The organism is Paenarthrobacter sp. NPDC089322 (assembly GCF_040684895.1).
In the GTDB taxonomy this organism is placed as follows: domain Bacteria; phylum Actinomycetota; class Actinomycetes; order Actinomycetales; family Micrococcaceae; genus Arthrobacter.
On the sequence record NZ_JBFBGW010000015.1, the window covers coordinates 1 to 57,671 of the forward strand.

The window sequence follows — 57,671 nt, forward strand, 5'->3', positions numbered from 1 at the left end:
GGCCTTCCTTCTTCACCAGGTTCTTCAACCCGACAAACTCCGGACCCATCTGAACCTTCGCCTTGATCCACTCAGGCTTACGTTCAACCGGGACTGCCGAGTTACGCTGCTCAACACGCAGCAATTTACGACCTTCAGGTGCCAGGGTCACTGGAGTGCTCCTTCTGGAGTGGAAACGAGTGCTTCTTCATGCTTGCGGAATTCTTCCACGAAGCGTTCAACGATATCGGCCGGGTTAATAGTCCGTCCGGTTTCCAGCGACATGGTGGTGACGCTGGCGTCGGTGATTCCGCACGCGATGATTTGCGCATAGGGTGCGAGGTCGTTACTGCAGTTGATGGCCACCCCGTGCATAGTGACGCCGTCCAGGACACGGATGCCGATCGCGGCGATTTTGCGGTCCGGACCTTTGTCGTCGGCAAGGATCCAAACACCCGCGCGTCCCTTCACCGTCACTGCCTTGATGCCGTAATCCGACATGACGGCGATCATGGTGGCTTCAAGCCGCTCTACATAATCGCGGATCCCGCTGCGGTTCTTGAGTTTCAGAATGGGATAAGCCACCAATTGGCCGGGGCCGTGCCACGTCAGTTTGCCGCCACGGTCCACAGGAACCACCGGTGTGCCGTCGAAGGGACGCTCATGGTCTTCCGTGAGCTTGCCCGCTGTATAGACGGCAGCGTGCTCCAGGAGCAGGACGGTGCTGTTTTTCTCGCCGGCAACAACTTTGTTGTGGATCTCGCGCTGTAGGTCCCAGCCCTGCATGTAATCAACGAAATCCGGGGCAAGACCCAACTGTGAAAACTCAAGAGTCATGGGTTCAAGCTTAGACCCAGCACGTCACTGCCCATGATTTTGTGGTGAACCTCTCAGTCGCAACCGGTATGTTGCGGTGTCGTTCGCGGGCGTCGGCTGCTGCCCTGTGGATAACTTCTGCGGGAAACGCGGTTGATGGGGTAGACCTTGGATATGGAAACTCCCGTGCCAATGCCCGTACCTCATGGCACCCTGACAGTGCCGGTACCTCACGCGCCTGGCTACGAGCTCACAAGGTTGCTCGGGCAGGGTGCTACTTCCATGGTGTGGTTGGCGACGAGGAATACGGATGGACATCGCGTGGCGGTCAAATGCCTGGGGAATGCTCCGGACAGCGGTTCGGATTCAGCAGGGATACTGAGCGCCAGGCAAGCAGCCCGGGAGGGTCGTATCCTTGCCACGCTGCAGCACGACCACCTCGTGAAGGTACACGACGTCGTCATGCTGGGCGCTGGTGGTGGCTTTGGCGTGGTCATGGACTACGCGGCTGGTGGCTCCCTTGCGAACCTCATGGGCGCGCGGGGCAGGTTGGGGATCGGTGAGACCGTCACCATTCTGACTCCTGTAGCCCAAGCCCTGGCTTACCTGCATTCGCAAGGCACTGTGCACGGAGATATCTCGCCGGGCAACGTCCTGTTTACTGCCGAGGGAAAGCCCCTTGTTGGCGACTTTGGCGTAGCCCTTGCAGTGGGTGGAGCCCATGATGGCTACAGCGCGGGGACTCCTGGATTCGTCGACCCGTCGGCTCAGGGCATGTCCCGGAGCGAAGTCCTGCAGCCCCAACGGGACGTTTATTCAGTTGCGGCGTTGGGGTGGTACTGCCTGACGGGAATGGTGCCGGAAACCGCAAAGCTTCGTCCGCCGCTTTCCCTCTTGGTGCCGGGTATTCCGAAAGGCCTCGCTGCGGCCTTGGAAGCCGGGTTGGACCCCGACATCCATGTACGCCCTACAGCCCGGGAACTGGCCAAGGCCATCTACCGCAGTGCCCCTCCGCAACCTGTGGATCTGGCCGGCTCTGTACATCCGTCTGTCATCCCGGAGTTGTTGACTCGCCGTGAGGCGGGTGGGCGCTCCCAACCAGGCTGCCGATCCTTGGGGACTGTGCTGCATCGCTGGCGGCGCTCCTTGTTGACATTGCCGCGATTGCCCCGGAAATGGCGGTTGTCCCGGAAGCGAGAGTTGACTCGGGGGCACCGGCTGCCCCGGAAGGACAAGGCGCTGGCGCTTTTGTTCTCCGCTGTGGCAGTGCTGTTGGCGGTGAGCGTAGCAGCCCTGTGGCAGGCGAACCTGGAGGATGGTTCGGCGGCCGGCGAAAGAAGAGTGGGTGTCCGGGAGGTGACGATGGTTGGCAACAAAGAGCAGCACGGGATACCGGAGGCAATGTCAGCGGCACTTCACTCCGAGGATCCCCTCGTCGCCGTCCCTGCTCTGTCGGCTGTGCGGGATCTGGCCTTGGGACACCACCGACTCGAACTGCTGGCCCTTGTGAATGCCCCCGGCTCGCCTGCCGAAGCGGCCGACTTGGTGCTCATCCGACAGCTTGAGGCGGACGGCACGCTTTTGGCGGGACTGGTGACAAACCTCAGTGCAGTCACAGTCCTGGGCGATCCGGCAGGTGGCCAGGTGGTGGTGGGCCTGACCGTGCAAACATCCAGCTACGAGGAGCGCGATGCTTCACATACTTTGCTGCGATCCAATCCTGCAGGCACTGCCCGGGAGATGCGTCTGGTCCTGGTTCGAGCGGAGGGGACGTGGAAGCTGTCCGAAATCCTGCCTCCCGCTTAACGGCCGGTCGCTACTTATGGTCAGTGCCCGGCATCATTTGCGAGCCAGGACATCGCCTCGGTAAGCCCCGGGTGCTTCCATGCAAAACCTGCATCAGCAAGCCTCGCGGGTTCCATCCGTTGGTTGGCCAGAACGAGTTCGTCAGCCAATTGACCCAGGGCCAGCCTGAGGACCGGCGCAGGAACCCTGCACAGTGCGGGGCGATGGAACGCCTTGGCCAGTCCCTGGACAATGGTGTTGACATCAGCGCTTTCCGGGGCGCAGACGTTGACCGGACCCTCGAGTTCCGAAGTGAGCAGGAAGGCGAGTGCGGCGGCCTCATCGGCGAGGGTTATCCATGGCCAATACTGGCGGCCATTCCCGAACGGTCCGCCCAGCCCCAGCTTGAGCAGGGGGAGCAGTGGCCCCAACGCGCCACCGGAGGTACTCAGCACGACGCCGGTCCGGGGCGTGAGCACCCTGACGCTTGGGGGAGCCGTCCGGGCTGTTTCCTCCCATTCGACGCACAGGGACCCCAGCACCCCCTTTCCAGGCCCGGAGTCTTCGCGGAGTATGCCTTCGCGGGACGCGCCGTAGTATCCGGATGCCGATTGGCTGAGGAAGGAAAGCCGGGGTTGTCCCAGGCGTTTCATGGCAGAAGCCAGGGTCCTTGTGGACTGGAGGCGCGAGTCCCGGAGCACCCTGATTCTGTGCTTGGTCCAAGGTCGGTCTCCGATGCCGGCGCCCGAAAGGTTGACGACGGCATCGGCGCCATCCAGGACTGCTTCGTCGAGGGATCCGGTTGCAGGATCCCACGACCATTCCCCGGCTGCCCTGGCGGGCCTCCTGACCAGTTGGACGATTTCGGCGCCTTGACGGGCCAAGTGCTCTGACAAGGCGCTCCCGATGAGTCCCGAGGCTCCCGACATGACGATTCGCATGACCCATCTCACCATGGCCCGGGCATGTGGAGAAACGCGGGCCAAAGCGCCGGACGGCGTGTACCTCTTGACTATGATCGAACAATGACCTCCTCCAGTTACCTCCGCTTCCCGCATGTACACGGCGAACTGGTCACGTTCGTGGCCGAAGACGACGTCTGGATTGCGCCCGTCTCAGGCGGTCGCGCCTGGCGGGTCTCCTCCCAGCAACTGCCGGCGAGAAACCCCAGGTTTACGCCCGACGGCAAGGGCCTCGTGTGGACGGTTGTGGTCGGGACATCGCCGGAGGTGGTGACCGCTGACGTCGACGGCGGTGGATACAGGCAGTTGAGCTACTTCGGACACAGCACTACTCGCGTGAAGGGTTTCACGCCCGCGGGAAACGTCCTGGTCACCAGCGCTTTCCAGCAGTCGGAAAGCCGCCACACGCATGCCTATAGCCTCCCGCTGGCAGGAGGCGCCGCCGTCGAACTTCCTTTTGGACCTGTTGAGGCGGTGGCCTTTGGGCCCGAGATAGGCGATGAGAAGCCTGTGGTCCTGGCGAGTGTGCTCTCACGGGAACCGGCCTGGTGGAAGCGGTACCGGGGTGGCACCGCCGGAAAATTGTGGATAGATGCTGACGGCAATGGCGAATTCGAACGACTCGTGCCGGAGATCGACGGCAACCTGACGGATCCGCTCTGGGTCAATGGACGCATTGCCTTCCTATCCGACCATGAAGGCTACGGCAACTTGTACTCCGTCCTTCCTGACGGTTCCGGCCTTCGCCGACACACCGACCACGAGGACTTCTACGTACGGCACGCGAGCACGGACGGGAACAGGGTCATCTTCGAATCCGCCGGTGAACTGTGGATCCTCCCGTCCCTGGACGCGGACGCCGAAGCCGGAAAGCTGGACATCACACTGGGTTCGGCGTCGTCCGCCCGTCGTCCGGCGCCCCTGAAGGCATCTGCCCATCTGGGTGACGTCTTCCCGAACGAATCCGGAACCGCCAGTGCCGTGGAGGCCCACGGCACTGTTCATTGGCTGCGCCACAAAGATGGGCCATCGCGGGTGGTGGAAGCGACGCCCGGAGTTCGGGCACGGCTGCCGCGGCCACTCACAGACGGCAGGATCGCCTATGTAGCCGACCACGGCGGGGTTGAAGCCCTCTACGTGAAGCGCATCGCAGGGCGTTTGTCCGGCGTGGTGGAAGTGCCGATCGTTGAGGCCGCGCCGACCGTCACCGTTGAAACCGGGGCCCTTCCCCAACCTGTCTCCGCCTCGAATATTCTTGGACATGCGTCCTCGCCCCATCCCGTGGCCAATGCCGGCCACCTCACGCAGGGCACTGACGAGGCCGCCGCTGCGAAGCCGTCCGCAGACACGGCAGGCGGGTCGGAGGAGCCGTCGGTCCCTGCCGCTGACACGGAAACGGCAGATGTCCGCATAGACTTTCCGTCTCCGACGCGAACAAGCACGTTGGAGGCGAGTCCCGACGGTCGTTGGCTGGCCATCGGGACTACTTTCGGCGACGTCTTCGTTGCAGACACCGAAGCCGGGACCCTGAAGGCTTTGGTCAGCATCGGCGAAGGCAGCATCGAACAGGTGTCGTGGTCTGCCGATTCCCAGTGGCTTGCATGGTCCGAGCCCGTGACGTCCTTCGGGTCGCGCAGCAAGCTTCGGGTAACCCGCCCCGCACAGCCTGACGCCGGCATCATCGATGTCACCGACGGACGGTTCCGCGACGAGTCGCCGCGATTCACTCCCGACGGTAAATTCCTGGCTTTCCTGTCCAACAGGAGCTTCGACCCCGTCTACGATGGGCATTCCTTCGACCTTTCCTTCCCGAGCCCTATCAAGCCGTATCTGGTGGCCTTGGCGGCGGACACGCCGTCGCCGTTCGGCCCTTCCGTGGACAGCCTCGCGGATGCTTCGGCCACCGGGACAAAGTCCGACGACGGCGCCGCTCCAGTCGTGCGGGTGGATGCGGAGGGACTGGCCCACAGGGTCATCACCGTTCCTGTCCCGCAGGGCAACTACTCTGATTTGGCTGCTGCCGATGGAGCTCTCCTGTGGCTGGACACCGAACTGTCCGGCGTGACGGGCGAGGGCAAGGGAACGTTGCAGGACAAAAAGACGGCTCCGTCCCTGGTGCGCTACGACCTCGCCAAACGGAAGCAGGCAACGCTTGTCAGCGCCGCGGACAGCTACCGGCTCTCCGGAGACCGCAAGCGGGTGGTCTTTGTCCTCGACAAGCAAGTCACGTCAGTTCCTGCAGATAACAAAGTGGACGAGGAATCGGCTGATTTGGTCAAGGTGGACCTCAACAGGATCCGCGTCGTCCTGGATCCTGTGGCCGCCTGGGGCCAAGCCTTCGACGAAGCCTGGCGCCTCCAGCGGGACTTCTTCTGGGCTTCCGATATGGCAGGACAGGACTGGGACTCCATCCATAAGCGCTACCGCCCCATCGTGGAACGGCTCGGATCGCACGACGACCTCATCGACCTGCTCTGGGAACTCCACGGCGAACTCGGAACGTCCCACGCCTATGTGCGGCCCGCCGCCGTGACGGAGCCTGGCCGCAATGGCCAAGGGCGGCTGGGTGCAGAACTGCAGTTGGGCAGCAAAGGGTGGGAAATCACCAGGATCCTTGCAGGAGAGTCATCCGATCCGCTGGCAACAGCGCCGTTGACCCGACCAGGCGCCGACGCGAAGGTGGGTGACGTCCTCCTGGCGATTGACGGCGTCGAGCTTTCCGCCGCCCTGACCCCGGCGATGCAGTTGGTGGACGCCGCGGGACGCATCGTGGAGTTGACGCTCCTCAACGGGGAGGGCCATGGCGAGGCTGCCGGTCAACAGCGACGCGTGGCAGTGGTGCCCATCCGGGACGAGGAACGGTTGCGGTACCAGGACTGGGTCAGGGCAAACCGGCGAACGGTGCGGGAGGCTTCCGAGGGCAAATTCGGCTATCTCCACATTCCCGACATGATGGCCCACGGCTGGGCACAGCTCCACCGGGACCTCGACACGGAGACCGCGCTGGATGGCTTGATCGTGGACGTACGGCGGAACAGGGGTGGCCACACCTCGCAGCTGGTTGCGGAACTCATCGGCCGGAAAGTCACAGGCTGGAGCATGCCGCGAGGGGAAAAGCCGCGGACATACCCGCATCACGCTCCCCGTGGGCCGGTCATTATCCTCGCCGACGAATTCGCCGGGTCTGACGGCGACATCATCACTCAAGTCTCCAAAATGCGGGGGATCGGACCGGTCATCGGTACGCGGACCTGGGGTGGCGTGGTGGGAATCGATAACCGCTTTGCCCTGGCCGACGGCACAGGCGTTACCCAGCCGCGCTACGCTACGTGGTTTGCCGGTGGCACGGGATGGGACGTGGAGAACCGCGGAGTTGAACCCGACATTGAGGTGATTTTCCCGCCGCACGCCTACGCCGCCGGGACAGACCCGCAGCTCGAGTACGGTATCGGCGCCCTGAAGGAAATGATCCAGGAACTGCCCACCGACCGTCCACCGTTGCGTGAGGGTTATCGCAAGGTGCGGCCCGCACCACTGCCTTCCCGGCCACAGCAGGGCTGAACCAGGGCCGGCACAACGACAGGCAGCAAAACCAAGGCCCCGCCGCTCCCTTATAGGGGGAGTGGCGGGGCCTTGGCGTTGACCCGCAGCGGGCCGTTTTGAACTAGGCGGCGAGCGTCGCGTCCAAGGTGATGTCGATGCTGGCCAGCGCGCCGGAAACGGGGCATCCGGTCTTCGCTTCCTCGGAGATGCGGCGGAAGTCCTCTTCGGAAATACCCGGGATCCTGGCGGTCATCGTAAGGTGGCTGCCGGTGATGCCCGTGCCAGGGACGAACGTGACATCGGCCTTGGTCTCAACCTCTTCGGGCGTGAAGCCGGCCTGTGCCAGAGCGTGGCTGAAGGCCATGGAGAAGCAAGCGGAGTGTGCGGCCGCGATGAGTTCCTCAGGGCTGGTTTTGCCACCGGCCTGCTCGGTGCGGGCCTTCCACGTGACGTCGAACGTGCCCAGGCCTGAGCTGTCCAGTGTGGTGTTGCCGGAACCCTCCATCAGGTTGCCGTTCCAAACCGTGTGTGCGGTACGTGTTGCTGCCATGTCCACTCCTTGGGGTCGTCTCGTGTCGGCAACCAGCCAGTGCCGGTGCCACCGGATCAATCCTATGGATTCGTCGTCCGGACTGCACAGTCATTCCGCTGTTGGTGGATTGTGACCCCTGGACTGGCGGCTCGGCGCTGCGGTCAGTTCCAGATGGTGGCGATGGCGATGTTGATCAGGGCGAGTCCACCGACGCCGTGGGCAAGCCCCGTGGAAACCGGCTCACCCTTCTTGACCTTGCGTGATCCGATGACTGCGAGGACCGCGACCGCCACGCCGATGGCGAACTTGATACCGAGCTTGAAGTAGTTGGCCTCGGCGTCCGGCATCATCGGGATGACGCCCATCATGGCGATTCCCGTCAGGAGTTGCAGGAAAGCACCGTCCCGCTGGCGGGGGTGCACGGTGGGCTCTTTGATGGTTGCGATCCAGTAGCCAACGATCATGGCGGCGCCGACGATGTGCAGGAACACCAAAATGCTGAAGAGAATACTCATGGCCCCAGCTTATCCAAGCGGTTCTACGTCCTGTAGCAAAGCCACGCTATGGGACGAAAAGCAGAGGGGCAGGTTCCCGGGTTTCCCCGGAGACCTGCCCCGCGAGAGCTAAGCCGCTGTGAGCGAACCGTCGGGCTAAAGGCCCAGGTCTGCTTCGAAGGCACCTTCCTCAAGGCGTGCCTTGAGGGTCTGCAGGAAGCGACCGGCGTCGGCACCGTCAACCAAACGGTGATCGTAGGTCAGCGACAGGTACATCATCGAGCGGATGGCGATGGAGTCGTCGCCGTTTTCGTCCGAGACCACCACGGCACGCTTGACAATTGCACCAGTGCCGAGGATGCCCACCTGCGGCTGGTTGATGATCGGCGTGTCGAACAGCGCACCAACAGAACCGATGTTGGTGATGCTGAACGTGCCGCCGGACAATTCGTCCGGGCCGATCTTGCCGTCGCGGGTACGGCCTGCGACATCGGCGATCTTGCCGGCGAGCCCGGCGAGATTCAGGTTGCCGGCGTCGGAGATGACCGGAACGAGGAGACCCTTGTCCGTGTCGACTGCAATCGCGAGGTGTTCAGCGTTGTGGTACGTGATTTCCTGCTTGGACTCGTCGTACGCGGCGTTCAGCTTGGGGTGCTGCTTGAGGGCTTCAGCGACGGCCTTTGCGATGAACGGCAGGAACGTCAGCTTGACACCGTTCTGGGCCTGGAAGGAGTTCTTGGCCTTCAACCGAAGCTTGGCGATCTTGGTCATGTCGACCTCGTGCACCTGAGTCAGCTGGGTGGAAACTTCCAGCGATTCACGCATACGGCGGGCGATGACCTGGCGAATGCGCGGCGCCTTCTCCGTGGTGCCCCGCAAGGAGGATGCAACAACGGGAGCAGCTGCCTTCGGGGCCTGGGCTGCGGCAGGAGCTGCTGCAGCGGGGGCTGCGGCTTGCTTGGCCTCGGCTGCGGCAAGGACGTCCTGCTTACGGATACGTCCACCGACGCCAGTGCCGGAAACAGAAGAGATGTCCACGCCGTGCTGGTTGGCGAGCTTGCGGACCAAGGGGGTGACGTACCCGGTTTCGGAGGAACCTGCGGCTTCGGCCGACGCTGCCGGCGCCGGCGCTTCAGCCGGGGCGGGTGCAGCAGCGGGGGCAGCGGGTGCCTCAGGCGCAGGAGCCGGTGCGGCGGCAGGAGCGGCCGGTGCTTCTGCAGCCGGAGCAGGAGCTGCCGGAGCCGCGGCCGGGGCAGCAGGTGCGGGTGCGGAAGCGGGTGCGGCTGCGCCGGATCCGATGATCGCGAGGACTGAGCCGACCTCCGCGGTTTCGTCCTCGTTGACGCGGATTTCCTGCAGGGTGCCGGCAACAGGTGAGGGGATCTCAGTGTCGACCTTGTCAGTGGAAACCTCTAGAAGCGGTTCGTCGACCTCCACGGTGTCGCCAACAGCCTTGAGCCAGCGCGTGACGGTGCCTTCGGTGACGCTCTCACCCAGTGCGGGGAGCGTTACTTCGTGGCCTTCGCCACCGGAAGCCGCGGGTGCCTCGGCAGCAGGAGCCTGCTCTGCCGCGGGCGCGGCGGGAGCTTCTGCGGCGGGTGCGGACTGTTCTGCGGGAGCTTCGGCAGCGGCCGGTGCTTCCTCAGCGGGAGCTTCAGCGGCAGGCGCTGCAGAGCCGGAGCCGTCCCCAATGCGGACGAGGGGCGCGCCGACCTCTGCCGTCTCGTCTTCTGCGACGAGGATTTCTTCGATGACGCCAGCGACCGGAGAAGGGATTTCGGTGTCTACTTTGTCGGTTGAAACCTCGAGCAACGGCTCGTCGATCTCCACCCGGTCACCAACCTGCTTGAGCCAGCGGGTGACGGTTCCTTCGGTGACACTCTCACCGAGGGCGGGCAAGTTAACGGATTCAGACATGTCGTCCCCGTTCTCCTTATTGATCTTTGTGCGGATGAATTCTGCTGGAACGGGCCGGGTGCGCCAGGTAGTTTCTGCGCTGCACGCACCCGACCCGCTTGTCTTGGGTAAAGACTTAGCCGTGGAGTGGCTTGCCCGCGAGGGCGAGGTGGGCTTCGCCCAGGCTTTCGTTCTGGGTGGGGTGGGCATGGACCAGCTGGGCCACATCCTCCGGGTACGCTTCCCAGTTGACGATCAGCTGTGCTTCACCGATCTGCTCGCCCATGCGGGAGCCGATCATGTGGATGCCAACAACGGGGCCGTCCTTCTGGCGAACAAGCTTGACGATGCCGCCCGTGCCAAGGATCGAGCTCTTTCCATTGCCCGCGAGGTTGTACTCCTGCGTCTGCACCTGGTCGTCGCCGAACTTCTCCTTGGCGGCCTTTTCGGTGTAGCCAACAGTCGCGATTTCAGGCTCGCAGTAGGTGACCTTGGGGATGTTGATGTCTTCGACAATGGCAGGGTTCAGGCCGGCGATTTCCTCGGCCACGAAAATGCCCTGCTGGTAGCCGCGGTGTGCGAGCTGCACGCCGGGAACGATGTCGCCGACCGCGTAGATGTTGCCGACGCCGGTGTGGAGGCGTTCGTTGGTGATGACGAATCCGCGGTCGATGGTGAGGCCGGCTTCCTCGTAGCCCAGGTTGGCGGTGACAGGGCCACGTCCAACGGCGACAAGCAGAAGGTCGGCTTCGAACGTCTGGCCGTCCACCAAGGTGACCTTGACGCCGTCGTCGTTCTGTTCAACCCCCTGGAAGAAGATGCCCGTGCTGAACTTGATCCCGCGCTTCTTGAAGGCACGCTCGAGGTTCTTGACGATCGACGCGTCTTCGTTGGGAACAAGGGAAGGCAGGCCCTCGATGATGGTCACGTCGACGCCGAAGGACTTCCAAACGGACGCGAACTCGACGCCGATGACACCGCCGCCCAGAACGATCGCACTCTTGGGGATGTAGTCCATGGTCAGGGCCTGGTCCGAGGTGATGACCTTGCCGCCGATTTCCAGGCCGGGGAGGGAGCGCGAGTAGGAACCGGTGGCCAGGACGATGTTCTTGCCCGTGTAAGCGGTGCCGTTCACGACGATGGTGTTGTTGCCCTGGAGCTTGCCTTCACCTTCGATGACGGTGATGCCCTTGGACTTGATGAGTCCCTGCAGGCCCTTGAACTTGCCGGCGATGATGCCGTCCTTGTAAGCGTTCACAGCAGACATGTCGATGCTGTCAAGCGTGACGTTCACGCCGTACTTGGCGGAATCGCGTGCATGGTCGGCCAGTTCGGCCGAGTGCAGGAGTGCCTTGGTGGGGATACAGCCGTTGTGCAGGCAGGTTCCGCCGAGCTTTGCCTTTTCCACAAGGCCAACGGAGAACCCCAGCTGCACCGCCCGCAAAGCCGTGGCGTAGCCGCCGCTGCCGCCACCGAGTACCAGGATGTCGAATTCTTGCGCAGTTGCCTGATCGGCCACTTAAACGCTCCCTCGCGTGAATGATGACACGGGACTACGTGTCATCGGGTCTTTGGAACTTGTTCTGCCGTGATTATGCCAGCACGTAAGTTCTCTTGCATTTGTGACTATCGAGTTCACCTTAGCGAACCACCTACCCATGCTCCACCCTCTGCGGGCGTTTGTGGAGCGCTTGTGTCGAGACTCACGTTCACTTGTGACACAGCGCTACAAGCCGCATAATTCCGGGGAAGTGCAGGCTTTGCGAACCGGTTCGCGGGGCCTGCGCAACCCCGGAAGGAGCGTTGGGCATCAGGACGCGGAGGACGTCAACAGATCCTCGGCGTAGGCCACCAGCGTACGGACGGTGCAGCCGGTGCCCTGCTTGGGCGTGTAACCGTACGGGCTGCCGTTGTTGAACGACGGACCGGCAATGTCCACGTGGGCCCACGGGATTTGCCGGCCGTCGCCGTTTTGGCCCACGAACTCGCGCAGGAACACAGCCGCGGTCATCATGCCTCCGTTGCGTTCTCCGATGTTGGCCAGGTCTGCCACCTGCGAGTCGAGGCTCGGGCGCAGTTCCTCCGGCAGCGGCATGGGCCAGACGAGCTCGCCTGCCCGGTCTGCGGCGGCCTTCAAGGCGGCAGTAACGGAGTCGGAACCCATGACTCCGGCGGTGCGAAGGCCGAGGGCGATCAGTTGGGCTCCCGTGAGCGTGGCGACGTCGATGATGGCGTCCGGCTTCTCCAGGCTGGCCGCGACGAGGCCGTCGGCCATGACGAGCCGGCCTTCGGCGTCGGTGTTCAAAACCTCCACGGTCTTGCCGCCATAGACGGTCAGGACGTCCGCGGGCCGTTGGGCGGCACCCGAGGGCATGTTCTCGGCAATGCAGAGCCAGGCGGTCGCCTTGATGGGCAGGCCCAGCGAGGCGATGGCCAGGACCGTATTAAGAACGACGGCGGCGCCCGCCATGTCGCTCTTCATGTCACCCATGCCAAGGGCCGGCTTGATGGAGATGCCGCCGGTATCGAAGGTAATGCCCTTGCCAACGAGCGCAATCTTCCGGGTGGCCTTCGCGGGGGCGTACTCGACCTTGACAAGGCGCGGCTGGCGGGTCGAGCCCTTGCCGACACCGAGGATTCCGCCGAACCCTTCCTTCTCCAGTCGCTTCTCATCCCACACGGTCACCTTGACCGGCAGTCCCTTCGAGAGTTCCTTCGCCGACTCGGCAAAGGACTCCGGGTACAAGTGGCTGGGCGGCTGGTTGACGAGCGTGCGGGTCGCGTTGACGGCACGTGCCAGTACGGTGGCGCGGTCCAGTGCCGGCTGGGCAGCCTTCGCATCGACGTCGGTGAACACCAGCGCCTTGGCAACGGGTGCCTTCAATCCGTCTTTGCTTGAACGGTGCTCGGTGTACGAGTAAGCGCCCAGGGCGGCGCCTTCTGCGACCGCGGCTACATCGGTGACCGACGCCGTCGGGAAGGCCAATGTCACTGACGAGAGTCCCGCCAGTTGGCGAACTGCCGACCCTGCTGCGCGGCGCAGTGCCTCATCGGTGAGGTTGCTGCCGGTGGGAAGCTTGCCAACGCCCGCCAGGACCAGGACTTCCGAACCCGTTTCCGGCAACCCCGGAAGCCGGTGCACCTGATCCGCAGCGCCGGTGATCCCCAGGAGTTTCAGGGAGCCGGCAACCGACTCTGCAGCTTTGGCGCTTAGTGGATTGGAGAGCAGCACGGGCCCGTCCGCCCCTTGCGCAACTCCGATCACGAGTGCGTCGCTGGGAGACTTTTTCAGGTCTTTGGCGATGACGCCCAGAATAATGTCAGTAGTCTTGACCACGAGGATGTTTCCTCACTTCTCTCTGCATTGCTGGCGGGGCCGCATGTTCGGCGGCCTGCCCCGGTACGCGCCCGACGTCCTCTTGCGACGGCGGCCTTGGTCTACAGGGTCGCCGGGGCGACCCGTTTCGATCGTAGTCTCTTCCCGGCTGCGGACGGCAATTAAATGAGAGCTGCGGCACATCGGTGGGCAGGAATGCGCGCCGGACGTGCGGCGTTGTACCTATACACATAGTCCCCATCCAACCTTGCGCCCTTCGTCTGCGCGGCTGGATGGGATCCTGCGACCCTTGCCACTGTGAAAGGAACATGCCGTGTTTGAACGGATATCCGGCTCCCTCCTGGACCCCGAGGCGCTCTACGCGAGCAACATCGAAACCTTCCACGATCCCGAACTGCGCGGGCTGAACATGCTCATGGGATTCACCGGTTTCGCGGATGCCGGTCACGTGGTCCGGCAGATCAACGCCGAGCTCCTGGACCAGCTCGACGCCGAGGTCGTGGCAATGTTCGACGCCGACCAACTCATCGACTACCGTTCGCGGCGGCCGCACATCAGCTTCGTCGAAGACCACCTGCAGGACTACCACGCACCGAAGCTGGCCCTCTACAAGTTGAAGGACGGACTCGGGCAGCCGTTCCTGCTGCTTGCCGGCTTCGAACCCGACCTCCAGTGGGAGCGGTTCTCAAGGGCCGTCGTCGGGATCGTTGAGAAGCTGGACGTCAACTTGGTGACATGGATCCATTCCATACCCATGCCGGTGCCCCACACGCGTCCCGTGGGGGTGACCGTCCACGGCAACCGGCCCGAACTCATCGAGGGTATCTCCAGCTGGAAGCCCACGGTGGACGTTCCCGCCGCGATTGGCCACATCCTGGAACTGCGGCTGACGGAAGCCGGGCGCAACGTGGCAGGTTACGTCATCCACGTTCCGCACTATCTGTCCGAGGCAGAGTACCCGTCCGCTGCTGTTGCAGGGCTGGAGTACCTGGGCGCAGCTACATCCCTCATGCTGCCCACTGACCGGCTTCGTGAAGCAGGTCGGGAGGTCGGCCGCCAAATTGCGGAACAAATCGAAGCTTCGGAGGAAGTGCAGGCTGTTGTGGCGAACCTCGAGGCGCGCTACGACGAGAAATCCGAAGGCATGGTCCGGCGTTCGCTGCTCGCCTACGAGAATGACGAACTGCCCGACGCTGAGGACATCGGGGCGGCCGTGGAGGCTTACCTTGCCCGCAAGGACTCGCCTCAGTGACGCCGTAAAGACGCGCCTCAATAAATCAGCTTTGATGGGACGACAGGCATAATTGAGGGGTGAACGCTCCCCGTGCCTGGCTCATCTGGACGATCGGCGTTTTTGCGTACTTGGTGGCCGTGGCCCAGCGAACCTCCTTTGGTGTCGCAGGGCTGGAAGCGACCGAGCGTTTCGACGCGACAGCTGCGGCCATTTCCTTCTTTACTGTGCTGCAGCTGTTGGTCTATGCGGGCCTGCAGATCCCGGTTGGTGTGCTGGTTGACCGCTTCGGCTCCCGGGCGATGGTGGCCGGAGGCGCTGTGCTGATGGGCCTGGGACAGCTGCAGCTAGCCTTTGCGGATACTGTTCCCGGCGGCGTGCTGGGCCGGGTCCTGGTAGGGGCGGGCGACGCCATGACCTTCATTTCCGTCATCCGGCTCGTTCCCCTGTGGTTCGCTCCTGCGAAGGTTCCCTTGGTTACGCAACTGACAGGGATGTGCGGACAGTTGGGCCAACTCTTCAGCGTGGTTCCCTTCGCGCTGTTGCTCCATTCAACAGGCTGGACGCCGGCGTTCCTGTCTTTGGCCGCGATGTCCGTGCTCGCTGTGGTCCTGGTGGCGACCCTGCTGCGGGACGTACCACCCGGGCATCCTCCACGGGAAACATCGCAGGGCCTGAGGGCTACCGGTGTTTCGTTGTCCCGGGCCTGGAAGCAACCCGGCACGCGCCTGGGCCTTTGGAGCCATTTCACAGTCCAGTTCAGCGGCAATCTTTTTGCTATGTCGTGGGGATACCCCTTCCTGCTTTCCGCGCAAGGCCTGGACGCGGGGACGGTATCGGCTTTGATGGCGCTCTTCGTGGCCACCGCCATTGTCTCCGGACCGGGACTTGGCCGCTTCGTGTCCAAGCATCCGATGCGCCGTTCCGCCATGGTCCTCTTGATTACGTTGGCCACTGCCATGGCGTGGGCAGCTGTGCTCATCCTCCCGGGACGTGCTCCTTTGTGGCTTTTGGTGATCCTGGTGGTGGTGCTTGCTGTTGGCGGGCCGGGTTCCATGATCGGTTTCGATTTCGCCCGGACATTTAATCCTTCACACCGCATCGGCACCGCCACGGGGATCGTCAACGTGGGTGGTTTCGTCGCGGCACTGGTTGCCATATACCTCATTGGACTGGTGCTGGACATCCTCAATGCCACGGGGTTCTCCGGCGGCGACTTGTACGGTCTTGCCCCGTTCCGGATAGCACTGAGCGTCCAGTTCGTGCTCTTGGGCATCGGTACTGTCCTAATCCTGATGTCCCGGCGGAAAGTCCGGACGCAGATGGCGGCGCAGGGAATCCATGTTCCTCCCTTGCTGGCTACATTGGCCAGGCAGCGCAGGGAGCGGATGGAACGCCGCCGTGTAGAGCGGTCGAAGGCGGCTGCGGACGGCCGGCGCAGCCACTAGTTTCCTGCTTTATCCACATAGGCCCGTTGGTCGCTGTTTTCAAGCCAAACCGTTGCCCAAGCTTGAAGCATGACCACAAAAGAAACACTGAGAATCCACCAACCTGAAGACATCCTGGCCTACATCCCGCATCTGCTCGGCTACTGTCCCGAGGACAGCCTTGTGGCACTGACGATGCAAGGGAAGCTGCTCGGCGCGACGCTCCGCGTTGACCTGCCGGGTTCAGGATCGCCAGCCGCTTTGTCCACTTTTGCGGAACAGATACGCAGTTACCTGCTCGCAGATGAGGCAGCCGACGGCGTCGTGCTGGCCGTCTACACCGACGTTGGCTGGGAGGACGGGAGGGTCGTGACGGGATCACTTCCACTTCTTCTTGAACTCCAGCGCCAACTTGACGACGCCGGGCTCAGCGTCCGGGACGCATGGCTTGTTGGACCGGAATTCTGGCGTAGTGCCTTTTGCGCAGACCAAGCGTGCTGCCCCGTCCCGGGCCTTCCGATTGAACAGATCAAGAGCAGCAGGCTGAACGCCGAGATGGTCTATCGGGGCAGTACTGTCGGGATGTCGCCCCGGAACCAGGCTGAGCCGCCTTCGTTGGGCGTTCATGATGGCGTCGATCCTGCTGTGCTGGAAGCGGAGATCCGGTTTACCGAGCGGCTGCGCGGTACATGGCGTAACGAGCGCTGTCTTGACGCCATACTGGATGTTTGGAGGCAGCTGCTTGACAGTCACCGCACCACACAACCGGAGGGGCCGGAAGCCTTGGGGGTCACCATCAGCACGGACCTGGCAGGATTCCTCCGCGCGACACTTGGGATGCCTGTCTGGCGTGACGCCGTGGTCGTCATGGCTGCCGCGGGGGAGAGGTCCGCGAAAGCAGGAGCCGCAGCCTTTGGCTTATTTCGCAGCGATGATTCCGCAGGGGCCCCTTTTGATGCGGAGGAACTCGGCCTGCGGACGCCTGACCCCGCCTCGTCGCCGGACTGCAGCAACTCCTCGGCAGAAAGGAAGAACGGGGGAACATGGTCGGAGGATGTGTTCGCCTACGGTGACGTCCTCCTCGGCAGGCTGCCGGAAGTGCCGGACTGGGGTCGACTTGATGCCCTGCAGCGCGTGGTGTCGTACTTGTTCGGCACAGACGAAGCCGGCGACGCCGCAGCGGCAGCGCTGACTCTTCAGGGTTGGGTTGCCTGGTGCAAGGGGAGCGGATCACGGGCACACGCGTGCCTGACGGCCGCTGAGGCCGCAAAACCGGGCTACAGGCTTGCAGAACTTCTGGAAGAGATCCTCCGTCAGGGAACCATCTGCCCGTGGGCCCTCCGTCCGGCGTCCGCCTGGGGAACCTACAAGGGTGGGCTCAACTAGTCCTTGCCACTTCATCAGGCGTGGGATTTCCAAAACCGTGAGACAATGGATGCCGAGACCCGGTTGGGTCCGCGTTTGAATGCCCGCAATGGCCCGGATTCGGGAACATTACGGTGTCGTCGGCAGTTGTACCTAGTGACTCTGCGGACGGCGATCGCATTTGAAATTGATCGCGGACTTGACAGGGTCATAGTGGTGTTGCCCGCATGGTGATTCCACAGACCGCCGCTAGAAAGGTTTTCTGTGACCCCGTCTTCCGTCGAGAAGGAACCCGCCGCCCAGGCCGAACTGTCCGCTGAGGAAAAGGCGGCCACTTCGGCAAAGCGTGCGGCGACACGTGCTGCCGGCAAGGCTTCAGAGGGCGACTCTGATAAGCCGGCACCCAAGAAGCGCGGACCCAAGCCCGGCGCCAAGGCCGCGGCCGAAGCCGCGGATACGTCTTCAGACGCCGATGCCGATGCCGATGAGGTGGCAGTCGAGGACGAAGATTTTGATCCCGCAGCCGCCGAGGAAGTTGAAGTAGGCGACGACGACGTCGAGGACGGCGCCGCAGCGGGCAAGGACAAGGCTGCGCCTACCGGATCCGGGTTCGTTTACTCGGACGCCGATGACGACGACGCTCCTGTCCAGCAGGTCATGTCTGCCGGTGCCACCGCGGACCCCGTCAAGGATTACTTGAAGCAGATCGGCAAGGTAGCCCTGCTGAACGCAGAGCAGGAGGTCGATCTCGCGCTCCGTATCGAAGCCGGCTTGTTTGCTGAAGAGAAGATCAACGCCGACGACGGTTCCATGGACCCGAAGCTGAAGCGTGAGCTGGAATTCGTGATCCACGATGGCAAGAGGGCCAAGAACCACTTGCTCGAAGCAAACCTGCGCCTCGTCGTCTCACTGGCCAAGCGCTACACCGGCCGCGGCATGCTCTTCCTGGACCTGATCCAGGAAGGCAACCTTGGCCTGATCCGCGCGGTGGAGAAGTTCGACTACACCAAGGGCTTCAAGTTCTCCACGTACGCAACGTGGTGGATCCGCCAGGCCATCACGCGTGCCATGGCGGATCAGGCCCGAACCATCCGTATCCCCGTGCACATGGTCGAAGTCATCAACAAGCTGGCCCGTGTCCAGCGCCAGATGCTTCAGGACCTCGGCCGTGAACCCACGCCGGAAGAGTTGGCACTCGAACTGGACATGACTCCCGAGAAGGTCGTCGAAGTCCAGAAGTACGGTCGTGAGCCGATTTCGCTTCACACGCCGCTTGGCGAGGACGGTGATTCGGAGTTCGGCGACCTCATCGAAGACTCGGAGGCCGTGGTTCCGGCTGATGCGGTGAGCTTCACGCTTTTGCAAGAGCAGCTCCACTCGGTGCTGGACACTCTGTCTGAACGCGAAGCCGGCGTTGTGGCCATGCGTTTCGGCCTGACCGACGGCCAGCCGAAGACTTTAGACGAAATCGGCAAGGTCTACGGAGTCACGCGCGAGCGCATCCGCCAGATCGAATCCAAGACGATGTCCAAGCTTCGTCACCCGTCCCGGTCACAGGTTCTGCGGGACTACCTGGACTAAGAACAGCTGACCCAGTGTGGTACAAACGGCCTGCCCGGAAGTTTCCGGGCAGGCCGTTTTTGCTCGGGCTACTGACGCCGCGGATGGATGGTGCGTCCGCCGCGGCAGTTGCGGAAAACGGAAAAGGGCCCCTCCCGGTGTGGGAGGAGCCCTTTGCCTTCGTAGTGTTTCCGGGACTCAGTACGGGAACCGCCTTGCCCGGAGAATCCCGCTAGTCGACGGGTACGGGTGCCTTCTCATTGAGGCGCTCGGTCTCATCGTGCCAGTCGGAGGTCAGGGGCCGGAGCGTGGCCTCCACTGCGCGTGCGTGGTGACCGCAGAACAGCAGCTCACCACCGGAGGACTCGAGTACAACGCGGACATATGCTTGAGCCCCGCAACGGTCGCACCTGTCAGCTGCGTTTAGCGTGCGGTCTGCAACTGCTGTTGTCATGTCGGCCTCCTTAGTAGTTCTGTACATCCATATAACCAGTATTCGGAGCCGAACCATGGCAAGGATGGATCACTTTCGCTGTCCGCGTATCACATGTGCGTAACGTAACGATGATCTCCAGGTGCTCCCGGGAGTGGCATCCGGTGTCGGCGGGTGGCGGCGGCTAGCCTAGTATGGGCAGTGTTTGCCTTGAATTAACCGGGGACGCAGCCGGCACGCAGTTGGTGGACACCCTGAGATATACCCCGAAGGAGCGCACCCCGAGTGGCACCGAGTTCTGAATACAACGCCCGGCACCTTTCTGTCCTTGAGGGACTGGAAGCGGTCCGCAAGCGCCCGGGCATGTACATCGGTTCCACCGACTCCCGCGGGCTCATGCATTGCTTGTGGGAGATCATTGATAACGCCGTGGACGAGGCACTGGCAGGCTTCGGGCATGACATCAGAGTGATCCTCCACGCTGATAACTCTGTGGAAATCCATGACGACGGCCGCGGCATCCCGGTCGATGTCGAGCCCAAGACCGGCCTGTCCGGCGTCGAGGTGGTTTTCACGAAGCTGCATGCGGGCGGTAAGTTCGGCGGCGGTTCCTACACCGCGTCAGGCGGTCTGCACGGCGTGGGCGCATCTGTGGTGAACGCGCTCTCAAGCCGTTTGGACGTGCAGGTCGACCGGGGCAGCAAGACCTACCAGATGTCGTTCCGGCGAGGGGAACCCGGGCGCTTTACCGATTCCGGAAAGCCCGGCCCCAACGCGCCGTTTGAACCGTTCGTCGAAGATTCGGTGTTGGACGTGGTCGGGAAGGCGAAGCGGGGTGTTACCGGTACCCGGGTCCGATACTGGGCAGACCGGCAGATCTTTACTCCTGACGCGAAGTTCTCCTATGAAGACCTCGTGGCGCGTGCCCGCCAGACATCCTTCCTGGTGCCGGGCCTGAAGATCACTGTCCGGGACGAACGCAAGCTGGCCGGGACTCCCGGCGAGAACGGAGTTCACGAGGAAGTCTTCCACCATGACGGCGGCATCTCCGAGTTTGTGGAGTTCCTGGCCGCCGACTCCGGGGTAACTGACATCTGGCGCCTTCACGGTTCCGGAAAGTTCAAGGAGACCGTCCCGGTCCTTGACGAGAACGGGCATAGCAAAATCGCAGACGTCGAACGCGACTGTGAAGTGGACATCGCACTGCGGTGGGGGATCGGCTATGAGACCACCATGCGCAGCTTCGTCAACATCATTGCGACACCGAAGGGGGGAACACACCAGGCCGGCTTTGAAGCTGCCCTCCTGAAGACCTTCCGCAAGGCTGTGGAAACAAACGCCCGGAAGCTGAAAGCGGGCAACGACAAGATCGAAAAGGACGACGTTTTGGCCGGCCTCACGGCAGTGTTGACGGTCCGTTTGGCTGAGCCACAGTTCGAAGGCCAGACCAAGGAGATCCTGGGAACCTCCGCCGTCCGTGCCATTGTGGCCAAGGTGGTGGAGAAGGAAATCACCAGCAGGCTGAATTCGGCGAACCGTAACGACAAGGCCCAATCCGCGCTGCTGCTTGAAAAGATCGTCAGCGAGATGAAGTCGCGTATCTCGGCGCGCGTGCATAAAGAGACACAGCGGCGGAAGAACGCACTGGAGACTTCGTCCATGCCTACCAAGCTTGCCGATTGCCGGACTGACGACGTCGCTCGTTCCGAACTCTTCATCGTCGAGGGTGACTCAGCGCTCGGTACTGCGAAGCTTGCCCGCTCCTCCGACTTCCAGGCATTGCTTCCGATTCGAGGCAAGATCCTGAATGTGCAAAAGGCGTCGGTGGGGGACATGCTTTCCAACGCCGAATGTGCCGCCCTCATCCAGGTGGTGGGTGCTGGTTCCGGCCGGAGCTTCGACATCGAAGCAGCACGTTACGGCAAGGTCATCCTGATGACGGACGCCGACGTCGACGGGGCCCACATCCGGACGCTCCTCTTGACGCTCTTCTTCCGCTACATGCGGCCCATGGTGGAGGCAGGGCGAGTGTTTGCGGCGGTTCCGCCGTTGCATCGTGTGGAAGTCATCAACCCCGGGCAGAAGGCCAACGAGATGATCTACACATACTCCGAAGCCGAACTCCACGTCCTCTTGGCCAATCTGGCGAAAGAGGGGAAGCGCTACAAGGAGCCCATCCAGCGCTACAAAGGCTTGGGTGAGATGGACGCGCAGCAGTTGGCCGAGACCACCATGGACCCGCGCCACCGTACCTTGCGCAAGGTGGGCATCGACAGTGCCCAGCGTGCCGAAGAGGTCTTTGACCTCCTCATGGGCTCTGACGTGGCCCCTCGCAAGGAGTTCATCATCGCCGGTGCCGCAACCTTGGACAGGGAGCGAATCGACGCCTAAATGTGGTTCCGGCCACCCTGGGTTTTAGCCTCTCCGGCTTTTTCCGGGATGCCGCTCGCGGCAGCACCCGGCCGCACCGAGGACGGTGCAGCCAACGCTGCGGCGCCCACGGCCAGAGCAAGTGCTCCGAGTCCCCAGGGAAGGCCCGCTGCAACGGCGACCCCGCCCACGAGCAGCGGGCCCCCGGCGTCGCCCAGTTCGCGGCCCAGTTCCGCCGAACCCATGGTTCGACCCAGGCGTTCCGCCGGTGTCGCGTCTGCCAAATGGGCGAAGGCCAGCGGTGTTGCAATTCCGATTCCTGCTCCGATGAGCACGGCTGCCCCAAATATCGCTACGACTCCGGAGATAAGCCCCGCTATGAGCGTGCCCACGGCAATAGCCAGCAGGCCGATCACCATCCCTCTTCTGTCCGGCAGGACGCCTTGGTCGCGCAAGCCACCGATCCTCGGCTGGATCAGCGACGAAGCCACAGCCAGCACTGTTACCACCGACACGCTGCCGGCCGTACCCAGACCCTCCCTCGCGGCCAAAGCCGGAAGGAAGCCCACAGCAGCACCGAGTGCTCCGGTGCCCGCGGCCAACACCAGCGTAGGTCCGAGGAATGACCGATCCGTGCTTTGCCTCCAGACATCCAGGACGGTGTAGCGGGGACGGGGGAGAGGTTCAAGGCGGGGAACAGCAAAGACTACACAGATGGCAACGGCAAGCCCCAGAGCGGCGAGTGTGGCAAACAGCAGCGCAAACCCTCCCTGGATGATGGCCAGGGCGCCGAGCAGCGGTCCGATGGCGTAGCCGAGGCCCTTCCATGAACCGTAGCGGCCGAAATAGCGGCCCGTGTCCCGTCCGGCGAGCCGCGCGACAGTAGACGATGATGCCGGAGAGAAAGCGGAGGCTGCCATGCCTTGGCCAAGCCGGGCCATGGCAAGCATGAGGGGCTGCTCGGCCCACAAGCCGATCAACGAGGCGGCCGAGAAGGCCAACAGACCACCGATGATCACCGGTTTCGGCCCCACGCGGTCGCTGAGTGCACCAAAAACCGGTTTGAGGAACACCTCGGCCACGTCGTACAGGGCCAAAAGGACGCCGAGCCCCAACAGGCTCAGACCGATGTCCGTGCTTTCGGCTCCGAGTCCGGCTGCTACGGCATGGGCGCCAAAGGCCGTGGTGAAACCAGCTGCGTACAGAGGCCACCTGTGGCTGTTCCGGATGATTTGCCCGCGGGGATGATGTGTCGTCGCTTGCACACAGCCCAATGTACAAGTGCCCGAATGGACAAAGCGAAGTGCGTCGTCAGCCAAGCAGTCCAGGGACGATCAGGAGTGCGGTCGGTACCGCGAGCAGCAGCGCCGAAGTGGCGAGGACCAATGCCCGCAGTCCTGTGGCGAGCGGAGGCTTGGGTGACAGGAGACGGCTGACGCGTGACGCCGTCGTACGGGGCGAGTCGGCGCCGCCCGTTGCGCTCAACGCGGATGCTTCGACGACGGCACCGGCGCCGGCAAGTGACTGGGCGCCGGCAAGCGACTGGCCGCCGGGAACGGGGCCCTTACCGGGAGCGGACGCGCCGCTGGAGACGATGGCAATGGCTTTGATGAGGGTGCCCTTGCTCTCGGTGCGAAGGGCGACGTCGTCGGCGAGCATCTCGATCAGGGAGTTCACTGCAGTCTGTGCCAGCCGCGTGGTGGGAAACCACGGGAGCGCCTGGCGCCATGCAGCAAAAGCCCACAGAAGGAGGTCATGGCGTTGCGACAGATGGGCGTTCTCATGGATCAGGACGGCGCGGAGCTCTGCGGGCTCAAGGGCTGCCATGAGACCGTCGGACAGGACGGTGACGGATCGGGCGCCGCCGGGCAGGCAGTACGCCACGGGAGATTCGTGGTTAATGACGACGGTGCCCGGACCGTCATCGGAGGGTGAGGCCAGCAGTGCGAGCAGTTCGCGATGGCGCCTGCGTTGGCGTTCGATCTTGTAGTACGTGAGCAGCAGCGTAAAGACCAGATGAGCGGTCAGCAGCGCCGCCGCCGAGAGGGCGAACAGGTGCCAAAAACCCAAGGCCGTGGTTGGCTCGTTGTTGAAGACCATGCCGGCCAGACTTTTCAGCCCTGCAATGAGGTTGTCTCCAATGGGCTCCAGACCGTACACAAGCATGGCGCCAATCATGGACAAGCCACCCGCGAGTGCTATCGCCTGCCATAGGACCATGGCGGTGAAAGGAGAGCGGGCGGGCCACTGCGCGCGTGAGAGCAGTACAGGTACCGGCCACGCCAGAATGATTGCCAGGACCGCCAGGAAGTATGAGGTCCAGAACATACTGGCTAATTGTAGCCGAGCAGTTTGCGCAGGGTTTCAGCTTCACTTTCGGAGACGGAACCAATGAACCGCGCCAGGACGGCTTCGCGGTCCGGCGCGGAACCGAGGACCTCGTGCATCAACTCGGCGGTGTGGTCCGCGCGGCTCGATACGGCCTGGTAGCGGTGCGGCCGGGTTCCGCGTTCGCGTTCCACCAGGCCCTTTTTCTCGAGGCGCGACAGTACGGTCAGGACGGTGGTCACTGCCAGGTCCTTGCCTTGGTGTCCCTCTGTGCCGTCCGCGGCTTCGGAATCCTGTGCGAGCAAATCCCGCAGTGTGTTGGCAGTTGCAGCTTCCTGGCCCGCCCAGAGCAGGTCCATCACTGCCCGTTCCAGTTCCCCAAGACTTGCCATTAATACGTCCCTACCTTCCGCACCCCGCCAGTCAATGCCACTGCAGGGGAACGATGATCCAACATTCCACCATAAATCTACCGCTTTTCAGCCCTTCATTCTACGTGAGGTAGAACTATCGGCGCGCCGCGCCTTGGAGGGAGCGCTGGCGGGTGTGTAACGCCACGTGAAGAATGGGCATGTGCTCCTGCCGTTTGTTCTACACTGTGTAGAAGAGTAGTTTTCTACAAAACGTAGAAGTTAGTTCACCGCACTTCGGGCCGCCGGACAAAGGACAGCCATGGACGCTTTGGAAATCGCACGCTGGCAATTCGGTATCACCACCGTCTACCACTTCATGATGGTGCCCCTCACCATCGGCCTCGGCCTTGTGGTGGCCGTGATCCAGACCATCTGGTTCCGCACCGGCAAGCCCGAGTATCTGCGCATGACCAAGTTCTGGGGAAAGTTGTTCCTCATCAACTTCATCATGGGCGTGGCCACCGGCATAGTGCAGGAATTCCAGTTCGGCATGGCGTGGAGCGAATACAGCCGGTTCGTAGGCGATGTGTTCGGTGCCCCCCTGGCCCTTGAAGCCCTGCTCGCTTTCTTTGTGGAGTCCACATTCCTGGGGCTCTGGATCTTTGGCTGGAAGCAGCTCAAGCGCGGGGTGCATTTGGCCTGTTTGTGGATCGCAGTGGTCGGCTCGGTCTTTTCTGCGTACTTCATCATCGTGGCCAACTCCTGGATGCAGCATCCGGTGGGCGTGGAGATGGTGGACGGGCGGCCCGTCATGACCGACGCCTGGGCTGTGTTCACCAACAACACCGCACTGGTTGCCGTGCCACACACCCTGTTCGGGGCGCTCGGGGTTGCGGGAGCGTTCCTGCTCGGCATCGCCTGGTACCACCTCTGGCGGCGCCGCCACGACGGCATCGACATCGTGGGCAAGGACGGACGGATAGTGCCGGGCCAGGCAGCCATCCCGGGCCGGGACAAGGCCGACTACACCGTGTGGATGAAGTCGCTCCGGATCGGTGCCGTGGTAGCGATGATTTCCTTCGCCGGAACCGCCATCACAGGCGACCTGCAGGGCAAGCTCATGTTTGAGCAGCAGCCCATGAAGATGGCAGCAGCGGAAGCTGCCTGCCATGACGGTACAGGCTTCTCCGTCCTGAGCGTGGGCAACCTCGGCGCTACGAACTGCGACGACATCGTGGCTGTGATCGAAGTACCCGGCATCCTCTCTTTCCTTGCCAAGGGCGACTTCACCACGGAAGTAAAAGGCGTGAACAGCCTGCTTGGCGAATACAAGGAGAAGTACGGAACCCACCTTCCGGACAACCCCCTCTACGGTGACCGCGCAGGACAGGAAATCCAGTACGTGCCGGTCATGGAAGTCACCTATTGGGGTTTCCGGATGATGATCGGCTTCGGCGGCATCGCAGCCTTCGCGGCCCTGCTGGCATTGTGGGTCACCCGAAAGGGGATCGTCCCCCAGTCAAAGTGGCTGATGCGCCTTGCCGTCTTTGGAATCCTTGCACCATTCGGGGCCAACGCCGCCGGTTGGATCTTCACGGAAATGGGTCGCCAACCCTTCGTGGTGGCCCCGAACCCGGACATGAACGGTATCGACCAGGTCTTCATGTTCACCGCCGCAGCCGTGTCGCCCGGCGTCACCGCCGGAGAGCTCATGGGCTCGCTGGTTGTCCTCACGGCGATCTACGCAGTCCTGCTCGTGGTGGAAGTCAAATTGCTGGTCAAGTACGTCCGCGGTGGTGTGGCTTCGGCCATGCCTGAACTGGCCCACGCCGACACCCACCAGCAGCATGACAAAAACGGCGACGGCAGCACCGGTCCCGACAAGTCCGACGACGTCCTGGCCTTCGCCTACTAGAAGCAGAGGAATTCAGAACAATGGAACTGTTGCCAACCATCTGGTTCGTTGCCATCGCAGTGCTGTGGACCGGCTATCTCTTCCTTGAGGGTTTTGACCTCGGCGTAGGGATGCTCATGAAGCTCTTTGCCCGCAACAACACCGACCGACGAGTGCTGCTGAACACCATCGGTCCTGTGTGGGACGGCAACGAAGTGTGGTTGCTGACCGCGGCAGGGGCCACCTTCGCAGCTTTCCCCCTCTGGTACGCGTCACTGTTCTCGGCGCTGTACCTCCCGCTGTTGTGTGTTCTGGTGGCGTTGATCTTCCGTGCCGTAGCGTTCGAGTATCGCGGCAAAGTGGACACTGAACGCTGGCGTACAACGTGGGACTGGGCGATCGCCGTCGGGTCCTTCGTGGCCGCGTTCGGTATCGGCGCCGCACTGGCGCTGACGACTACGGGCTTGCCGCTCAACGACAACGGTGACCGCAGCGGTGGCCCGTTCGCCTGGTTCAGCGGCTACGCGCTGCTGGGTGGATTCGGCGTGGTGGCATTCGCGCTGGTTCACGCGCTGGCGTTCCTGGCGTTGAAGACCGACGGCGACGTACGGCTTCGTGCCCGCCGATGGTTTGTGCGGTTGGTCCCGTTTGCCGTCCTGCCCATGGTGGCGTGGATGGTTTCGGTCCAATTGCTCAGTGGCAAGCCGTGGACGTGGGGCCTGGTTGCGGCAGGCGTCGTTGCCGTCGCTTTGGCCTGGCAGCTGGCGCGCGGCGGTTCCGAGGGGCGCGCCTTTGCTGCCATCGGAGCCTTCGTGGTTTTTGCTACGGCATCAATCTTCGGGGCCGCGTTCCCTGTGGTCATCCCCTCCACCATCAACCCGGAGTTCAACCTGACCGTCTCCAACGCCTCATCATCGGACTACACCTTGGGACTGATGAGCATCGTGGCCGCTGTTGGCCTGCCTCTGGTCATCGCCTACCAGGCTTGGACCTATTGGGTCTTCCGCCGCCGCGTCAGCGCCTCCCACATTCCGGAAGCCCACGGCTTCCTTCCGGCGATCGCCGCGAAGGTTCTGGTGGGCAAGGAAGCCGATACCACAACCCCGCTCAAGCCTGGAGCCTAGCCACCCATGAAGCCCGTCTTCCCGTCCGGTCCCGCTACGCGCACCGCGCTCTACGGAACAGGCCTGCTGTCTGCCCTCAAGGCCCTCTCGCTGGTCCTCATGGCGCAAGCCGTGGCCGGGATGCTGGCAGGGTTGGCGGGTGGCTCGGCCGACTGGCATGACGGGCTCGTATGGGGTGCTGTCGGAGCGGTCCTGAGATCCTTGGCGGTGTGGGGACAGGGCATCGCCTCCCGGCGTGCCGCCCTTGGCGTCAAGGAGGAACTGCGTTCACGCCTCCTTGAGCGGTCACTGTCCGACGGGGGAGCTGCCAGCGTCGATGGAATGAACGACGGCGGCCTGGCCATCCTCGCGACCCGCGGACTGGACGCCCTGGACGACTACTACACGCAGTACCTGCCGGCTTTGGTCAACTGCGCCACCGTGCCGCTGTTGATTGGTGCCAGGATCTTGTTCGCTGACTGGGTCAGCGCCGTGGTCATCGTGCTGACCGTACCGTTGGTGCCGCTGTTCATGGTCATCATCGGACGGCACACGGAGGACAGTGTCAAGGACGCCCAAATCACCCTGCGCAAGCTCTCCGGGCACATCCTGGAACTTGCCAAAGGACTCCCGGTGCTGGTGGGGCTGGGACGGGCCAGCGAACAGCGCGCTGCCTTGGAAGACATCTCCGAGCAGTATCGCAGCCGCACCATGGGCACCCTGAGAATCGCGTTCCTCTCCGCATTGGCGCTGGAACTCATCGCCACCATCTCCGTCGCCGTCGTGGCGGTGTTCATCGGCGTCCGCCTCGTCGGCGGAGACATGGCACTGGAAGCCGGCCTCTTGGCCCTCATCCTCGCGCCGGACTGCTACCTTCCCCTGCGGGAACTTGGCACTGCCCACCACGCAAGCGACGACGGCAGGGCAGCCCTTGAGACCGCCAACAGGGTCCTGGAAACGCCCACGCACCGCCGACTCGCGACGGAAACCGCCAACGGCACCGGCCCCCAAGACGTCGTTGTGCCGCAAGACGTGGTGGTGCGTGGCCTCACCGTCACGTACACCGGCAGGTCCGCACCCGCCGTCGGGCCTTTGGACTTTACCGCCCCCGCGGGTAAGGTCACAGCCCTCGACGGCGACAGCGGCGCCGGGAAGAGTACCGTTCTGGGTGTCCTGGCCGGAATCATTGGGCACGGTCCCAGTGCTTCTGTCACCGGAAGCGTCACCGGCGCGGTTCCCGGTGCAGTGGCATGGGTGCCCCAGCATCCCGTGATGGTGGCAGAAACAGTCCAGCAGGAAATCGCGCTGTACCTTGAACGGGACCACCGGGAAGCCAAAGAGGAAGCCGTAAACCGCATCCTTCTACAGGCCTCGGCCGCGCATCTTGCCGCAAAACATCCCGCCGAACTCAGCCCTGGGGAACTGCGGCGCGTTGCCTTGGCCCGTGGACTGGCCCGGCTGGAGGCCGGAGCCACCGTGCTCCTCCTGGACGAACCTACGGCGCACCTGGACGCCCGGTCCGCCAGCGCCATCCGCGCAGCCATCATTTCACTCCGCCACTCAGCAACGGTGATCCTCGTGGCCCACGACGCCGCAACCCGCGCCGTTGCCGACCATGTGGTGCCGATCAGTCGCGGGCACCTCGCAACCGAGGAAAGCCACGCAATGGCCGGGCAATCCCCGGACGATCCCCAGGCCGTCCACGAACAGTCCCTGAGCGACCAACCCGGGCCGGTGACCCGTCAGCGTGTTAGCGCAGGGTTCGGCAGCACGTTGCAGGCGGCAGCGACCAACCCCGCGCGCCGGAACCTGCAACGCCTCGCGTCAGTCTTGAAACCGGTACGTGCCAAATTCGCAGCCGCCGGTCTCGTGGCTGTCCTGGCCGCGCTGTTCGCCGTCGCATTGTCCGGCCTCTCCGGATGGCTCATCATCAGGGCAAGCGAACAGCCGCCCATCCTGTACTTGCTCGGGGCCATCGTAGGTGTGCGGTTCTTCGGCATCGGAAGGGCCGTCCTCCGGTACTGGGAACGTCTGCTCACCCACGATGCCGTGTTCGCCGCCATGACCAGGCTGCGCGGCTCACTGTGGTCAACGCTGAGCCGCCGGGCCCTCTCACTCCGCAGGCTCCTGCAGGGCGGCAGCGTCCTGGGCTCCGTCGTGGACGATGTGGACACGCTCAGGGACCTCCTTCCGCGCGTTCTCCTTCCCGCAGTCACAGCGGTGGGAGTCGCCGGGGCATCCGTCATTGCCACCTCCCTGGTCCTGCCCGTTGCCGTTCCCGCCGTTGTCGTGGCCGCTGTATCCGGGCTGCTCGTCGCGCCGCTCCTTGCACTGCTGGCCGACCGCAACGCTGCGAAAGCGGAGCAACAGCTGCACTCCGCGGTGCTCCGGAACGTGGCATCGGCCCTGGACGCCCGCGCCGAACTCTCCGCAAACGGCGTTGCCGGACCGGTGCTGGCAGGCCTGGGAGCGACTGACCGTGCCGCCACTGTCGCGGCCCAACGGTCAGCATGGGCCGAGGGCCTCGGCCAATCCTTCATAGTTCTGGGCTGCTCACTCTCCGCCCTCTGGGCAGGGATCCTTGGTGCCCAAGCCGTGGAGGACGGTTCCGCCGCTCCTGCCCTGGTAGCCGTGATCGTGCTTATGCAACTGGCACTCGTTGAGCCATACGGCAGCATCGTCTCGGGCATCCGGCAAGGCCCTGCGCTCGCATCCGTCCTCGGACGCGTTGCGGGCTCGGGCGCCTTGGATGCCGGAACCGCCCTGGAAACCGGAACCGCCCGGGATGCCGGGCCGGCAGGCGAGGGGGCGGCGCACGAAGCCGGAACGCGCGTTTGGCCGGACTGTGACGGCCGTCCGGGGCTCCGGTTGGAGGGAATCGCCGCTGCCTGGCCGGGCGGTCCGGTGGTGTTCTCCGGAATCACCGCGGAAGCGGCACCTGGCCGTTGGCTTGCCGTGACCGGGCCATCAGGAGCCGGAAAGTCGACGCTCCTGTCGGTCCTCCTGGGCTTCCTGCCAGTGCAGGACGGAACCGTGAAGCTCACCGGCAAGGCGGCGTGGTGCCCCCAGGAAGCGCACCTCTTCGACTCCACCATCCGTGCCAACCTCTTGTTGGCAAGGCCCTCCGGAAACAAGCCAGGTGAACAGGAGATGCTTAAGGCGTTGTCGGATGTTGGCCTTGACGAGCTGGTCCAGACCCTCCCCAAAGGGCTCGATGCCCGCATCGGCCCCGGCGGGTCATTCCTCAGCGGAGGGGAACGGCAACGGCTCGCCATGGCCAGGACGCTGCTCACCGGTGCGGGCGTGCTGTTGCTGGATGAACCCACGGCACACCTGGATGCCGGCTCGGCGCGTGACATGATGGCGACGCTCAGACGCGGTTTGAAGGACGTCACGGTGGTCCTCGTGACCCACAATCCCGCGGATATAGATCCTGGGGATGCCCGGCTGGAGCTCGGAGCGGCCGGCGCATCCGACCCCGGGAGCAACGCAGGCGCCACCGAGCCTCACTATGGTGGTGCGGCGGAACTGGTTTGACGGCCTACTCCTCAGTAGCCTGTTGGCATGCCCTCAGACGCCCCGCGCCACATCCTGCCCGACGCCAACTCAACCGGCCTTCAGTGGCGGCCCGCAACTAGCCATGACCTCGGGAACTGGGCGGAGCTGATTGCCCGGACTGCCGCCGTCGAACATCCCGTCTGGTATGAAAAGCGCGGCGACCTTGTCCACGTACTCGAGTCCACCAAAAACGACCCCCGCGCCAACACGCTCCTCGGCTTTGACTCCGATGGAGTCGCGCGGGCCTACGGGCGGATCAGCAAGAACCCCGAGGGGGACAAGGCCCTCGCCATGGGATGCGTGGACCCCCAATGGCAGCGTCGCGGGATCGGTTCGGCAGTCCTTGCCTGGCAGGAAGCCCAAACACGGTTCAGGTTCAGGGACGACGCCGCTGCAGGGCGCATCACCGCACCACCCCGCCTGCGCGTCCGGACAGAGGAACAGCACGGCCACCAGGCACAACTGTTGACCTCCAAGGGCTATGGGATCGTCCGCTGGTTCAACGAAATGCACAGGCCGTTGTCCGTACCCGCTCCCGACACCGGCCTCCAACCCGGACTCGAGTTGCGGACTTTCGACCCCTCACTCCACGAACCGGTCCGCCTGGCACACAATGACGCTTTCAGGGACCACTGGGGAAGCGAGCCCCGCGATGAAGAATCGTGGCGCTTCACGATCGAAGAACCCACGGCCCGGCCCGACTGGAGCGCCGTGGTGGTCGAAGCGGCGACGGGCGAGGTAGCCGGCTACCAACTCGCGAGCTTTGATCCGGACGCTGCCGCGGACAGGGGATTCAAGGAGGGCTACACGGAACTGCTCGGCGTGAGGCGTGAGTTCCGCGGACGTGGCATAGCGCAGGCACTCCTGGCCGACGCCATGCGCCGTTTCAGTGCCGGGGGCATGGACGTAGCCTCGCTGGATGTGGACTCGGCCAATCCGACCGGCGCGCTCGCGTTGTACCTCAGGATGGGCTACGAAGCCGTGAACCGCAGCATGACGTGGGAAAAAACCCTGGAGCCTTGAGTCCTAGCCGTCGACGTCGTGCAGGTGATGGACGACGTCATGCAGGAAATACCTGGAGAACGTCAGCACCGTGAACGACGACCCGTTGCTGCGGGTACCGGAACGCTCCCACTCGGACTCCACCACCCGGGCAAACGACTCGGCGATCTGTTCGCCTTCCGCAACCAGTTCCTCGGCCACGGTCCGCGGGTCCGATTCGCCGTACTCACCGTCAATCGCTGCTTGGTCCTGGTCCCAGTTGTCGAATCGTGCGTCGTCCTCGGTCAGCATCAGGTTCAGGCGCTGATCGAACAGGCTGAACACATCGCGCACGTGGCACGCGTATTCAAGGGCCGACCACGTATGGTCGTTGGGGCGTACGCCCACGTCTTCGCGACGCAGGACGGCCCGCCACCGGGGGAGCATGTTCAGCACTGTTCCGGGAACAGTTGCAGGAGTCACCGTAGCGGGGTCGAAGCCGCATTCGGGGCAGGGCTTGGAAAGCACCCAGGTCCAGTCTTTTTCGTCAGGGATGATCGGCATGCCGCCAGTCTAAGCCGATCCTGTCCATGCACCGTCGCGGGGGCCAAATATGCTGCCGATTCCCATTGCTTCGTGTTCGCCCAAGAGTAGAGTTCGTTCCGGGGGGAGAGCCGGAAAGAGAAAATCATGCTCAAGGATCAGCAAGTGGGTGCCGTCTTGCCGGCACAGGATATAAGCCGGGCCCGCGCGTTCTACAGCGAGAAGCTCGGGCTTGAACCCGAGAACGCGGACGATAACGACAACCTTCAGTACAGATGCGGGAACGGGACGGGTTTCTTCCTCTACGAAACACCCAACGCGGGAACCGCCAAGAACACGCAGATGGGCTGGATGGTCGACGACGTCCCGGCCACCGTGGAGGAACTCCGCGGGAAGGGTGTGGTGTTCGAAGACTACGACCTCCCCGGGCTGAAGACAGAGAACGGCATCGCCACGATGCCGGACGGAAGCGCCGCCGCGTGGTTCCTGGATACTGAGGGAAACATTCTGAGCGTCAACCAGAACGGCTAGCCCGCCGATGGGCTGGTAAGTCCGGAGGCAGCAGCAGGGCCGGCGGTCATGACCGCCGGCCCTGCTGCTTTGTGGTGTTGCTACCGCGTTTACCGGCCGGACTACTCCGTGGGAACGTCAGGCCATGTCATGCTGGGCCCAATGGCTTCCACCGGCTGGGACAACGGCACGCCCGATCCGTCCCTTCTCCCATGCTCATGGGGAAGCGCCCTGGCTACGCCCGCCGCGGACGACGCCTTTGCCGGACCATGTCCCGCCCATGCGAGAAGCAGCGTATCTTCGCCCTTGAGGAAGCGGTGCACCCGGACGCCGCCCGTCGCGCGGCCCTTGGCCGGGTACTCCTCGAATGCTGTGACCTTGGCGGTGCCCGGAGCCGTGCCCGGCAGGGCGCCGTTGGTTCCGGCGATGGTGACGACGACGGCGGCAGGGTCGTCCGCGCGTACGGCACCGAAGTGGATGACTTCGTCGCCGGCGGCAAGCTTGATGCCTGCCATCCCTCCTGCAGTGCGGCCCTGCGGACGGACATTGGAGGCACTGAACCGCAGCAGTTGCGCCTGCCTGGTCACGAAGACCAGTTCGACGTCGTCCTCCTGGGCCGGTTCCACGGCCAGCACGGAGTCTTTTTCCTTGAGGGTGATGATTTCCCAGTCCCCGCGGTTCAGCGGGTAGTCGGGCTGCACGCGTTTTACGATGCCTTGGACGGTTCCGATGGCAAGGACAACGTCCAAGGGGACGAACGCCACCAGGGTTTCGCCCTTGACCAAGGTGATGAAGTCCTTCGCGGGGACGCCCCCCGCAAGGTTGGGCAGGCCACTGACAGGCGGCAGGACCGGCATGTCCATGACCTGGAGCCGGATCATGCGGCCCAACGATGTGACTGCCCCGATTTCCCCGCGGGCGGTGGTCTTTACCACCGATCGGAAGACATCGTGTTTTGCCCGGGGGCCCGATTCGGCCAGGGGTTCCTGATGGGAAGTCCGGGCGACCTGTCCGGAGACGCTGAGGAGTGCCCAGCAAGGATCGTCCGGAATTTCCAAGGGAAGCGCCGCGGCCTTGCCCTTCGGGCCCGGAGCAGCGGCAATCGATGCTGCCACCGTGGGAGAGACGGCTTCGGATTCCAGCAGCACTGTCCGGCGCGGAGTGCCGTACTTCCCGGCGATTTCGCCGAGTTCGCCGGACACCAATTCACGGAGCAACTGGTCTGAGCCGAGGATCGCTTCGAGGGCTTCGATCTCGCGGCGGAGCTCGTCCTGTTCTTTCTCAAGCTCCAGCCGAGAGTATTTGGTCAGCTGCCTCAAGCGCAGTTCCAGGATGTAGTTGGCCTGGATCTCGGTGAGGTCATAGATGGACATGAGCCGTTCACGCGCCGCAGTGGCTTCGTCCGAGGAACGGATGATCTGGATGACCTCGTCAATGTCGACGATCGCTATCAGCAGGCCCTCCACCAAGTGCAGGCGGTCCTTCTTCTTGCCAAGCCGGAAAGCCGTCCGGCGGCGGACGACGTTCAGGCGGTGGTCCACATAGACCTGGAGGAGCTGCAGCAAACCCAGTGTTTGAGGCTGACCGTCCACCAACGTGACGTTGTTAATGCCGAAAGAATCTTCCATGGGCGAGTAGCGGTACAACTGCTGGAGGACGGCGTTCGGGTTGAAGCCGTTCTTCAGCTCGATGACCAGGCGCAATCCATGGTTGCGGTCGGTGAGGTCCACGACGTCGCTGATGCCCGTCAACTTCTTCGCGTTGACAGCGTCCTTGATCTTCTCGATGACCTTTTCGGGGCCGACCATGTATGGCAACTCCGTCACCACCAGGCCGGTCCGGCGGGCGGTGAGCTGCTCTACTTCCACCTTTGCCCGGGTCTTGAAGGAACCCCGGCCAGTGGCATAGGCGTCGCGAATACCGTCCAGGCCCACGATGCGGCCGCCGGTGGGAAGATCCGGTCCGGGGACAAACTTCATGATGTCGTCCAACGTGGCATCCGGATGGGCAATGAGGTGCCGGGCGGCGGCGATGACTTCCACCAGGTTGTGCGGGGCCATGTTTGTCGCCATGCCCACGGCGATGCCCGTGGTGCCGTTGACCAGGAGGTTCGGGAACGCAGCCGGCAGGACATCCGGCTGGGTCAACTGGTTGTCGTAGTTCGGGACGAAGTCCACCACGTCTTCATCGAGGTGGTCGGTCATCGTCAGCGCGGCTGCCGCCAGGCGGGCTTCCGTGTACCGCGGAGCTGCCGGGCCGTCGTCGAGGGATCCAAAGTTGCCGTGGCCGTCAATCAGCGGCAGGCGCAGCGAAAAGTCCTGTGCCATGCGGACCATGGCGTCGTAGATGGCGGCGTCGCCGTGGGGGTGCAGCTTTCCCATGACTTCGCCAACCACGCGGGCACTCTTGACATGGCCGCGGTCCGGGCGCAGACCCATGTCCGCCATCATGTAGAGGATGCGTCGCTGTACCGGCTTCAAACCGTCACGCGCGTCGGGGAGGGCGCGCGAGTAGATCACCGAGTAGGCATACTCCAGGAAGGAGCCTTCCATCTCGGAAGTGACGTCAATGTCGACGATCGTCTCGGTGAAATCGCCGAGGGGCTCGCCTTTACGTGCGGAAGTTTGGCTGCGGGCCATGGGGTAGGTGGATCCTTAAAGATGTACTGCGGATGTTTTAGCTAGGCTAAGCCTATGGTGGATCAGCCCGACGTCGGCATTTATCCGGAATATTGGGAAGCCGATGTCGTCCTGCGTGACGGCGGGACCGCCCACATCCGCCCCATCCGGCCGCAGGACGCTGACGCCCTGCAGGCCTTCCATGCCGGCCAATCCCAGGCTTCCATCTACATGCGCTTCTTTTCCTTCAAGCCCAAACTGTCCGGCAAGGAAGTGCGGCGTTTCACGGAAGTGGACCACGTCAACCGGGTGGCGTTCGTCATCACCATCCGCGGCGAGATCATGGGAGTCGGCCGCTACGACCGCCTCGACGACCCCACCGAAGCGGAAGTCGCCTTCAACATCTCCGACGCCCACCAAGGACGCGGGATCGGCTCGATCCTCCTTGAGCACCTGGCGGTGGCCGCCCGCGAAAACGGCATCCGCCGCTTCACGGCCGAGGTCCTGCCGGAAAACCGCAAGATGCTGATGGTGTTCGCCGATGCGGGCTACGACCTCACCAGGCAGTTCGACGACGGCGTCGTCAGCGTCGAGTTCAACATCGACCCGACCGAGAAATCCCGGGCCGTCATGGAGTCCCGCGAGCACCGCGCGGAGGCGCGCAGCGTGCGGGACTTGCTGGCGCCGTCGTCGGTGGCTGTGATTGGTGCCAGCCGCAAATGGGGAACCGTTGGGTACCAACTGCTGGAGCACATCATCGAAGGCGGGTTCCAAGGCCCCGTGTACGCGGTCAACCCCGAGGCTTTCGAGTTGGCCGGCATGATTTCGTTCGCCACGTTGTCCGAGATACCAGGGCCGGTGCAACTGGCCATCGTGGCTGTTCCCTACGAGGAAGTCCCCAAGGTGGTGGACGATTGCGCCGCTGCCGGAGTCAAGGGGATCGTGGTGGCCACGGCAGGCTTTGCCGACGACGGCGAACGTGGTTTGGCACGTCAACACGAGTTGGTTCGACGCGCCCGTGCGAACGGCATGCGTGTCATCGGGCCGGAGTCCTTGGGCATCCTGAATACCCATCCGGCCGTTTCCCTGAACGCTTCCATGGCCCCCGGGATGCCTCCACGCGGCGGCTTGGGTCTGTTCAGCCAGTCCGCCGCGGTGGGCGTCGCTGTTTACGCGGCTGCCAGCCGCCGCCGGCTCGGCTTGTCATCGTTTCTTTCCGCCGGCAACCGGGCGGATGTCTCAGGTAACGACGCCATGCAGTACTGGGAGGACGACGCCGATACGTCGGCGGTGGGTCTCTACCTTGAGTCAATCGGCAACCCCCGCAAGTTCTCACGCCTCGCCCGCAGGTTGTCCCGGAGCAAGCCGGTCATCGTGGCCAAATCCGACGTCACGGGCCTGAGCCTGCCGCCCGGCCATGAAGTGCGCACAACGCAGGCGCCGGCTGCCGCTGTGGACGCCATGATGAGGCAGGCCGGTGTCATTCGCGTGGACACCATTGAGCAATTGATGGACATAGCCCAGATCGTTTCCTCGCAGTCCTTGCCCACCGGGCCCGGGGTTGCCGTCTACTCAAACTCCGTGGCCTTGGGGAAGGTCGTGGCGGACAGCGCCGGGCCCCTGGGGCTCGATGTCAACCGCCTCGTGACCGACGTCGACCTCGACGCCGGAATGTCATTGGCGCTTCCGGCGCTGAGGACCAGCCTGCAGGAGAGCCTCGCGGACGAGTCTGTCCACGCCGTCATTGCCGCGCTCCTGCCGGCACGCGGCCTCACTGTCGAGGCCTTGGCGGGTGTCCTGTCCGAATGTGCCGCTGAAGCCGGGAAACCAGTCGTAGCGGCGTTCACGGGGATCCTTGACCCGTCGGTCCATGTGGAAGGCATGGTGGGCGACCCGGGCAAGCCGCTCCTGCCGTGTTTTTCACATGCCGGAGCGGCCGTGAATGCCTTGGCGGCCATCGTACGCTACGCCCAGTGGCGTGACCGGGACCAAGGCTTGTTCGTGGAACCGGAAGGTTGCGATGTTGAGGCGACCAAGGAAAGCCTTTCGGCCATGCTTGCCGGGGTGACCGGCGAGAAATTGCGGAAGCTCGACGCCGGTGCTGCCGCCGCCCTGCTGGCCGGCTACGGTATCGCAGTGGTGCCAACGATCGGTTTTGGGACGGACGATGAAGCGGTTGAAGCGGCGGAACGCATAGGCTGGCCCGTCGTCCTGAAGACCACGGATCCCGCGCTGCGGCACCGCTTGGACCTGGGCGGTGTCCGGCTGGATATCCATGACGCCAACTCCCTGCGGCAGAACATCGCACAGATGCGCCGCGCTTTGGAGCCTTATGGCTCACCGTCTCTTGAAGTCCAGGCCATGGCTCCCGTGGGGCAAGCCTGCACCTTCCGCGCCATGGAGGACCCGCTGCTCGGTCCGGTGCTGTCCTTCGGCCTGGCCGGCGATGCCGTGAACCTCCTGGATGACTGGGCCCACCGCGTCCCGCCCTTGTCCGCGGCAGATCTCCACGACATCATCCGTTCGCCCCGCGCATCCAGGAAGCTGTTCGGTTACCAAGGCCTCCCCGCGGTGGACGTCGCGGCCCTGGAAGACATTGCTGCAAGGTTGGCCAAAATCAAGGATGACCATCCGGGAATCGCTTTGGTGGAGTTCAACCCGGTACTCGCGGGCCCGACCGGCGCGACGATCCTGGGCGCCGACGTCTGGATCGGCAACGCGGCACAACGCACTGACAGTGCCCGCCGCGCCATGCGGGGCTAGCAGTTCCGGCAGCCGGGGCCGCAGCTCCGACGGTCCCCTGACGGGCTTCCGTGCCGGGGCGCACGGTTATGAAGTCATCATCCGATCTGTGAAAATGGGGGAATGAGCACCCAGTCTCCGACGCCTCAATCCCGTCCGTCCGCTACCGGGCATCACACCGCACACCACCACAGCTCGCAGGGACAGAGCCTCGAACAGGCACTGCAGCAGGCAGGTTTCTATCCGCGGCTGGTGGCGGACGTCGTTGATGATGCCTTGGACGGCCGCGACTGCTTGTCGCACCTGGTGCACTTGGAGACGCACTTTGACCGTGCCGAAGTGCGACGCCACATCACGGTCCTGGTGCTCACGGAAGACATGCTGGTGATCACGCATGTGGATGACCAGCAGCTGGACGAGGCCGGCGAACAGATCGTTGCCCAGATCTCCACTGAGTCCGTGCCGGTGGCCCAGATCCGATCCGTGGTCCTGAGCTACATGTACTCCCAACCGCAGGATTACAAGCCTTCGGACCCTGTTCGTGAATTGACCCTGTCCATCGCGTGGTCCGGCGGACAGCGGCTGGACATGGGACCCGCGAGCTGCGGCGATCCGCAGTGCGAGGCCGACCACGGCTACACGGGAACCATCGCCCAGGAGGACATCGTCCTGCGCATCAGCGCCGAGGCGGATGGACTCCAGGCCGTGCAGGACGCCAAGGTCTTTGCCAGGGCGCTCCGGGCCGTGAATACCGGCAATGCCTCGCCGGTTCCTCACGTCGCCATGCCCGCGCCCCGGACCCGGTCAGGCGTCTTCAGCAACCGTCTGAGCCGCGGACACCAGCGTTGAGCGTGGCTGCACACGACAACGTACACGCCGAACCTGCGACAGCCCCTGTGCCCGAGCTGCCATCGGCGCCGCTGTTCGGAAGCAAATCCATTGCCGAGGTCTTCACGAGCGCAGCTGCCAGCCTGGGAGTCCCCGGCTACGCCAACCAGCTGCACCTGCCCCCGGCGCAGCGTGTCTGCGTGGTCCTGGCCGACGGGCTGGGCAGGGGTTTGCTCAAGCAGAAGGCGTCGCACACACCCTTCCTGCGTTCCGTGATGACCGGCGGCCAAGGAAACGTGCCGACGTGGATAGATTCCGCCTTCCCCAGCACAACTGCCGCCTCCTTGGCCAGCCTGGGCACCGGCCTTTCCGCCGGACAACATGGCATGGTGGGCTACGACGTCCTGGACCCCGGCCAGGACAAGGTCGTCAATCTGCTCGGCAACTGGGATGCCCAGGTTGATCCACTCGCCTGGCAGCCGCACCCCACTGTCTTTGAACGTCTCTCGGGCGAGGTCGACGTCGTCACAGTGAGCCTCCCGCAATTCGGCAATTCGCCGATGACCCGGGCCGCGCTGAGGGGAAGCCGCTTTGAAGGCGGCACTACGCTGCATGCACGTACTGCTGCCGCCGCGGAAGCGATGGCCGGCAGCGGCCCTTCCCTCATGTACTTCTACGTCAACGAACTCGACAAGGCAGGCCACCGCTACGGCTGCCAGTCGGATCGTTGGGAGCACCAGCTCGAGGAACTCGACGCCACCGCCAAGAGGCTGTCAGCCACACTGCCCGCGGGTACCACCATCCTCGTGACCGGCGACCATGGCATGCTGGACGTCCCCGAATCCCAACGCATTGACTACTCCGCGGACCCATCCCTCGTGGCGGGTGTCCGGCACACGGCAGGGGAGCCGCGGATGGTTCATCTCTACCTGGAGCCTGATGCCGGGGAAGCTTCGCGGAATGCACTCATCGGCGCCTGGCGGAAGCGCTTTGGGGAACGTATCTGGGCGTTCACCCGGGAGCAAGCGTTGGCTGCCGGTCTTTTCGGAGAGGTGCATCCGCAGGTGGCGCCGCGTATCGGGGACGTCATGATCGCTGCCCGCGACACTTTGGCCCTCTATGACACCCGCCGCGTGCGCCCAACGGCACTGGAAGTCGTGGGCCAACATGGTTCGTTGACCAAGGCGGAACGGGAAGTACCGTTGGTTTGCTTCCCGGCCGCAGGCAAGAAGGGCAGACGTGGCTGAACTGGTGTTCTTCTCGGGCACCATGGACTGCGGCAAGTCCACGTTGGCCCTTCAAATGGACCATAACCACCGGGCACGGGGTCGCGGTGGCGTACGCTTCAGTTGCAACGACCGGGCAGGTGGATCAAGGATCTCCAGCAGGCTCGGACTCCAGACCGACGCCGTGGAAGTTGGCGACGCCACGGACTTCTGGGACGAAGTCGTGGTCCGGCGGACCAGCGGTCTGAAGGTGGATTACCTGATCTGCGACGAAGCCCAGTTCTACTCAGCGGCCCAAGTGGAGCAGTTGGCGCGGCTCGTGGACGAAATGGACGTGGACGTCTTCGCTTTCGGAATAACATCCGACTTCAGGACGAGGCTCTTTCCCGGCTCGCAACGGTTGATTGAGCTTGCCGACAGGGTTCAGGTCCTGCAGGTTGAGGCCTTGTGCTGGTGCGGCCGCCGCGCAACCCAGAACGCCCGGACCGTGGACGGCATCATGGTGGTTGAGGGCGAGCAGGTCCTGGTGGGAGACGTGTCGCCCGGCAACGTGGACGGTGCCGCTGAATCCGGAAGCGTGATTGAGTACGAGACTCTGTGCCGGCGGCATTACATGCGCAGGGTCACTGCCCACGGTGCCAACCTCATGGCCGGAGCCGACCAAACCCTGCCGTTCGATGTCGATGCTTGCCTCTGGCCGGGTGCAGGAGAACTGCGGCGCCCTTAGTCGCCGCGGGCACCAAAGACGATCTCGTCCCAGCTGGGTATGCTGGATCGCTTCGCACGGGACGGTTGACGTTCCACAGGTGCCTCATGGTCCTTTGGAGCCGCTGTTTCCTTGGGCTCAGTAGCGGGTGCTTCTCCTGCAGGCGCGTCACCGGGGTTCCGTTCCGCTTTGACCCCCGTGCTGACCGGGCCGCCCAGCAGCTCATCCAAGCCGGCGCGCTGTGCGGGTTCACGGCCGGAGTCTGTTTTTTCCTCCGCATCTGCCGTGGAGGGAGTGCCTGCAGCAGCGCCTTTCCTGCCGGCCAAAGACGTAACGGGCCGCAGAGGGCTGGCCACGACGGTGATTTCGCGGGTCTCGGTGCTGACCCCGTCATGCAGCTTCAGGGCGTCGTCGCCCTCGTCCGGTTCGACGTGCCTGGGCGCCAAGCTGAGCCGGGACAGCATGGAAGGGCGTCCATCTTTCCGCGCCGGTTCGGAGGCCGCGGGCTGCTCGGGCTCTTCGACGGTGTCGTCGCCTGCAAGGTGCTCGTCTTCTTCGCCCGGCCGGGGGTGGGCAGCGGGCACATTGCTGAGCAGCACGGCCAGGGCATCATCACCGTCCTCGTCCACCCCCAGGCGTTGTCCACGGCGGGAACGGAGCATCTCCAGGAGGTTGTCGGATTCCTTCGCTGAAGCGCGTGCTGCCGTTTCGGCGTCGGTTTCGAAGTCGAAAGGGCGGTCCGAGACCGCAGTGAGGCGCCGTGCGGGTACGGGACCGTCAAGCGGCTCAAGCTCACTGAGCTGCTGCGCCCAGCGGTTGGCGTTTTGCAGGGACTTTCGCTGCGGACTGAACGTCCACATGGCGGGAGGTTCCTCGCCGATACTCGCGTGGGCATTCGGTACGACGTCGAAACGGGCGACGACGGTCCAGGAACCGTCCGTACGGCGCCACGAGTCCCATTCAACAGTTGAAGAATCGATGCCGTGCGCTGAAAGCCTGTGTGCCACCATCTCGCCGAGGGTGGCCGGGTTGTCCCCAAAGACGGAGCGGTAGATGTCATGCCCCGGTGCAGGCGAGGCTACTTCAATGGCGCGGGCCTGTTGTGCGACGTATTCACGTTCAGCAAGGACGGGGCCCTCGTAACGTTGAACGTTGGCCAGCGGGAGGCCGGACAGTTCGGCGACCTCGGCCGCCGTGGCTCCGCTGCGGATCCTGGCCTGGATGTCCCTTGGGGACATGGCAACAGGGGTTATCGACGCGCGTGCAGCTACCTGGGCAGGGGTCCGGCTTGCGGCTGCACGCAGGGCTTCGTCGATCGGAAGCTGGAACATCGCACCGCCGGGTCCGCTGAGCAGCAGATGCCCGCCGTCGTCGTGGACGCCAACCAGCCGTAGATCCTGCATAACACCCTCCACCACATGGCATAACTGACATTCGAAACTCTGCCACCCGAGTTGCCCTTTTCCTACTAGGACAAAGGGCGTGCCGTGATATTCCAATGAAAATGGGGCATCGAAGCTGGCTTGGGGGCGCTGGCCCGGCCTCTGGACAATCATCCGGCAGGGGAGGACAATCTGGCCGATACCGGGCACAAAACGGGCGAGTCCGGCGTTTACACCGATACACCGGCGGCGGGCACCACACACCCGGGCCCGGAATCCCACCGCAGCAACTACAGAGGACAAAGAAGGACCATGGCCACGGATTACGATGCCCCTCGAAAGACCGAGGAAGACGTCAGCGAGGATTCCATTGAGGAACTCAAGACGCGCCAGTCGGGGAAGCAATCCTCGGCGGTGGACGTTGACGAGACCGACCTCGCGGACGGATTCGAGCTACCCGGAGCGGACCTCTCCGGGGAAGAACTCCTGATTCAGGTGATGCCTCCGCAGGCTGACGAATTCACCTGCTACAACTGCTTCCTGGTGAAGCACCGCTCGCAGATAGCTACTGAAAGGGACGGGCACCTCTACTGCACCGAATGTGAAGGCTAGGAGCATTACTTGCCGGTCAACGCGGCCACGAGCTCTTCCGGCCTGCGTGACGATGCCAGCCAGTAGGGCGTTCGGTCCGCGGGATCGGTGATCTCGATCCTGACTACGGGATCAATCCACCCACGGAAGCACATGTAGGCGAGCCCGTTGAGGCGGGGACCACGCTCGGCGGTGGCCTCCGCCTTCCTGAAGGCTTCCACGGAGCCCACGAACCGGCGGTCGATGGTTGCCCGGCCTACCCTCAACGTATCCCTGGTGACGGTGATGGTGGGTGTTGAAAGAACCAACAGAGTAGTCATGATGGCCAGGAGCACCAGGGCCGCGATGATGCCTGCCGCAGTACTGATCGGGGAGAACATCAGGATGCCCGCGCCTGAGAGTCCTACGACGACAACCCAGATCCAGACAGTCGGCCATAGTTTTTCGGTGAACAGGACCTCGGAGTCGGAGGAATTGTTCCGGGCAGGCACGGGGGCAGACTGGTCTGGCGTAGGCATGCCTCCAGCTTATCCGGCCGCCAAGAGGGAGCGTGTCTCCTGTCCGGCGGTGCCCGCGGCGGTTACGGTCGGGGCACTGCAATGCCACCAGCCACCCACGTAGAATGTTCCACTGTGAGCAACGAGACCGCAGTAATCAGTTCAGACACACCAGCCGGCGGAAGCACCGCACCATACGGCGCCCCGACCTTGGACGTTCAGTTGAAAATGCTCGACGACGGGCTGGAAGTACCGTCGTACGCGCACCCGGGCGATGCCGGAGCGGATCTTCGCGCCCGCGAAGATGTTCACTTGGCGCCCGGCGAACGAAAGCTGGTTCCCACGGGAGTGTCGATTGCCCTGCCGGACGGTTTTGTGGCGCTGATCCACCCGAGGTCCGGCCTGGCTACCAAGCATGGACTGACGATCGTCAATGCCCCCGGGACTGTTGATGCGGGGTACCGCGGCGAAATCGCTGTCACGTTGTTGAACACCGATCAAAACCACGGCATCGACCTCAAGCGCGGCGATAGAATTGCCCAGATGGTGATACAGCGCGTGGAATATGCGCGCTTCGTACCCGTCGACGAATTGTCGGATTCCGTACGGGGAACGGGCGGTTTCGGGTCCACCGGAGGTTTCAACGCTCCGGTGGTCTGACCAGCAACGGAACGCCAGTGGACATGGGCACGGATTGCAGGCATTGCCCTGGTTCTGCGTGGTTGCGGTTTACTTGGGGATAGACCACTAAAAAGGAGACAACCCAATGCTTTTTGGGCGCGGTAAAAAGTCCAAGGCCGAGCGGACGGAGCCCGCTGCCGCCGTCGAGGAAAACGAGTCCGTCGAGGCGTCAGGCCAAAGCGGCGAGTCCGTCGTTAAGGGCGATTTTCGTCTTGGGAAGGGTCCCTGGGACGTTGAGGAGATCGAAGACCGCGACGGCTATGTAGACCTCGGCGCGCTGCTGATAGCACCCGCGGAGGGACTGCAACTACGCCTTGAGGTGGAAGAAGCCACCCAGCGTGTGGTGGCTGTGACCATGGATTTGGCAGGCTCCAGCCTTCAGTTGCAGGCGTTCGCTGCACCGCGTTCCGAAGGCCTGTGGGATGAGATCCGGGAACAAATCAGCCAGTCCGTTGCCAGCCAAGGCGGCGAAACCGAAGAAATCACCGGAACCTTCGGCACTGAACTCGTCGCCAAGCTTCCGGCGGAAGCTGCCGATGGCAGCCGCGGCTTCCGTGCGGCCCGTTTCATGGGTGTCGATGGGCCGCGTTGGTTCCTCCGGGGCGTCCTGGGCGGCCAGGCTGCCCTGGACCGTGATGCCGCTGCAGGTTTGGAGGAACTGTTCCGTCGGGTCGTTGTTGTTCGTGGTGACAACCCCATGCCTCCCCGGGAACTCCTGCAGTTGCGGCTGCCCAAGGATGCGGCTGTTCCCGCCCAGGGAGGCGCTCCACAACCTGCTTCCCAATCCGGACCACAGGACGGTCCTGCCCTGAAGCAGCCTGAGCGAGGGCCGGAGATCACGCAGATTGGCTGATTCGTCAGGATGGTCGCAAGCTGCCGGGCCGCAGCCGCCTCCGCGGCATGGCGTGAGCAGCCTTCCTGCCAGGGGGAGGGCAGCGTGTACAGGATTCATTGAGTCCGTCACGCACCAGCCCCCCAGCGACCAGCCCTTCTTCTCGGCCGTTGTGGTGGACGCCTTGCAGCACAGGGCCGTGCCTGCTGGCGCCCCGGGCGCAGGAAAGGAACCCTTTGCGCGCTTGCGTGTGATCTGGCTGGGCAGGAGCCGGGTCCCCGGAATAGAAGCCGGAGTCGAGCTTCGGCTCGACGGCATGGTCACGCAACTCGATGGCCAGCCCGCCATGTTCAACCCCCGCTACGAAATACTTTCCCGTCAGGAGCACCTATGACCGTGGCCAATGGACCAGGACCCAAGGACGCGGGGCAGCCATCCCCGGGAGGTGACGACACCGGTGCTGCGGTTCCGGGCAAATCGTCGGCACCGGAAGGACCCAGCGTCGCCGATTTTGCGGCGGGCTACGCTGAAAAGGCGGGGCTTCACCGGAACAGCGCAGGCCATGTGGACATGCTGAAATCTGCCGGTGGCGTACAAGGCATAGCTGAAAGCATCCTGCCGGGGTTGGTTTTCCTGGTCGCGTTCACCATTACCCGTGATCTCACCATATCCCTCGTGGGAGCCCTCGCGGCCGCCGCGGTATTCACCGTGGTCAGACTCATCCAGCGGCGTCCCTTGACCCAGGCACTTGCCGGTGTGGTCGGCGTCGGCATCTCCGCATGGCTGGCGAACACCACGGGGAAAGCCGAGGACTTCTATGTGCTCGGTTTCTTCACCAACCTCGCCTACATAGCCGGCATGGTGCTTTCCATCGTCCTGAAATGGCCGGTTGCAGGTTTGCTGTTTGGCTTTGTCCGCAACGAGGGCCTGGAATGGCGGAAGGACCCGGAGCGGGTACGGGCCTACAAGCTGGGGACATGGATCGTGGTGGCCGTACTGGCCTTGCGGCTGGTGGTGCAGGTGCCCCTGTACTTCATGGGTGAGGCAGGCCTCTCTGCATTGGCCACCACCCGGCTCCTCATGGGTGCGCCCCTCTACATCCTGGGACTGTGGGTTGCGTGGCTGGTCACCAAGCCAGCACCTCAGCCGTCGAAGCCGTCATCGTCTGCTGCCTGATCCACCACTTCCGCAGCACCGTCACGGGGCCCCTGGCCTGCCATGGAAGCCGGCGACAACAGGGCCCGCAGCCCGTCCTCGGCCGCAATGGTTGTCACGAAGAACAACTCGTCGCCGCCGTCCAGGACGTCGTCACGGCTGGGAGTGATGGGCGCCTGGTCCCGCAGGATAGCCACCAGCGTGGCATCCTCCGGCCATTCGATATCGCCGACGGTGCTGCCGATGACGTGGGAATCATGGGGAACCGTGAATTCCACAATGGAAGCCACGCCGGTCTGCAGTGTCAGGAGACGCACGATGTCTCCGATTTCCACTGCTTCTTCAACCAGCGCAGTCATCAGCTGCGGGGTGTTGACTGCGACGTCCACGCCCCAGGAGTCGTTGAACATCCAGTCGTTCTTCGGGTTGTTGACACGTCCAACCGTACGGCCCACTCCGAACTCTGTCTTGGCGAGCAGCGAGACCACCAAATTGACCTTGTCGTCACCGGTGGCGGAAACCACGACGTCGGCATCCTCGAGTTTGGCGTCCTGCAAGGTGCTGAGCTCGCAAGCATCGCCAACAAGCCAACGGGCGCCCCGGAGGCCACTGCGCCCAATGACCTCCGGCTTGAGGTCGATGAGCAGGATCTGGTGGTTGTGGGCAAGGAGTTCACGCGCAATGGAAGAGCCCACGCTGCCGGCGCCGACGATGACAACTTTCACTAAATCTCCTTGGCAGGTGCTTTGGCGAGGATCCGGCCGATCTCCGAGGTCCTGTCCACGCTCAACATCGCATGGACTGTGTCGCCTTCCTGGTACGCCGTTCCCGGTTGGGGCAACAAGCCCTCGCCGAAGCGCGTCAAAAAGGCGATGCGGATCCCGGCAGCGGCCTCGATCGCGCTGATTCTGTGGCCGATCCACCCCTCGTTGAGGTCGACTTCGGCCAGCACCAAGCGTCCCGATGGTTCGCGATAGTCACCGGCCAAATGTTGTTCGGGAAGAATGCGGCGGAGGACCTGGTCCGCACTCCAACGCACTGCGGCAACGGTGGGGATGCCCAGGCGTTGGTAGATCTCAGCGCGGCCGGGATCGTAGATCCGCGCCACGACGTGGGCAACATGGAAGGTTTCCCGGGCCACCCTCGTGGCGAGGATATTGGAATTGTCACCGCTGGATACAGCGGCGAAGGCATACGCCTCTTCCACGCCTGCCTGCTTGAGTGTGTCGCGGTCGAATCCGACGCCGGTGACTTTGCGTCCGGTGAAAGTGTTGCGCAGCCGGCGGAAAGCACGCTCGTCCTGATCGATGATGGCCACGGAATGGCCGGCATCCTCCAAAGTGTGTGCCAGGGTTGCGCCAACACGGCCGCAACCCATGATCACGAAGTGAGCCACCGTGTCTCCTTATACGTATTGTGCGTGCCGCTGGTACGACTTTACCTGTGCCGCGCGCCCAAGCACTGGACCGTCGTCATGACATCGCCGGGGATTCAGAGTAGCTTTGCGGAGTGCTGACAATACTTAATGCCGTAAAGCGGGTGTTGGTGGGACGGCCGGTGCGGAACGACCGCCTGTCCCATACGCTCTTGCCCAAACGCATTGCTTTGCCGATCTTCGCCTCGGATGCGTTGTCTTCCGTGGCTTATGCGCCGGACGAAATCCTGCTCACCTTGGCGCTGGCCGGTGTCAGTGCCGTCGCCTTCTCGCCGCTGGTCGGGTTGGCGGTCATGGTGGTATTGCTCACAGTGGTGGCCTCCTACCGGCAGAACGTCCACGCCTACCCTTCCGGCGGCGGGGACTATGAGATCGCCAACGTCAACCTGGGCAAATACGCCGGGCTCACAGTTGCCTCCGCGCTCCTTGTGGACTACGTACTGACTGTCGCCGTATCGATGTCGTCCGCGGCAACGTACCTGACCACGGCCGTACCTTCCCTGCATGGACAACAGGCCCTCATCGCCACCATCGGCGTGATCATCCTTGCGCTCGTCAATCTCCGCGGTGTCAAAGAGGCAGGGACGCTCTTTGCCATCCCCACCTATATTTTCATGGCGTCCATCCTTGGGATGACCGCGGTGGGCATTTTCCAAGCCGCCACAGGGCAACTGGGAGAGGCGCCCTCTGCCAACTTCACCATCGTTCCGGAGCCCGGTTTTGATGAAGGCTTGGTGGGCCTCGCCGGTGCCTTCCTGTTGCTCAGGGCCTTCTCGTCCGGCGCCGCGGCGCTGACGGGCGTGGAAGCCATCAGCAATGGAGTTCCGAACTTCAAAAAGCCCAAAAGCAAAAACGCGGCTACAACCTTGTTGCTGCTGGGCGTCATCGCCACGGCCATGCTTGCCGGCATCCTCTACCTGGCCAACGCCACCAAGGTGCACATCGTCCTGGACCCCGCAACGGAGTTCCTGGTTGACGGAAAGCCGCTGCCGGAGGACTACATCCAGAATCCGGCCATCAGCCAGATCGCCGATACGATCTTCGGCGCAGGAAGCATACCGTTCTACATCGTCGTCGCAGCTACCGGCACTATCCTGGTGTTTGCTTCCAACACCGCTTTCAACGGCTTTCCGGTGCTGGGTTCGATCCTCGCGCAGGACGGGTACCTGCCGCGCCAGCTCCGCACACGTGGCGACAGGCTTGCCTTCAGTAACGGTGTCCTTGCCTTGGCTGCCGGGGCCCTGGTCCTGATCCTGTCCTTCAACGCCGATGTCACCAAGCTCATCCAGCTCTATATCGTGGGTGTTTTCATTTCCTTCACCGCCAGCCAACTCGGCATGGTGCGGCACTGGGGCCGGGAACTGAAACTGGCCCGGGAAAAGAATGCACGCCGCCGCATCATCAAGTCGCGCACCATCAATATGGTGGGCTTCGGCATGACGGCACTCGTCCTCGCCATCGTCCTGATCACCAAGTTCGAGCAAGGTGCCTGGATCGCCCTGTTGGCGATGTTTGTGCTCTTCCTCATCATGTGGAGCATCCGGGCTCACTATGACAACGTGGCCAAGGAATTGGCCGTCGATGAAGACTCCTCACCACGCGCACTGCCCACCAGGGTGCACGCGGTCCTCCTCGTTTCGCATGTGCGCAAACCGGTGCTCCGTGCCTTGGCCTACGCACGGGCGTCGCGGCCATCACGGCTGGATGCGATTACCGTGGATATCAACTCCGAAGAAACAGAACACACTGTCCGGGACTGGGAGAAGCTGGAAATTCCGGTACCCCTGACCGTCCTGGCCAGTCCCTACCGTGAGACCGTCACTCCGATCATGGAGTACATCAAGAACATGCGACGCGACTCCCCGCGAGACCTGATCGTGGTGTACATCCCTGAATATGTGGTGGGCAAGTGGTGGGAGCAACTGGTCCATAACCAGACAGCACTCAGAATAAAGACGAGGCTCCACTTTGAACCCGGGGTCATGGTTGCCAGCGTTCCCTGGCAGCTGAAGTCGTCCGAAGAAGCAAAGGCACTGCAGGATACACAATGACTTCCCACAGCACCTCCCCCCACGCGGATCAGAGCACTCGCCATGACGCGACGGGCACCGAGCTGATCGTCGATGTCGGCCCGATCGCCCACGGGGGCCATTTCGTTGCCCGCCACGAAGGCCGCGTCATTTTCGTCAGGCATGGAATTCCGGGGGAGAAGGTCCGGATCCGGTTGACCGACTCCGGTGAGTCGTCGCGCTTCTGGCGTGCCGACGTCGTCGAGGTCCTCGATGCCTCAACCGACCGCGTGCCGCACTTCTGGAAGCTCGCGGATTCGCCAGGGTCCTGGCGGAGGGGCGGTCCGCCGGTGGGCGGTGCCGAACTGGGCCATATTGCACTGCCGAGGCAGCGGGCGCTGAAGGCTGAAGTGCTGTCCGAGCAGCTCAAGCGCCTTGCAGGATTGGACCTCGCCACCGAGGTGGAGGCAGTCGGCAACAACGACGACGGCGGGCTCGGCTGGCGGACCCGCGCCAGCTTTGCGGTAACTCCCAAGGGACGTTTGGGCATGCATGCCCACCGCTCCGACACGGTGGTTCCGGTCAAAGACATGCCGCTGGCGCTCCCGGGGATCAACGAGCTCAGGCTATGGGAGCTCGATCTCACCGGGATCGCCCGCGTGGAAGTCGCCGTTCCTGCGAACGGTACCCGACCCCTCGTGCTGTTGGCCCCGGAAGAAACAACCAGTCCGAAACGGCTGCACAGCATCCTGTCGCAATTGCCGCAGGATGTATCCGTGGCCAGCTTCGACCCCGCGAAGGGGCAGGTCCTGCAATTGCGGGGGAGGACCTGGGTCCAGGAAACGGCGGCCGGGCATGAGTACCGCGTCACAGGTGAGGGATTCTGGCAGATTCATAAGGATGCGCCGGATACGTTGGTCAACGCGGTGACGGGTTACCTCTCAGGTGGCGGCTACTTGCAAGCAGGCGCGGCAGTTGCCGATCTCTATGCAGGGGCGGGGTTGTTTACTGCGGCCTTGGCCGACGCCGTTGGCGTCACGGGTTCCGTGCTTTCCGTCGAAGGAGCACCGGGCACCAGCCGCGACGCCCGGAAGAACCTGCATGGTGAGACCCAGGTGGAGATCGTGCAGGGACGGGTTGAGCGGGTTCTGCACCAGCGGCCGAGGAGCTTTGATTCCCTGGTTTTGGATCCACCTCGTGCCGGCGCGGGCAAAGCCGTGGTGAAGCAATTGATGGCTTCTGGTCCCCGGGCAATTGCCTATGTGTCGTGCGATCCCGCTTCTTTTGCGCGTGATCTGGGTTACTTCCATCAGGGCGGGTGGAAGTTGGAAGCGGTGCGTGCTTTTGACCTGTACCCCCACACCCACCACCTCGAGACCGTTGCCCTCCTGCTTCCGGCAAACTAGGGGCTGCAGCAAATGAGATGTATGCCACTACGATGGGCGTAGTAGTCCCGCTCCGTTTGTGCCACGGCTGGTTGAGTGTCGCGGACCGGGATGACCAACAGAGAGTGCCGCCCGGCTAAGTAAGGTGCGCCTAACTGGCTAGCGGCCAACCACGCGACAAAGATGAAACTGTTGCGAGAGGAGTCCTGCCATGAGCACTGTGGACAGCTTCGGTTCCAAAGGCGTACTGAATGTAGCCGGCACCGATTATGAAATTTTCCGGTTGAACTCCGTAGAGGGCGCAGACAGCCTTCCGTTCAGCCTCAAGGTATTGCTTGAAAACCTCCTGCGGACTGAGGATGGCGCCAATATTACGGCTGACCACGTCCGCGCCCTGGCCGGTTGGGACCCCAATGCGGAGCCCGACACGGAAATCCAGTTCACCCCGGCCCGCGTCATCATGCAGGACTTCACCGGCGTGCCCTGCGTTGTCGACCTCGCCACGATGCGCGAGGCCGTGAAGGAACTCGGCGGTGACCCCAAGCGCGTCAACCCGCTGGCTCCCGCCGAAATGGTCATCGACCACTCCGTCCAGATCGATGCCTTCGGCAACGCCGGCGCGCTGGAGCGCAACATGGAGATCGAATACCAGCGCAATGGTGAGCGCTACCAGTTCCTGCGGTGGGGCCAGACCGCATTCGATGACTTCAAGGTCGTTCCCCCGGGCACGGGCATCGTGCACCAGGTCAACATCGAATACCTGGCGCGCACTGTCATGACCCGTGAGGTGGACGGTGTGCTCCGCGCATACCCGGACACCTGCGTTGGCACCGACTCGCACACCACCATGGTCAACGGCCTGGGTGTCCTGGGCTGGGGCGTTGGCGGCATCGAAGCCGAAGCGGCCATGCTCGGCCAGCCCGTTTCCATGCTGATTCCCCGCGTCGTCGGCTTCAAGCTCAACGGCAGCATTCCCGCCGGTGCCACTGCAACGGACGTCGTCCTGACCATCACCGAGATGCTTCGCAAGCACGGTGTGGTTGGCAAGTTCGTCGAATTCTACGGTGAAGGCGTTGCCGCCGTGCCGCTGGCAAACCGCGCCACCATCGGCAACATGAGCCCGGAGTTCGGTTCCACGGCCGCCATGTTCCCGATCGACGACGTCACCTTGGACTACCTCCGCCTGACAGGCCGTTCGGAAGAGAACGTTGCCCTCGTTGAGGCTTACACCAAGGAACAGGGCCTCTGGCACGATCCTTCCCGTGAACTGCGCTTCTCCGAGTTCCTCGAGCTTGACCTGTCCACCGTGGTTCCCTCCATCTCCGGTCCGAAGCGTCCGCAGGACCGCATCGAGCTTTCGGACGCCAAGGAGCAGTTCCGCAAGGACATCCACAACTACGTCGCCATTGAAGACGGCAGCGTGGACGAGGCCCTGGACGAATCGTTCCCGGCTTCGGATGCGCCGTCGTTCACGCACGCCGATTCGCACACGACCGAGACGGAACGAGTGCACTCCGCAGCGGACGGCGCCCACGGACGCCCGTCGTCGCCCGTACGCGTCAAGACCGCAGACGGCCGCGAATTCGAACTCGACCACGGTGCAGTGTCGATCGCCTCGATCACGTCCTGCACCAACACGTCCAACCCGTCCGTCATGCTCGCTGCCGCGCTTCTTGCACGCAACGCAGTGAACAAGGGCCTCACCGCGAAGCCTTGGGTCAAGACCTCCGTCGCACCCGGTTCCAAGGTAGTCACCGACTACTACGAAAAGTCCGGCCTGACTCCGTACCTGGAGAAGCTCGGCTTCTACATTGTCGGCTACGGTTGCGCTACGTGTATCGGTAACTCCGGCCCGCTGGAGCCGGAAATCTCCGAGGCCATCCAGGCCAACGACCTCTCGGTGACCGCAGTGCTCTCGGGCAACCGCAACTTCGAAGGCCGCATCAACCCGGACGTCAAGATGAACTACCTGGCTTCCCCGCCGCTGGTCATCGCCTACGCCCTTGCCGGTTCCATGGACTTCGACTTTGACACCGACGCCCTGGGCACCGACTCCGACGGCAACGAAGTCTTCCTGAAGGACATCTGGCCGAACCCCACCGAGGTGCAGGAAGTCATCGACTCCTCCATCGACGAAGGGATGTTTGCCAAGGGCTACGAAGGGGTCTTCGACGGCGACGAGCGCTGGAAGGCCCTCGACACTCCCGCAGGTGACACCTTCGCGTGGGCCGAGGACTCCACGTACGTGCGGAAGCCCCCATACTTCGAGGGCATGAAGGCGCAGCCGGATCCCGTCAAGGACATCCAGGGCGCACGCGTCCTGCTGAAGCTGGGCGACTCCGTGACGACGGACCACATTTCCCCTGCAGGTTCCTTCAAGTCGGACACCCCCGCCGGCCAGTACCTCCTGGCCAACGGCGTGGAGCGCAAGGACTTCAACTCCTACGGTTCGCGCCGTGGCAACCACGAAGTCATGATCCGCGGTACGTTCGCCAACATCCGCATCAAGAACCAGCTCCTGGACGGTGTTGAAGGTGGCTTCACCCGCGACTTCAGCCAGGAAGGTGCTCCCCAGGCGTACGTCTACGACGCCGCACAGAACTACCAGGCGGCAGGAACGCCGCTGGTGGTTCTGGCAGGCAAGGAATACGGCTCCGGCTCATCCCGCGACTGGGCTGCCAAGGGCACCGCGCTCCTGGGCGTCAAGGCCGTCATCGCCGAAAGCTACGAGCGTATCCACCGCTCCAACCTGATCGGCATGGGTGTCCTTCCCCTGCAGTTCCCCGCCGGTGAATCGGCTGCAACGCTCGGCCTGACGGGTACGGAGACGTTTGCCGTGGAGGGTGTCACCGAGCTCAACAACGGCATCACGCCGAAGACGCTCAAGGTGACGGCAACGGCTGAAGACGGTTCGGCCAAGTCGTTCGACGCCGTCCTGCGCATCGATACGCCGGGTGAAGCAGACTACTACCGCAACGGCGGCATCCTGCAGTACGTGCTTCGCCAGATCTCCGCATAAGGCAACAGCGCGTTCGGAAGAAGTTCACGGCTGATTCCACGGCAGCAGCCCCGGCTGGTCATCCGACCGGCCGGGGCTGCTGGCGTTTGGCGGGCGTGGTTGCCCGCCGTCGGCCGCCCCGGAAACGATGGCTCGGCCAACGCGCTAAAGTTAACAAGCACGTCATTGACCCTAAGGAGGGGCCGTTGGGACTCTTGGAAACCATCAAGGATCCACAGGACCTGGCCACGCTGTCCAGTGAAGAACTGGAACACCTGGCTGGAGAGATCAGGAACTTCCTGATCACCAACGTAGCCGCAACCGGTGGACACCTGGGCCCCAACCTCGGCGTCGTGGAACTCACGCTCGCCGTGCATCGTATCTTCGAATCGCCGCGTGACAGTGTTGTGTTCGACACCGGACACCAGTCCTATGTCCACAAGCTCCTGACCGGTAGGCAGGACTTCGGCACGCTGCGCCAGCAAGGTGGACTCTCGGGATATCCCGACCGTGGCGAGTCCGAGCACGACATCGTGGAAAGCTCCCATGCTTCCTCGTCCCTGTCCTGGGCGGACGGAATTTCCCGTGCCCGCCAGCTGACCGGGGAAGGCGACCGGTTCGTCGTCGCGATTGTGGGTGACGGTGCCCTGACCGGCGGCATGACGTGGGAAGCCATCAATAACATCGCCGCGGACAAGCGGCGCCGCGTAGTGATCGTGGTCAACGACAACGGTCGTTCGTACGCTCCCACCGTGGGTGGCCTGGCGGACTATCTTGCATCGCTGCGCCCCACCATCGACTCCCTTCGCACGGCGCCCGCCTACGAGCGCATGTTGGACTGGTGGAAGAAGAAGCTCCAGAACGGTGGCCCGGTGGGGCAGTTCACCTACAAGAGCCTCCATGCCATGAAGAAGGGCATCAAGGACTGGTGGGCACCCCAGGGCATGTTCGAGGACCTGGGCATGAAGTACATCGGCCCGGTGGATGGACACAACCTCCAGGCCATGGAGCACGCCCTCAGCACCGCGAAGGCCTACGGAGGGCCGGTGATCGTGCATGCGATGACCGAGAAAGGGCACGGCTACGCTCCGGCCCTGGCCAACGAGGCTGACCAGTTCCATGCGGTGGGCATCATCGATCCCGAAACGGGCGAACCGACGGAAATGCCGGGGGCAAGGTCCTGGACGTCCGTGTTCGCGGAGGAAATTGCCGACATCGCCGACGAGCGGGCGGACATCGTCGGCATCACGGGAGCCATGCTGATCCCGGTTGGCCTGCATAAGTTCGCGGAGCGCCACCCGGAACGCGTGATCGATGTCGGTATCGCTGAACAGCACGCACTGACCTCGGCCGCGGGCATGGCCTACGGTGGCCTGCACCCCGTCGTGGCTGTCTACGCGACGTTCCTCAACCGGGCCTTCGACCAACTCCTGATGGATGTCGCGCTGCATAAGGCCGGCGTCACCATCGTCTTGGACCGTGCAGGCGTCACGGGTCCGGACGGTCCCAGCCATCACGGCATGTGGGACATGGCCATGGTACAGATCGTCCCCGGCCTCCACTTGGCAGCTCCCCGCGATGCCACCAGGCTTCGTGAGGAACTGCGGGAAGCCGTTGCCGTCAGGGATGCCCCCACGGTGGTGCGTTTCTCCAAAGGCAGCGTTGGCTCGGAAGTCGAAGCCATCGAGCGGCTCCACGACGGCGTTGACGTGCTGGCCCGTCGCCCGGAAGGTTCCACTGAGAATGACGTCCTCATCGTCAGCGTAGGCGCGATGTCCGAGCTCGCCTTGGACGTGGCCGACCGGCTCGGGGCCCAGGGAATCAGCTCGACTGTCGTGGACCCGAGGTGGGTGCTGCCCGTCCGGAAGTCGATCATTGCCCTTGCCGCACGCCACCGACTGGTGATCTGCATCGAGGATGGTGTACGCGCAGGTGGTGTTGGTTCGCGCATACGCCAGGAGATGCGGGCTGCCGGCGTGGACACCGCACTCAACGAGGTCGGCCTGCCGGTCGAGTTCCTGGTGCACGGCTCGCGGAGCCAGGTCCTGGAGCGCGTGGGCCTCACGGCCCAAAAAATAGCCCACGACGTCGTAGCCCAGGTTTTGGGGACAAAGGTTCCGTTTGCGCGGCCCTTGCCGGGACAAGAACACCCGACCACCGGCAGCCTGCCCAAGTTGTGAGGCGGCACCGACAACAGAGCCACACAGATACGACCACGGAGTGGTCCAGGAAGGAACAGGCATGAGCGGCATCATCCGAACATACAAGCGGGACGACGAAGGCGTCCTCCATTTCCGCGAAGCCTGGTACGACGACGAGGACCAGCAGTTCGTCATCAACCATGGAGTAGTTGGCCACCAAAGCCGGACGGATGCAACGGATGTCGACGAAGTATCATCCGTTGAAGGCCTCATGGCCGCTTTTGAAGCACAATGCGAAGAAGACGGCTACGCCGAAGTCCCTGTTTCGGAGCAGTTCTGGGTGGTGGCGCAGTTTGCCCTGAAGACCAAGGACGGGACAGAGCGGGATCGCTACCTAGAGCGCAGGGCAAAGGCGGCACTCACGGGCGAGCTGGCCTGGCGTGGACTTGGAACCGTGGAGCGATCGGAGATGGGCAACTCCCGCCTGAACGTCTTCTGCCTTTGCCCGGATGTGAATAAGGCAGTCAATGCGATCAAAGTGTGCATCCGCAACGAAGACCTTGATTTCACGAAGCTCACCATAGCCGCTTCTCCCCATGGGGACCCCACGGCGTTCCGCGTGAAGCACTCGCCCAAGCAGGGTGCCGGCTTTACGCTCTAAGTACCATCCATTGCACGCAGGAGGGACTTTCCATGTCGCCCAAGAGCAATTGGCCCGGCCATACGCCGCTTCCCAAGGGGCTTGCAGCGCCGGCCAGGCGGGCTTTGGCCCATGAAGGCATCGAGACCTTGGAACAACTGGCGGAGTTCGGTGAGCTGGAGACATCCAAGCTTCACGGACTGGGTCCGGTAGCCATCGCCCAGCTTGAGGATGCCATGGAGGAATCGGGCATTTCGTTTCCTCGGTAGCGTGGCCCGTCGCGCAATTTGTTGCCCAAGGTGACTATCTGTTGGGGATCGCGTTATAGGCTGGGATTCATGACTGAGTATCGACGCCTGGGCCGTTCCGGACTGACAGTTTCAGCTGTGGGGCTGGGTTGCAACAACCTCGGACGTGCCAACACCCCGACCGAATCCCAGGACGGGACCGACGCCGTTGTTCACGCTGCACTCGACGCCGGGGTGACATTCTTCGACGTCGCAGATGTCTACGGGCGCGAGCCGGGGTTGAGCGAAATCATGCTCGGCAAGGCACTCAAAGGTCACCGCGACGACGTTGTCATTGGTACCAAGTTCGGCATGGATATGCGCGGGATCAACGGCCGGGACTTCGGAGCCCGCGGTTCGCGCCGTTACATCGTGCAAGCGGTGGAAGCTTCCCTGCGGAGGCTGGGCACTGAGTGGATCGACCTTTACCAGTTCCACACCCCGGACCCTCAAACGCCCATAGAGGAAACTCTCGGAGCCTTGGATGACCTTGTCACCAGCGGCAAGGTCCGGTACTT

General features: G+C 63.5%; 45 protein-coding genes and 1 pseudogene (1 of these 46 running past the window's edge). 28 read left to right on the top strand and 18 right to left on the bottom strand.

The window, feature by feature from the left end:
- A pseudogene (locus AB0N65_RS14545) lies at positions 1-151 on the bottom strand (lipoyl synthase); the annotation flags it as partial.
- Entirely contained in the window at positions 148-816 is a 669-nt protein-coding gene (gene lipB, locus AB0N65_RS14550; RefSeq protein ID WP_364162806.1) for a lipoyl(octanoyl) transferase LipB, read from the bottom strand. The pseudogene AB0N65_RS14545 and the gene lipB, both read right to left, overlap by 4 nt.
- A 171-nt stretch (positions 817-987) precedes the next feature.
- Between lipB and AB0N65_RS14555 the strand changes: the two genes are divergently transcribed.
- A complete protein-coding gene (locus tag AB0N65_RS14555) occupies positions 988-2,601 on the top strand; it encodes a serine/threonine-protein kinase (RefSeq protein WP_364163069.1) in 1,614 nt (537 codons plus the stop codon).
- A 20-nt stretch (positions 2,602-2,621) separates the two neighbouring features.
- On the opposite strand, the gene AB0N65_RS14560 is transcribed toward AB0N65_RS14555, so the two are convergent.
- Positions 2,622-3,521 (bottom strand): TIGR01777 family oxidoreductase, encoded by a 900-nt coding sequence (locus AB0N65_RS14560; protein ID WP_364162809.1) that lies wholly within the window; start codon positions 3,519-3,521, stop codon positions 2,622-2,624.
- A gap of 84 nt (positions 3,522-3,605) precedes the next feature.
- Between AB0N65_RS14560 and AB0N65_RS14565 the strand changes: the two genes are divergently transcribed.
- The gene (locus tag AB0N65_RS14565) at positions 3,606-7,103 is read left to right on the top strand and encodes a S41 family peptidase (protein WP_364162812.1); all 3,498 of its coding nucleotides are present in this window, start codon (positions 3,606-3,608) and stop codon (positions 7,101-7,103) included.
- A gap of 103 nt (positions 7,104-7,206) precedes the next feature.
- Here the strand turns inward: AB0N65_RS14565 and AB0N65_RS14570 are convergent, their stop codons facing one another.
- The 5 genes from AB0N65_RS14570 to AB0N65_RS14590 form a co-directional block, all read right to left on the bottom strand.
- Complete coding sequence (locus AB0N65_RS14570) at positions 7,207-7,635, bottom strand: OsmC family protein (RefSeq protein ID WP_364162815.1); 429 nt, start codon at positions 7,633-7,635, stop codon at positions 7,207-7,209.
- Positions 7,636-7,778: 143 nt separating this feature from the next.
- Positions 7,779-8,132 (bottom strand): hypothetical protein, encoded by a 354-nt coding sequence (locus AB0N65_RS14575; RefSeq protein WP_364162818.1) that lies wholly within the window; start codon positions 8,130-8,132, stop codon positions 7,779-7,781.
- A gap of 135 nt (positions 8,133-8,267) precedes the next feature.
- Complete coding sequence (gene sucB, locus AB0N65_RS14580) at positions 8,268-10,028, bottom strand: 2-oxoglutarate dehydrogenase, E2 component, dihydrolipoamide succinyltransferase (protein WP_364162821.1); 1,761 nt, start codon at positions 10,026-10,028, stop codon at positions 8,268-8,270.
- Positions 10,029-10,143: 115 nt separating this feature from the next.
- Positions 10,144-11,526: a dihydrolipoyl dehydrogenase gene (gene lpdA / locus AB0N65_RS14585; protein WP_364162824.1), complete on the bottom strand. Its 1,383-nt coding sequence runs from the start codon at positions 11,524-11,526 to the stop codon at positions 10,144-10,146.
- 291 nt (positions 11,527-11,817) lie between these two features.
- A complete protein-coding gene (locus AB0N65_RS14590; RefSeq protein ID WP_364162827.1) occupies positions 11,818-13,344 on the bottom strand; it encodes a leucyl aminopeptidase in 1,527 nt (508 codons plus the stop codon).
- A 313-nt stretch (positions 13,345-13,657) separates the two neighbouring features.
- On the opposite strand from AB0N65_RS14590, the gene AB0N65_RS14595 reads away from it, so the two are divergent.
- The 4 genes from AB0N65_RS14595 to AB0N65_RS14610 all read left to right on the top strand — a co-directional run bounded on the left by AB0N65_RS14595 (position 13,658) and on the right by AB0N65_RS14610 (position 18,948).
- Positions 13,658-14,596 (top strand): PAC2 family protein, encoded by a 939-nt coding sequence (locus AB0N65_RS14595; protein WP_364162830.1) that lies wholly within the window; start codon positions 13,658-13,660, stop codon positions 14,594-14,596.
- 59 nt (positions 14,597-14,655) lie between these two features.
- Positions 14,656-16,023, top strand: a complete 1,368-nt coding sequence (locus AB0N65_RS14600; protein ID WP_364162833.1) for an MFS transporter — start codon at positions 14,656-14,658, stop codon at positions 16,021-16,023.
- Positions 16,024-16,092: 69 nt separating this feature from the next.
- Positions 16,093-17,388, top strand: a complete 1,296-nt coding sequence (locus AB0N65_RS14605) for a DUF4192 domain-containing protein (protein WP_364162836.1) — start codon at positions 16,093-16,095, stop codon at positions 17,386-17,388.
- Positions 17,389-17,631: 243 nt separating this feature from the next.
- A complete protein-coding gene (locus AB0N65_RS14610; RefSeq protein WP_364162839.1) occupies positions 17,632-18,948 on the top strand; it encodes an RNA polymerase sigma factor in 1,317 nt (438 codons plus the stop codon).
- 211 nt (positions 18,949-19,159) lie between these two features.
- Here the strand turns inward: AB0N65_RS14610 and AB0N65_RS14615 are convergent, their stop codons facing one another.
- Positions 19,160-19,381, bottom strand: a complete 222-nt coding sequence (locus tag AB0N65_RS14615; protein ID WP_021473125.1) for a hypothetical protein — start codon at positions 19,379-19,381, stop codon at positions 19,160-19,162.
- A 264-nt stretch (positions 19,382-19,645) separates the two neighbouring features.
- On the opposite strand from AB0N65_RS14615, the gene AB0N65_RS14620 reads away from it, so the two are divergent.
- Positions 19,646-21,751, top strand: coding sequence for a DNA topoisomerase IV subunit B (locus AB0N65_RS14620; protein WP_364162843.1), 2,106 nt, complete (start codon positions 19,646-19,648; stop codon positions 21,749-21,751).
- Here AB0N65_RS14620 and AB0N65_RS14625 read toward each other — a convergent pair.
- The 3 genes from AB0N65_RS14625 to AB0N65_RS14635 are packed head-to-tail and all read right to left on the bottom strand — an operon-like array spanning position 21,748 to position 24,450.
- The gene (locus AB0N65_RS14625) at positions 21,748-22,995 is read right to left on the bottom strand and encodes an MFS transporter (RefSeq protein ID WP_364162846.1); all 1,248 of its coding nucleotides are present in this window, start codon (positions 22,993-22,995) and stop codon (positions 21,748-21,750) included. The genes AB0N65_RS14620 and AB0N65_RS14625 overlap by 4 nt on opposite strands.
- 46 nt (positions 22,996-23,041) lie before the next feature.
- The gene (locus AB0N65_RS14630) at positions 23,042-24,058 is read right to left on the bottom strand and encodes a M56 family metallopeptidase (protein WP_364162849.1); all 1,017 of its coding nucleotides are present in this window, start codon (positions 24,056-24,058) and stop codon (positions 23,042-23,044) included.
- Between the two features lie 5 nt (positions 24,059-24,063).
- Entirely contained in the window at positions 24,064-24,450 is a 387-nt protein-coding gene (locus AB0N65_RS14635) for a BlaI/MecI/CopY family transcriptional regulator (RefSeq protein ID WP_364162852.1), read from the bottom strand.
- A gap of 280 nt (positions 24,451-24,730) precedes the next feature.
- Here AB0N65_RS14635 and AB0N65_RS14640 point away from each other — a divergent pair, with 280 nt between their 5' ends.
- From AB0N65_RS14640 to AB0N65_RS14655, 4 genes are read left to right on the top strand one after another with little or no spacing between them, the layout of a single operon-like run.
- The gene (locus AB0N65_RS14640; protein ID WP_364162855.1) at positions 24,731-26,326 is read left to right on the top strand and encodes a cytochrome ubiquinol oxidase subunit I; all 1,596 of its coding nucleotides are present in this window, start codon (positions 24,731-24,733) and stop codon (positions 26,324-26,326) included.
- A gap of 20 nt (positions 26,327-26,346) precedes the next feature.
- Positions 26,347-27,429 carry a cytochrome d ubiquinol oxidase subunit II gene (gene cydB / locus AB0N65_RS14645; protein ID WP_364162857.1) on the top strand — a complete coding sequence of 361 codons (1,083 nt, stop codon included), beginning with the start codon at positions 26,347-26,349 and terminating at the stop codon, positions 27,427-27,429.
- 6 nt (positions 27,430-27,435) lie between these two features.
- The gene (gene cydD / locus AB0N65_RS14650) at positions 27,436-30,945 is read left to right on the top strand and encodes a thiol reductant ABC exporter subunit CydD (protein WP_364162860.1); all 3,510 of its coding nucleotides are present in this window, start codon (positions 27,436-27,438) and stop codon (positions 30,943-30,945) included.
- A 27-nt stretch (positions 30,946-30,972) separates the two neighbouring features.
- On the top strand, positions 30,973-31,989 hold the full coding sequence (locus AB0N65_RS14655; RefSeq protein ID WP_364162863.1) for a GNAT family N-acetyltransferase: 1,017 nt from the start codon (positions 30,973-30,975) through the stop codon (positions 31,987-31,989).
- 3 nt (positions 31,990-31,992) lie between these two features.
- Here AB0N65_RS14655 and AB0N65_RS14660 read toward each other — a convergent pair whose 3' ends face one another.
- Entirely contained in the window at positions 31,993-32,511 is a 519-nt protein-coding gene (locus tag AB0N65_RS14660) for a DinB family protein (protein WP_364162866.1), read from the bottom strand.
- A 126-nt stretch (positions 32,512-32,637) separates the two neighbouring features.
- On the opposite strand from AB0N65_RS14660, the gene AB0N65_RS14665 reads away from it, so the two are divergent.
- Positions 32,638-33,021, top strand: a complete 384-nt coding sequence (locus AB0N65_RS14665; RefSeq protein WP_364162869.1) for a VOC family protein — start codon at positions 32,638-32,640, stop codon at positions 33,019-33,021.
- A gap of 101 nt (positions 33,022-33,122) precedes the next feature.
- Here AB0N65_RS14665 and AB0N65_RS14670 read toward each other — a convergent pair whose 3' ends face one another.
- The gene (locus AB0N65_RS14670) at positions 33,123-35,639 is read right to left on the bottom strand and encodes a DNA topoisomerase IV subunit A (protein WP_364162872.1); all 2,517 of its coding nucleotides are present in this window, start codon (positions 35,637-35,639) and stop codon (positions 33,123-33,125) included.
- A gap of 54 nt (positions 35,640-35,693) precedes the next feature.
- Here AB0N65_RS14670 and AB0N65_RS14675 point away from each other — a divergent pair, with 54 nt between their 5' ends.
- From AB0N65_RS14675 to AB0N65_RS14690, 4 genes are all read left to right on the top strand, one after another.
- Positions 35,694-38,381 (top strand): GNAT family N-acetyltransferase, encoded by a 2,688-nt coding sequence (locus AB0N65_RS14675; RefSeq protein ID WP_364162875.1) that lies wholly within the window; start codon positions 35,694-35,696, stop codon positions 38,379-38,381.
- Between the two features lie 102 nt (positions 38,382-38,483).
- Positions 38,484-39,209 (top strand): DUF5998 family protein, encoded by a 726-nt coding sequence (locus AB0N65_RS14680; protein WP_364162877.1) that lies wholly within the window; start codon positions 38,484-38,486, stop codon positions 39,207-39,209.
- A gap of 2 nt (positions 39,210-39,211) precedes the next feature.
- On the top strand, positions 39,212-40,435 hold the full coding sequence (locus AB0N65_RS14685; RefSeq protein WP_364162880.1) for a nucleotide pyrophosphatase/phosphodiesterase family protein: 1,224 nt from the start codon (positions 39,212-39,214) through the stop codon (positions 40,433-40,435).
- Positions 40,428-41,141, top strand: a complete 714-nt coding sequence (locus AB0N65_RS14690) for a thymidine kinase (RefSeq protein ID WP_364162883.1) — start codon at positions 40,428-40,430, stop codon at positions 41,139-41,141. Before AB0N65_RS14685 ends, AB0N65_RS14690 begins: the two co-directional genes overlap by 8 nt.
- On the opposite strand, the gene sepH is transcribed toward AB0N65_RS14690, so the two are convergent.
- Positions 41,138-42,523 (bottom strand): septation protein SepH, encoded by a 1,386-nt coding sequence (sepH, locus tag AB0N65_RS14695; RefSeq protein WP_364162886.1) that lies wholly within the window; start codon positions 42,521-42,523, stop codon positions 41,138-41,140. The two genes, AB0N65_RS14690 and sepH, sit on opposite strands and share 4 nt — an antisense overlap.
- A 291-nt stretch (positions 42,524-42,814) precedes the next feature.
- On the opposite strand from sepH, the gene AB0N65_RS14700 reads away from it, so the two are divergent.
- Positions 42,815-43,114, top strand: coding sequence for a DUF4193 domain-containing protein (locus tag AB0N65_RS14700; protein ID WP_364162889.1), 300 nt, complete (start codon positions 42,815-42,817; stop codon positions 43,112-43,114).
- 5 nt (positions 43,115-43,119) lie between these two features.
- Here AB0N65_RS14700 and AB0N65_RS14705 read toward each other — a convergent pair whose 3' ends face one another.
- Complete coding sequence (locus AB0N65_RS14705) at positions 43,120-43,611, bottom strand: DUF3093 domain-containing protein (RefSeq protein ID WP_364162892.1); 492 nt, start codon at positions 43,609-43,611, stop codon at positions 43,120-43,122.
- Positions 43,612-43,725: 114 nt separating this feature from the next.
- On the opposite strand from AB0N65_RS14705, the gene dut reads away from it, so the two are divergent.
- From dut to AB0N65_RS14725, 4 genes are all read left to right on the top strand, one after another.
- Positions 43,726-44,250, top strand: a complete 525-nt coding sequence (gene dut / locus AB0N65_RS14710; protein ID WP_364162895.1) for a dUTP diphosphatase — start codon at positions 43,726-43,728, stop codon at positions 44,248-44,250.
- Positions 44,251-44,356: 106 nt separating this feature from the next.
- Positions 44,357-45,124 (top strand): DUF3710 domain-containing protein, encoded by a 768-nt coding sequence (locus AB0N65_RS14715; RefSeq protein WP_364162898.1) that lies wholly within the window; start codon positions 44,357-44,359, stop codon positions 45,122-45,124.
- A gap of 52 nt (positions 45,125-45,176) precedes the next feature.
- Entirely contained in the window at positions 45,177-45,497 is a 321-nt protein-coding gene (locus tag AB0N65_RS14720; RefSeq protein WP_364162901.1) for a hypothetical protein, read from the top strand.
- Entirely contained in the window at positions 45,494-46,279 is a 786-nt protein-coding gene (locus AB0N65_RS14725; RefSeq protein ID WP_364162904.1) for a DUF3159 domain-containing protein, read from the top strand. Before AB0N65_RS14720 ends, AB0N65_RS14725 begins: the two co-directional genes overlap by 4 nt.
- On the opposite strand, the gene AB0N65_RS14730 is transcribed toward AB0N65_RS14725, so the two are convergent.
- Positions 46,246-46,983, bottom strand: coding sequence for an NAD-binding protein (locus tag AB0N65_RS14730; RefSeq protein WP_364162908.1), 738 nt, complete (start codon positions 46,981-46,983; stop codon positions 46,246-46,248). The genes AB0N65_RS14725 and AB0N65_RS14730 overlap by 34 nt on opposite strands.
- The gene (locus AB0N65_RS14735) at positions 46,983-47,654 is read right to left on the bottom strand and encodes a TrkA family potassium uptake protein (RefSeq protein ID WP_364162911.1); all 672 of its coding nucleotides are present in this window, start codon (positions 47,652-47,654) and stop codon (positions 46,983-46,985) included. Before AB0N65_RS14735 ends, AB0N65_RS14730 begins: the two co-directional genes overlap by 1 nt.
- A gap of 113 nt (positions 47,655-47,767) precedes the next feature.
- On the opposite strand from AB0N65_RS14735, the gene AB0N65_RS14740 reads away from it, so the two are divergent.
- The 7 genes from AB0N65_RS14740 to AB0N65_RS14770 all read left to right on the top strand — a co-directional run.
- Positions 47,768-49,744 (top strand): APC family permease, encoded by a 1,977-nt coding sequence (locus AB0N65_RS14740; RefSeq protein WP_364162914.1) that lies wholly within the window; start codon positions 47,768-47,770, stop codon positions 49,742-49,744.
- Positions 49,741-51,108 carry a TRAM domain-containing protein gene (locus tag AB0N65_RS14745; protein ID WP_364162917.1) on the top strand — a complete coding sequence of 456 codons (1,368 nt, stop codon included), beginning with the start codon at positions 49,741-49,743 and terminating at the stop codon, positions 51,106-51,108. Before AB0N65_RS14740 ends, AB0N65_RS14745 begins: the two co-directional genes overlap by 4 nt.
- A gap of 190 nt (positions 51,109-51,298) precedes the next feature.
- A complete protein-coding gene (gene acnA, locus AB0N65_RS14750) occupies positions 51,299-54,106 on the top strand; it encodes an aconitate hydratase AcnA (protein ID WP_364162920.1) in 2,808 nt (935 codons plus the stop codon).
- A gap of 185 nt (positions 54,107-54,291) precedes the next feature.
- Positions 54,292-56,265 carry a 1-deoxy-D-xylulose-5-phosphate synthase gene (gene dxs, locus AB0N65_RS14755; protein ID WP_364162922.1) on the top strand — a complete coding sequence of 658 codons (1,974 nt, stop codon included), beginning with the start codon at positions 54,292-54,294 and terminating at the stop codon, positions 56,263-56,265.
- Between the two features lie 61 nt (positions 56,266-56,326).
- On the top strand, positions 56,327-56,887 hold the full coding sequence (locus AB0N65_RS14760; protein ID WP_364162925.1) for a hypothetical protein: 561 nt from the start codon (positions 56,327-56,329) through the stop codon (positions 56,885-56,887).
- A gap of 32 nt (positions 56,888-56,919) precedes the next feature.
- Positions 56,920-57,135 carry a hypothetical protein gene (locus AB0N65_RS14765; protein ID WP_364162927.1) on the top strand — a complete coding sequence of 72 codons (216 nt, stop codon included), beginning with the start codon at positions 56,920-56,922 and terminating at the stop codon, positions 57,133-57,135.
- Positions 57,136-57,204: 69 nt separating this feature from the next.
- A protein-coding gene (locus AB0N65_RS14770; protein ID WP_364162930.1) for an aldo/keto reductase crosses the window boundary here: on the top strand, positions 57,205-57,671 show its 5' portion. The gene runs 511 nt beyond the window's last position; 467 of the gene's 978 nt are visible here — the first part of the coding sequence; it begins with the start codon at positions 57,205-57,207; the stop codon falls past the right edge of the window.

Excerpts from the sequence above, each read along its gene's own strand:
- lipB (WP_364162806.1), bottom strand. The coding sequence starts at position 816 with ATGACTCTTGAGTTTTCACAGTTGGGTCTTGCCCCGGATTTCGTTGAT.
- AB0N65_RS14555 (WP_364163069.1), top strand. The coding sequence starts at position 988 with ATGCCCGTACCTCATGGCACCCTGACAGTGCCGGTACCTCACGCGCCT.
- AB0N65_RS14560 (WP_364162809.1), bottom strand. The coding sequence starts at position 3,521 with ATGCGAATCGTCATGTCGGGAGCCTCGGGACTCATCGGGAGCGCCTTG.
- AB0N65_RS14565 (WP_364162812.1), top strand. The coding sequence starts at position 3,606 with ATGACCTCCTCCAGTTACCTCCGCTTCCCGCATGTACACGGCGAACTG.
- AB0N65_RS14570 (WP_364162815.1), bottom strand. The coding sequence starts at position 7,635 with ATGGCAGCAACACGTACCGCACACACGGTTTGGAACGGCAACCTGATG.
- AB0N65_RS14575 (WP_364162818.1), bottom strand. The coding sequence starts at position 8,132 with ATGAGTATTCTCTTCAGCATTTTGGTGTTCCTGCACATCGTCGGCGCC.
- sucB (WP_364162821.1), bottom strand. The coding sequence starts at position 10,028 with ATGTCTGAATCCGTTAACTTGCCCGCCCTCGGTGAGAGTGTCACCGAA.
- AB0N65_RS14605 (WP_364162836.1), top strand. The coding sequence starts at position 16,093 with ATGACCACAAAAGAAACACTGAGAATCCACCAACCTGAAGACATCCTG.
- AB0N65_RS14615 (WP_021473125.1), bottom strand. The coding sequence starts at position 19,381 with ATGACAACAGCAGTTGCAGACCGCACGCTAAACGCAGCTGACAGGTGC.
- AB0N65_RS14630 (WP_364162849.1), bottom strand. The coding sequence starts at position 24,058 with ATGTTCTGGACCTCATACTTCCTGGCGGTCCTGGCAATCATTCTGGCG.
- AB0N65_RS14635 (WP_364162852.1), bottom strand. The coding sequence starts at position 24,450 with ATGGCAAGTCTTGGGGAACTGGAACGGGCAGTGATGGACCTGCTCTGG.
- AB0N65_RS14640 (WP_364162855.1), top strand. The coding sequence starts at position 24,731 with ATGGACGCTTTGGAAATCGCACGCTGGCAATTCGGTATCACCACCGTC.
- cydB (WP_364162857.1), top strand. The coding sequence starts at position 26,347 with ATGGAACTGTTGCCAACCATCTGGTTCGTTGCCATCGCAGTGCTGTGG.
- cydD (WP_364162860.1), top strand. The coding sequence starts at position 27,436 with ATGAAGCCCGTCTTCCCGTCCGGTCCCGCTACGCGCACCGCGCTCTAC.
- AB0N65_RS14655 (WP_364162863.1), top strand. The coding sequence starts at position 30,973 with ATGCCCTCAGACGCCCCGCGCCACATCCTGCCCGACGCCAACTCAACC.
- AB0N65_RS14660 (WP_364162866.1), bottom strand. The coding sequence starts at position 32,511 with ATGCCGATCATCCCTGACGAAAAAGACTGGACCTGGGTGCTTTCCAAG.
- AB0N65_RS14665 (WP_364162869.1), top strand. The coding sequence starts at position 32,638 with ATGCTCAAGGATCAGCAAGTGGGTGCCGTCTTGCCGGCACAGGATATA.
- AB0N65_RS14670 (WP_364162872.1), bottom strand. The coding sequence starts at position 35,639 with ATGGCCCGCAGCCAAACTTCCGCACGTAAAGGCGAGCCCCTCGGCGAT.
- AB0N65_RS14675 (WP_364162875.1), top strand. The coding sequence starts at position 35,694 with ATGGTGGATCAGCCCGACGTCGGCATTTATCCGGAATATTGGGAAGCC.
- AB0N65_RS14680 (WP_364162877.1), top strand. The coding sequence starts at position 38,484 with ATGAGCACCCAGTCTCCGACGCCTCAATCCCGTCCGTCCGCTACCGGG.
- sepH (WP_364162886.1), bottom strand. The coding sequence starts at position 42,523 with ATGCAGGATCTACGGCTGGTTGGCGTCCACGACGACGGCGGGCATCTG.
- AB0N65_RS14700 (WP_364162889.1), top strand. The coding sequence starts at position 42,815 with ATGGCCACGGATTACGATGCCCCTCGAAAGACCGAGGAAGACGTCAGC.
- AB0N65_RS14705 (WP_364162892.1), bottom strand. The coding sequence starts at position 43,611 with ATGCCTACGCCAGACCAGTCTGCCCCCGTGCCTGCCCGGAACAATTCC.
- AB0N65_RS14715 (WP_364162898.1), top strand. The coding sequence starts at position 44,357 with ATGCTTTTTGGGCGCGGTAAAAAGTCCAAGGCCGAGCGGACGGAGCCC.
- AB0N65_RS14725 (WP_364162904.1), top strand. The coding sequence starts at position 45,494 with ATGACCGTGGCCAATGGACCAGGACCCAAGGACGCGGGGCAGCCATCC.
- AB0N65_RS14745 (WP_364162917.1), top strand. The coding sequence starts at position 49,741 with ATGACTTCCCACAGCACCTCCCCCCACGCGGATCAGAGCACTCGCCAT.
- acnA (WP_364162920.1), top strand. The coding sequence starts at position 51,299 with ATGAGCACTGTGGACAGCTTCGGTTCCAAAGGCGTACTGAATGTAGCC.
- AB0N65_RS14760 (WP_364162925.1), top strand. The coding sequence starts at position 56,327 with ATGAGCGGCATCATCCGAACATACAAGCGGGACGACGAAGGCGTCCTC.
- AB0N65_RS14765 (WP_364162927.1), top strand. The coding sequence starts at position 56,920 with ATGTCGCCCAAGAGCAATTGGCCCGGCCATACGCCGCTTCCCAAGGGG.